Below are 56,228 nucleotides of genomic sequence, written 5' to 3' on the forward strand. Positions count from 1 at the left end.
CAGCATGGGCTCACTGGAGCGCCGGATCAGCGTTGCGAGCCGGGCATCCAGCGCAAGAAGCGCCAGCGTCGGCTGCCGAGCCGAAGCCGACGCATAGACCAGCGACAAACGGGCCACCGCCGGAAGCGAGGCGACAAGGGGATCGTCCTGCGACATGATCGTCTAAAGCTTTCGGGCGTTACGCGCATTCGCGCGTAACGCCCTCCAAGCCTCAGCGATAGCAGACCTTCTTCACCGCCGCGATCACGCGATCGACGTCGATCAATGCCGCCTTCTCCAAGTTGGCGGCGTAGGGCAGCGGCACATCCTCATCACAGACGCGAAGAACCGGGGCATCGAGGTCGTCAAAGCCTTCCTCCATGCAGATCGTGATGATTTCTGACGCGATGGAGCAGACCGGAAAACCTTCCTCGACAACGACCATGCGGTTCGTCTTCTTAAGACTTTCCAGAACGGTAGCCTTGTCCAGCGGACGCAGAGTCCGCAAGTCCACCACTTCGACTTCGATACCTTCGCCCGCCAGCTTCTCAGCCGCCTCCAGCGAGACGCCGACGCCGATGGAGTAGGAGACGATCGTTACGCTCGTGCCTTCCCGCACGATGCGGGCCTTGCCGATCGGCAGGACGTGATCGTCTAGCTCGGGCAGTTCGAACGAGCGACCATAGACCAGCTCGTTCTCCAGAAACACAACCGGGTCTTCAGAACGGATCGCAGCCTTCAGCAGCCCCTTGGCATCCGAAGCGTCATAAGGCGCGATCACCACCAGGCCCGGCACCGACGCGTACCAAGGGCCGTAGTTCTGCGAGTGCTGCGCCGCGACGCGAGCTGCCGCGCCGTTCGGTCCACGGAACACCACCGGACAGCGCATCTGGCCGCCAGACATGTAGTTGGTCTTCGCCGCAGAGTTGATGATATGATCGATCGCCTGCATGGCGAAGTTGAACGTCATAAACTCTACGATCGGACGCAGGCCGCCCATCGCCGCACCAGTGCCGATGCCGGCAAAACCGTACTCGGTGATCGGCGTGTCGATCACACGCTTGGGGCCGAATTCCTCCAGCAAGCCTTGCGTGACCTTGTAGGCGCCCTGGTACTCTGCGACTTCCTCGCCCATGATGAAGACGCGCTCGTCCCGGCGCATTTCCTCAGCCATGGCATCGCGCAAGGCCTCGCGCACCGTCGCCGTCTTCATATTGACGCCGTGCGGCACTTCGTCGGACTTTGCGGGCTTGATGTCGCTTCCAAGCTGGGTGGTTCCGGTTTCCAGCTCGGCCTTGTCGTCCTTCTCACTGGCCTTATCGGCCTTGGACTCATCCGCCTTGAGGTCTTTCTCGGGTTCCTCGACCTTGGGCGCGCCGCCCTTCTTGGCCTTGGGCTTTTCCTTTGCCGGCTGCTCATCGGCCTTGGCCTGAGGAGCGGGTTCGGGCGAACTGCTCGCCTCGGAGACGTCCTCATCCTCGCCCGCCATGATGGCGATCACCGTACCGACCTTCACGCCGTCCGTGCCCTCCGGCACGACGAGCTTGCCGACCTTGCCTTCGTCGACCGCTTCGAACTCCATCGTCGCCTTGTCGGTCTCGATCTCGGCCAGAACGTCACCGGAGGACACCTCATCGCCTTCCTTGACCAGCCACTTGGCAAGCTTGCCCTCCTCCATCGTGGGGGAAAGCGCCGGCATTTTTACTTCGACCGGCATCAGTATGTCTCCACCAGAACGTCGGTATACAGTTCGGACGCATCCGGCTCGGGCGAGCTTTCGGCAAAGTCGGCCGCCTGGCCAACGCTGGCGCGCACGCGCTTGTCGATTTCCTTCAGGCTTGCTTCGGCCACACCCATTTCCATCAGCTCGGTTTTCGCATGTTCGATCGGGTCACGCTTTTCGCGTACGCCCTGCACTTCTTCACGCGTGCGGTACTTGGCGGGGTCCGACATCGAGTGGCCGCGATAGCGATAAGTGTTCAGCTCCATCAGAACCGGCCCGTTGCCGCCGCGCACGTGCTCGATCGCGATCTCTGCCGCCTTGCGCACTTCCAGCACGTCCATGCCGTTGACCTGCATCCCGGGGATGCGGAACGCGGTGCCGCGACGATAGAAATGCGTTTCCGCTGAAGAGCGGCTGACCGCCGTACCCATCGCGTACTGATTGTTCTCGATCACGAAGATGATCGGCAGCTTCCATAGCGAGGCCATGTTGAAGCTTTCGTAGACCTGGCCCTGGTTGGCCGCGCCGTCACCAAAGTAGGCCAGCGTCACGCCGCCATCCTCGCGGTACTTGTGGGCAAAGGCCAGGCCCGAACCCAGCGGCACTTGCGCGCCGACGATGCCGTGACCGCCGTAGAAGCCATGCTCCACGCTGAACATGTGCATGGAGCCGCCTTTGCCTTTCGAGATACCCGAATGGCGGCCGGTCAATTCAGCCATGATGACCTTGGGATCGATGCCGTAGGCCAGCATGTGCCCATGATCACGATAGCCGGTGATGACCGAGTCCAGGCCGCCCTTCAGCGCTGATTGCAGGCCGACCGCGACCGCTTCCTGACCAATGTAGAGGTGGCAGAACCCGCCAATGAGGCCGAGGCCATAAAGCTGCCCCGCCTTCTCTTCAAACCGGCGGATGAGCAACATCTGCTCATAGAAGTGCAGCAATTCTTCCTTGCTGGCCTTGTAACGCCGGTCAGCGGCGTGCTTCTCGGCCAAGCTGTGGAGCGCGAAATCCTCTTCCCGCTCGGCAATCTCTGACGGCGACGGCTCAGCGTTCGACAAAGCAGTTTCCCTGATGTTTGTGCGATTCTTACAAGGATATAGGACCCTGACCCGCGCAGAGAAACCCATCACGGTTGCGTTTTCTAATCCTCGCAACGACCTTGCGAAAAAACTACCGCTGCTGCGGCAGAAGCATCACCATCTCGTCAGGATGCGCAACATTCAGGTTCCGGCGCAGTAGTTCGCCGGCAAGGTCCGGGTCGGCCTGATGCGGATCAAGCAAATCAACGCGGTTGCGCAGCTGGCCGCGCAACTCATTCAATTGTGCGATCTGCTTCTCATGCTGGACCAGGAGCCGCTCATTCTCGCTCCAAGCGAGGAAGCCGCTGGGGCCCGCGACGACGAACCCGCCCATCAACAGCAACGCTACGAGAGCGCCGGCCTGGACGGCACGGTCCTTGACGAATTTGGGTTCCCGGCGCGACGTTTTCATACTTCGTAATAAAGCCATAAAATCCCGCTCGCTTCAACAGAATACCGGGCATTCACGCCGCCATTTGTCGCAATTCGGTGGGGGTCATTTGGTTGCCGTGGGATGTGGCCTCGCCTGAAATCCGGACCGCGCTTTTCCTTGTGCTTTTGCGCGCGCATCCTAGATTCACGCACCAGGATCACCATCGGAGCACCACCGGAGCATGACAGCGGCACCCGACACCTACGCGGCCGACGAGTTGAAGCTGACTCCGCCTGATCCCGTGCCCGCTGTCACCCCCGAACGGGCGGCAGGACTGGTGCCCGTGGGCGAGGAGCAGAAGTCTAAGTTGGACCTGCGCGTCTCCGAATATGTTTCCGACCTGATCGCGCAGGATGCCAACTCCCCCGAGTTCGGCAAACGCGTGGACGAGATCACCAACATGGGCCGGCGCGAAATCGCGGAGGCTGCCGGACAGTCAAACCGTTTCCTCGATCGACCGGTCCGCGCCATGGATGGCACCAGCGGCGTGGGAGCCGACCTGGCGGAACTGCGTCGGACGGTCGAAGACCTGGACCCATCGCGCAAGGGCAACTTGCTGGCGCCCCGCAAGATCTTCGGCGTCATCCCGTTCGGCAGCAAGTTGAAGAACTATTTCGACAGCTATCAGAGCGCGCAAAGCCATATCAGCGCGATCCTGGCCCGCCTCCAAAGCGGCAAGGATGAGCTGCTGATGGACAATGCCGCGATCGACGTGGAGCGGCAGAACCTGTGGAAGGCGCTCGGCAAGCTGGAACAGATGATCCACATGTCAAAGGCGCTGGACCGCGAACTGGAACAGAGCGCGGCAGACCTGGACCATTCCGATCCGGCCAAGGCCAAGGCTATCCGCGAGACGGCATTGTTCTATGTCCGCCAGCGAACTCAGGATCTGCTGACGCAGATGGCGGTATCGGTGCAGGGGTACCTGGCGCTCGATCTGGTCAAGAAGAACAATGTGGAACTGATCAAGGGTGTGGATCGCGCTTCGACGACGACGGTCGGCGCGTTGCGTACCGCGGTGACCGTAGCACAGGCGACGACCAGCCAGAAGCTGGTGCTGGATCAGATCACCGCGCTGAACACGACGACCGCCAATATCATCGACGCCACCGGCCGGATGCTGAAGGACAATACCGCGCGTATCCACGAACAGGCCGCCGGTGCCACGATCCCGCTGGAGACGCTCAGCCGCGCATTCCAGAACATCTACGACACCATGGATTCCATCGACACCTTCAAGATGAAGGCGCTCGAAAACATGAAGCAAACCGTCGTCGCGCTGGAGGGCGAAGTGGGCAAGTCGAAGGCGTACATCGCCCGCGCGCAGGGGCAGGCGGACGCCAAGCTGGAGGCGCGGGGCGCGACAGCCGAAAAGGGCTTGCTGGGGTCTCTGGACTAAACCACCATGCCCAGTGATCGTCGACCTGTTCCCTTATCCATCCTGCGCGAGGCGCGACGGCAACGTGCGGCGAGACTGCGGCGGGCGCGGCAAAAGCGGTGGGAGTGGCGGATGCGCCGCTTGCGCCGTGCGGTATTGGCCGTTGTCGCGATCGCCGTGGTGACCGTCGGGGCTGGCCTTGTCATCAGCGGCCTACCGGACAACACTTATCTTCTGGCAATGCTGATCGCGTTCATCGCATTCTGGGTACTGGCCCTCCACCCGGCCAGCCCGAAGCCGAGATCGGAAGATCTGGCGGAAGTTGATCTGGCAGAACTTGCAGGCACGACCGAGCTTTGGCTGGAAGGCAAACGCAACGCCCTCCCCTCGCCCGCTCTCGATGCGATAGACATGATCGGGGTACGTCTGGAACAACTGGCGCCGCAACTGGAGACGTTGGACCCGAACGCCCCTGCTTCGCGCGAGGTACGCAAGCTGCTGACGGAACACCTGCCGGGCCTGGTCAACAGCTACACCCGCATTCCGTCGTCGCTGCGGGGCCGTGAGAATGCAGGATCGACTCCGGCTCGCCAGGTTACGGAGGGCCTGCACGTCATCGCGAAGGAGATCGAGGCGATGTCTCTCGATCTGTCGCGCAATGACTTGGATGCGCTGGCCGTGCGCGGTCGTTTCCTGGAAACCCGCTACATCGCCGCGCCAGAATAAAAAGATGCTGGGATCGCGAAGACACGATCCCAGCCCCCTTTGATGCTAACTTAGAATGCGGCGGTCAGCGAGGCGACTACAGTCGACCCGGCGATCGTACCGGTACCGTCCTGCCCACGCGAGAAGCTGGGCTGCAGGTAAGCGGATTCACGCTTGCTGATGTCGGTATCGATATAGGCGACACCAACCGTCAGCGGGGTGTTGGGGATGACGTAATCTGCGCCGATCAACCAATCCCAGTACTCGCCGGTTGGCGCAACCGAGGTAGCGAACGGGCCGAGGCCCTTGTTGCCGTTGGAATACCCGATGTGGGCCTTCACGGTCAGGCCGGTGTTGGGCACGCCGATCGCACCGTCGCCCCACAGGTAGAGGTTGTCGTTCTTGTCACCCGGGTTGGTGTACACGCCTGCAGCGGCATCGGCGCCAGTGGCGTACCATGCGCCCAAAGCTTCCTGCTTGGGCGCGTAAGCCACGCCGGCGGTCAGCGAGAGCGGGCCCGTGGTGCCCGACAGCTTGGCGTAAGGCTCGATGAAGTCGGTGTTGTTGAAGCCGCTCGGATACATGTACCAGGTCGCGCCCACGTCCAGCGTCGCGCCTTGGCCCAGTTGCGCCTTGTAGCCGGCGATCAGGTCCAGCTCCATGTTGGCGCCGCCGAACGTGCCCCAACCTGCCAGGTTCGAACCCCAGGTGCCGATATAGAAGCCGCTTTCGTGCGCGATGGTGATACCACCCTGCACGGCGAGGTTCTTGTCGCTCTGCGAAACGCCGCGGAACCGATAGTCGCTGACAATGCCGACACTGCCCGAGACAGTGATTGGCTTGACTTCTGCATCCTGCGCCAACGCGGGAGCAGCAGAAGCGAGATAGGCCGCGGCGAGGCTGGCAACACCGGCCAGGAGACGCATTTTCATTGTTGGAACACCCTCATATTGTTTGTGGCGTTCCACCCTGCGCTGCACCGCCGAACCATGGTTACGTGACCGGTCCGTTTCGCTGCAGTGCAGTATATTTAGCCCAGACCGATCACTGGATCAATGCCAAATCTATGAAACGATCACCCTTGGCGTAATACTGAGGCCGCCATACGAAAACGGGCGGCTTGATAATAGGAGCCGCCCGTTGAGCGAGGGTATCCAGAGGCCGAGTTAGACCGGAAGCGGTCGTAACAAGCTGGCAGGCCCGGTAATTCGGACGTTGTTGCCCCGCGTGCGGTGACGATTGATCCATTCCGTCAGCGTTTCGGCGGTGGTGTGATCCATCGCCTTCACCTTGTCCAGATCGAGGTGGATGGCCCGGTCGGCGGGCTGACGCTCCAGCACAGCGTTGAGCCGGGTAAGGCCCAGGAACGTCGCCGCACCTGATAGTTCCACGCGGTGCGCGCCCTCGTCACCATGCTCACTGACGCGCAGGCGGATATCACGCAGGTGCGGCAGAACCTCGATAAGGGAAAGTCCCAGACCGACCAGTACGCCGGTCAGCAAGTCCGTCGTCACTACCAGCACGAAGGTTACCGCCCAGATCGCCGCCGGCAGATAGCCGTGGGCCTTGAACAGATGCTCCACATGCTTGAGGCTGACCAGCCGCCATCCGGTCACCACAAGGATGCCGCCCAGCGCCGCCATCGGCACCTCACGCAGCACCCACGGAAGCAAGGCCACGAAGCCCAGGATCCACACACCGTGCAGGATCGTGGAGAGCCGCGTCTTGGCACCGGCCTGCACGTTAGCCGAACTGCGGACGATAACACCGGTCATCGGCAATGCGCCGAACACGCCACATAGGAAGTTGCCCAGGCCCTGCGCCCGCAGTTCCTTGTCGTAATTGGTGCGCACGCCGTCGTGCATCCGATCCACCGCAGCGGCGGACAGCAGCGTTTCGGCACTGGCGATAAAGGCGATCGCCAAGGCCGCCACGATCAAGGCGGGATTGGCAAGCGGGGCGAACCAAGCGGTTGTCGTGGGCAAGGCGAAAGCGGCGCTCAGCGAAGCCGGCACCTCGATGCGGGCGACACCCAGCCCCAGCGACCAAGCCGCCAGCGTGGCGGCGAGTACGCCCAGAAGCGCTCCAGGCACCAGCGACATCGACTTCGGGCGCAGCTTCTCCCAACCCAGCATCACTGCGATGGTCAGAAGGCCGAGCGCCAGCGCCAGTTCGGTGGCGGCTGCATCTGTAAAGTCGAGACCGAGAACGCGCGTGGGCATCATCGCCATGTTCTGCAAGCCGCTCGACATCGGCTTTTCATCGAAAAGAATGTGGAATTGGCCGATGACAATCAGCGCGCCAATGCCGGCCAACATACCATGGACGACCGCCGGGCTGATCGCCCGGAACAAGCCGCCCAGCTTTGCCCAGCCCGCGATCAACTGCGCCACGCCCGCCAGCAGCAGGACGGGCCCAAGCGCCTCAAGCCCATGCTCACGGACGAATTCGAAGACGATGACGGCGAGGCCTGCCGCCGGACCGCTGACCTGCAACGGAGAGCCTGCCAGGAGACCGACGACGATGCCGCCGATGATCCCGGTGACGAGTCCCTTTTCGGGGGGCACGCCGGATGCGATGGCGATCCCCATGCACAATGGCATCGCGACCAGGAACACCACGATCGACGCGGTGAAATCGCGGGAGAAGTGTGCGAAGGGGCCGCTACGCCCCTCCGTCACCTGGCTCGCCGATGAGGTCGCGGCGGTCATTCAGCCGCTTCTTGAAGAACGCGGGTGCCGCGCTGGCGCGCAGGAATCGCGACCGGCAGCTCACGGTCTTCACGCAACGGCACGAATTCTCCGGTTTCACCATCAAGCGCCAGGATCTGACCCTCGTGGATGTCGGCGAACCAGCCATGGAGCGACAGTTCGCCACGGGCCATGGCCGCCGCCACCGATGGATGCGTGCGCAGGTTGTTAAGCTGCGCCAGCACGTTCTCCAGGCTCACGGCGCGAACGCGCTCAGTGCCGTCAAGGTCAGGGTTGCAAGTGCTGACGACATTTTCCGCAGCGCTGCCGTGGCGCAGCCAAGCGGCAACGTTGGGCATCGCTTCCAGGCCGACCGGGTTGCTCAGCGCCTTCATCGCGCCACAGTCCGAGTGACCGCAGACGATGATGTCGCGGATACCCAGCGCGACCACGGCATACTCGACGGTAGAGGTAACGCCGCCGTTCTGCGTGGCGTAAGGCGGCACCATGTTTCCGGCGTTGCGGCACACGAACAAGTCGCCAGGCTGGGCCTGCATGATCTGCTCAGGCACGACGCGGGAGTCCGCGCAGGAAATCATCAGGGCCTTGGGCTCCTGCCCATGGGTCGTCAGCTTGAGGAACAGCTCGCTGCTGGCGGGGAAGGTCGTCTTTTCGAAATTAAAGACACGTCCGATCAACTCGTTCACGTTTCTGACCCTTCTCTTTTGGATATTCGCGACCCGAGGGCGGGCCGCGGTTAGGGTACAGAGCTACGCAGGGAGATTTTCCCGGCGCCGTCGCGCATGTAACGAAGTTTTGCTGCGCCGCGGCGTAACCGCCGGACAGCGTACTGGGCGCGGTCAGTCGCGCGGAAGAGGCAGACGGATCGTCGCTCGCAAGCCGCCCTCTGCCCGATTGCTCAGTCGCAGCGTTCCCTGTTCGGCGCGCACGGCCTTGCGCACGATCGCCAAACCAAGCCCCATCCCGGCCGTGTCGCGACTGCGCGCGGTATCCAGGCGGACAAAGGGTTGCAGCGCATCGATGATCCGATCCTCGGGAATTCCCGGCCCGTCATCGTCGATCCTGATCTCCGCCCGATCCTTTTCGGCCGAGACGTGGACGCGGACATTGCCGCCGTAGTGAATCGCGTTTTCGATCAGGTTCGACAGCGCCCGCCGGATCGCCACCGGCCTTGCCTTGATCTCCAGACTGGACGCGCCGGAGTACGTTGCGTCCGCGCCGTGATCGGCGGCCGTGTCCACCAGCGTCTCAGCCATTACGGCCAGGTCGATACGCTCCTGCTGGATCGATCGCCCATCGCTGTCGACATAGGCCTGAATCGATTCCAGCAGCATCCGCATTTCATCGATATCGTGGTTCAGGCCATCGCGAACCTCGGGGTCGATGGCGTCGTCGTCCATCCTCAGCCGCATTCGCGCCAGTGGCGTCTTCAAATCGTGCCCGATCGCCAGCATCGTCTGCGTGCGATCCGTCAGCGATTTGTGAATCCGATCCTGCATTTGGTTGAGGGCGCGGATCAGGCTGCGCAATTCATCGGGGCCGCGTTCCGGCAAGGCTACCGGTGGCCCGGCGCCCAATTGGCGCGTGGCAGAGATCAACTGCCGCAGCGGCCGCAAAGTCGCACGTAACAGCACCCAGCCCAGCGCGATCAGGAGGATGGTGGGCAGCACCAAGCTGATGACGCGACCGACGGTAAGTTTCCACGCGGAGTTGGCATGCGTGTGGAAACGCAGCAAACTGCCGTCCGCAAGCCGCATGGAACCGCCGATATTGCCGCGGCCGGGCAACCCTTCCAAGTGCAGCTGGAGGTCGGCCAGCGCTAGACTTGGCTCGATATCCAACACTTGTGACCGCAAGCGGGTCAGCCCTATCCCGGCCTGCGTCGGACTGATGGGCGACATAATCTCCACGCGAAAACCACGTGTGCTGAACGCTTTGGCAAAGGCGTCACGATCGTCCGGTGCGGTGCGCTCCAAGGCACGACTGGCCAGAAAGAGATTCTCCGCAATACGCTCGGCATCATCGCGGCGCAGCTCAAAGGAATTGACCCGCTCGAACAGGAACGAGCTCGCTCCAAAATCGACGATCAGGACGACGATGAGCACCGCCAGCAGGCGTTCCGGCAGCCCAAGCCGCCGGATCAAGGCCCGCCCCCTGGCCAGCATCAACCGCGCTTCACATCCGCCTTGAACATGTAGCCAACGCCGCGAACCGTCACGATCGGGGCATCGCACCCGCCCGCCTGCAGCTTGCGGCGCAGACGGCTGACCAGAACGTCGATGCTACGATCAGAACTATCCCCGATGCGCGAGCGGGAAAGCTCCATCAGCCGCTCTCGACCCAGTACCCGCTGCGGATATCCCAGGAACGTCATCAGCAGGTCGAACTCCGCGCCTGTCAGGTCCACGATCGCGCCGGTGGCGGTGCGCAACTCGCGCCGGGCCAGTGAGACCTGCCAGCCATCGAAGGTAATCGTATCGGGCCCGCGCCCCTCGGCGATGCCGTCGATGGCGCTATCGCCGGTGGTACTGCCCCGGCGCAGTACTGCGCTGACCCGGGCGGCCAGTTCACGCGTGCTGAACGGCTTGACCAGATAATCGTCCGCACCCAGCTCAAGCCCGAGAACGCGGTCTTCCTCGCTGCTGCGGGCGCTGAGGAAGATGATCGGGATGTCGCTTTCGCGGCGCAGGCGGCGGAACAGATCCAGGCCACTAGTGCCGGGCAACATGATGTCCATCACGATCAGATCGACCGTGCTTTCGCGTAGGGTGATCCACATTTCGGCGCCGGTGGCGGCCGTCAGTACATGGAAGCCGCTCTGGCGCAAGGCGCGCGCGGTCAGGGTGCGCAGAGCGCCATCGTCTTCGACAAGCAGAATGGTTTGCGGCGATGTCATCGTTTTCTTTCGTCCTCAACCTCTAACGAATGCGAACGCGATAGTCACGGAAGTGCTGCCCGAAAGCCGCCGGATCGTTGAAGACACGACCAGGTTCATGGGGATCAGCGACGCGATAGCCCCGTCAGGGTTCGAAGGAGCGACATAACACTCGTCACGAACCATGTCTCTCGGCCAACAAGGATGTGACGAAACATGTCTGGCGGTTGCGTTTGTTCAGCGACAGGCAGACCATCCCGCAGCTCGCTGGGCTTGGTCGAAGTGCAGGTGATCGGCGTGGGCCGCGTTGTAGTCCGGCGAGAGGACGGTGGCGAATTCAAGGCACGCGGCATCGCGCACGCCTTTCAAAAATCGCGCCTCGTCTCCATCCACACGCCAATCCTTGAGAACGGAAACCCGCCGCCCGTCGGCCAGTTTGAATGCGGCGATGTCGATAGCGTTACCCGTCGCATGTTCGCTCCATGAGCCGGTCCCGCCACCGCCGATACGACGACAATTGTTCGTGCCGTAGTGTTCCAGGGCTACCACGCGAGAGCCTAGTATCGCTTTGGCTTGGGGCTGAACGCCATGCACCAGCCAGCGCGCAAGAGCGGCTCCGATTGCGCATGTCGCCTCGCTGCGGGCGGGCGACAGGACGAGGCCAAGCTGGCGGTCCGGCGCAAGTAGCTGCCGGTCTTCGCGGCGGCACGTCCCTTCCCCGGTCGGTGGCAGGACTTCAAAAGTAATCTCACTGCGTTCAAGAAACACCCGGCAGGACGCAGGCTCGGCGCGCAACTGCGCGATTTTCGTGCGCATTGCCCAACCTCCGGGCGCATCCGATAGCGCCAGCGGCGCCCAGGGATCGTAGGCCGGGTGCTGATGCAGCCAGACCCTGGCCCCCACCGCGATACACAGCATGACCAGCGCGGAGAAAAGCCAGGCATCGAGAGAAGAGCGCATCAGGGGGAAAAGCGCCGCAAAGGCTTTGGCTCCTGACTGGCCGTCTCCTGCTCGCTAGGCCTGGATGACCCACGCCACCGTTTTTTGCGACCGTCTCAGTCGGCCAAGCCGCTGAAGGCCGCCTTGATTCGCTCGAAAAAGCCCTTCGACCCTGGGCACTCCTCGCCGGTTTCGGTTTCCTGCAACTCCCGCAGCAATTCCTTCTGGCGAGCGGAGAGCTTGGTAGGTGTCTCCACCGAGATCTCGATCACCATGTCACCCCGGCCACGGCCCTGCAGAACGGGCATGCCCGCCCCGCGCTTGCGCAACTGTTTTCCGGACTGGATACCGGCGGGGATAATCACCGACAGTCGTTCGCCGTCGACGCCGGGAATCTCGATCTCGCCACCCAGGGCCGCCGTGGTGAACGTGATCGGCACGCGCGTGATCAGCGTCGTGCTCTCCCGTTCGAACACGGCGTGACGCCTGACGTGCAGGAAGATGTAAAGATCACCGGGAGGCGCACCGAACGGCCCCGCCTCACCCTTGCCGGACAAGCGGATACGCGTGCCGGAATCGACACCCGGCGGGATATCCACCTCCAGGGTCTGCGGCTTGTCCACGCGGCCTTCACCGCCGCAAGCACGGCAGGGCTTTTCGATGACCTCGCCGCGCCCGTGACAAGTCGGGCACGTGCGTTCGACGACGAAGAAACCCTGCTGCGCGCGAACCTTGCCATGGCCGCCGCACATGTTGCACCGGCGCGCGCCGGTTCCAGGCTCCGCACCGGAGCCGTGGCACGGCTCGCATGCCGCGGAAACTTCGATCTCGATCTCGGTCTTCTTGCCGTGGAACGCGTCTTCCAGGCCGATTTCCATGTCGTAGCGCAAGTCGGCACCACGGCGCGCCTGCTGACGACCGCCGCCGCCACCGAAGGCCTGGCCAAAGATGGATTCGAAGATATCGCCGATGTCGCCAAAGTCCCCGCCGCCGGGGCCTGCGCCGCCGCCGTTCTGGAACGCGGCATGGCCATAGCGGTCGTAAGCGGCTCGCTTTTGGGGATCCTTCAAGCAATCGTAGGCGACGCTGATCATCTTGAAGCGGGTTTCCGCTTCCTTGTCGCCCGGGTTCTTGTCCGGATGCCACTTCATGGCGAGTTTGCGGTAGGACGACTTGATCGTCTTGTCGTCGGCCGTCCGCTCGCATTCGAGCAATTCGTAAAAGTCGATTTCTGTCGCTGACACGTTCTTTTCCCCCGTGACAAACTAACCCCCACCGGCGCGGATTGCACCGGCGGGGGTCAGCTTTTTCATCAGGTTATCAGCCCTTGTTCTCGTCGACTTCCGAGAACTCGGCATCGACCACGTCTTCATTGCCCTTGCCCTGCGCGCCGGCATCGGCGTCAGGAGAGGATGCAGCGGCCTGCTCCTTCTCGTAGATCGCCTGGCCCAGCTTCATGGCCACTTCGGTCAAGGCCTGAGACTTCGCGGTGATCTCAGCGGTGTCGCCGCTTTCGATCGCCGTCTTGGTCGCAGCGATCGCCGCTTCGATATCGCCCTTGAGCGAAGCGTCGATCTTGTCGCCATGCTCGGCAAGCTGCTGCTCCGTCGCGTGGACGAGGCTGTCGGCGTTGTTCTTCGCCTCGGCACCCTCGCGGCGCTTCTTGTCCTCTTCGGCGAACTTCTCCGCATCGCGGACCATCTGGTCGATGTCGCTATCCGAAAGGCCACCGGAGGCCTGGATGCGAATCTGCTGCTCCTTACCAGTGCCCTTGTCCTTGGCAGAGACGTTGACGATGCCATTGGCGTCGATGTCGAACGTGACCTCGATCTGCGGAACACCGCGACGCGCCGCCGGGATGCCGACGAGATCGAACTGACCCAGCATCTTGTTGTCTTGCGCCATCTCGCGCTCGCCCTGGAACACGCGGATCGTCACCGCCTGCTGATTGTCCTCGGCAGTCGAGTAGACCTGGCTCTTCTTGGTCGGGATCGTGGTGTTGCGATCGATCATCTTGGTCATGATGCCGCCCAGCGTCTCGATACCCAGCGACAGCGGGGTCACGTCGAGCAGCAGCACGTCCTTGACGTCGCCCTGAAGCACGCCGGCCTGGATCGCCGCGCCCATTGCAACCACTTCGTCAGGGTTCACGCCGGTATGCGGGTCCTTGCCGAAGAAGTCCTTCACCACTTCGCGAACCTTGGGCATGCGGGTCATGCCGCCAACCAGCACGACGTCATCGATGTCCTTGGCCGAAAGACCGGCATCGGCGATCGCCTTGCGGCAGGGCTCCAGCGTACGCTGGATCAGGTCGGCGACCATCTTTTCCAGATCGGCGCGCGTCACCGTCTCGACGAGGTGCAGCGGCGTCGTGGCGCCACCTTCCATGCGGGCGGTGATGAAGGGCAGGTTGATCTCGGTCGTCGCGGTGGACGACAGTTCGATCTTGGCCTTCTCGGCCGCTTCCTTCAGACGCTGCAGAGCCAGCTTGTCGGTGCGGAGATCCATGTTCTCCTTGGCCTTGAACTTGTCGGCCAGCCACTCGACCAGCTTGGAGTCAAAGTCCTCACCACCCAGGAAGGTGTCGCCGTTGGTGCTCTTCACCTCGAACACGCCGTCGCCGATCTCGAGGATCGAGACGTCGAAGGTGCCGCCGCCAAGGTCGTAGACCGCGATGGTCTTGCCATCCTGCTTGTCGAGGCCATAGGCAAGCGCGGCCGCGGTCGGCTCGTTGATGATGCGCAGAACTTCCAGGCCCGCGATCTGACCGGCGTCCTTGGTCGCCTGACGCTGCGCGTCGTTGAAATATGCGGGCACGGTGATGACCGCCTGCGTGACCGTCTCACCCAGGTAGCTCTCCGCCGTTTCCTTCATCTTCTGCAGGATGAAAGCGCTGATCTGCGATGGGCTGTAGTCTTCGCCGCCGGCATTGACCCACGCATCGCCATTCTTGCCGCGCGTGATGGTATACGGAACCAGCTCGGTGTCCTTCTTGGTCACCGGATCGTCAAAGCGGCGGCCGATCAGGCGCTTCACCGCGAAAATCGTGTTGTCGCCATTGGTGACCGCCTGGCGCTTCGCCGGCTGGCCGATCAGGCGCTCGCCGTCCTTGGTGAAGGCGACGATCGAAGGCGTGGTGCGCGCGCCTTCCGAATTCTCAATCACCTTGGGCTTCCCGCCGTCCATGACGGCGATGCAGCTGTTGGTCGTGCCAAGGTCGATACCGATTACTTTAGCCATTATCCCCATTCCTCACGTCAATTGATGACACCGCGCGGATCGCCTCCCCCTGCGGAGCAAGGCGGCTTGGCGGCTCGGTGACGTCCCTCTCGGGCATGTCGTCGGCGGGCGATATAGGACGGGTTTTGCTTGGCACAAGAGTGGTGTGCAGGCATGAGGCCCGCTACGGGATCGGACCTGTTTCGGGACGAGCGGCAAAAGGATTTGATCATGCTGAAGGCGCGCGCGGTGATAGTGGCAGGGTTGATTGCAACTGTCGCGGGGCTCAGCGCCTGCAAGCAGTCCGCCGCGCCCACCACGCAGGAAACCGGCACCGCCGAAACGACTGCAGCCGATGTCGGTCCGGACGCGAAGCCAGGCGTCTCCGCTGGCTCCGCGCGACTGGTGCTGCCCATCGTCGCTGGCCGTCCGGGTGTTGCCTATTTTCGGGTCAGCAACAACTCGGCCTCGGCCATCACTCTGGCCGCGGTGCATATCGACGGGGTGGGCAAGGCGGAGATGCACCGCACCAGCGGCGGCAAGATGACCCCGGTGACCGGCGTCCCCATCGCCAGCGGCGCCAACATCACGTTCGCGCCCGGGGGGCTGCACGTGATGGCATTCGACATCGACGCGGCGCTAAAAGCCGGTGGCCAGACCGAGATGACCCTCACTTTTGCCGACGGCGACAAGATCTCGATCCCTGCCAAGATCGAAGCCGGCGGCCAGAGCCATGACATGGCCGGGATGAGCCACTGACATCGACTATCGATACGGTGTCAACGGCCTGCTCTCCCGGTGAAGAGCGGCCGCTGACGCCGGGTGAGCGGGACCTGATCCGCTCGATTTTCGGCGGTGCGATCGATTGCAATCCTGTTCGGATCAAGCGGCGTCGCTGGTTTCCGTTTCAGCCGTGCAACACCTTGATGGCCCCAACCGGGCACATGCATTTCCACCCGCGATCAACCCTCTACCGTGACGACTTCGGCGCGGAGGGGCCGCAGCTGCAGGCGTTGTTCCTGCATGAAATGACCCACGTCTGGCAGACCCAGCGGCGCGGGCGATGGTACCTACCGCTGATGCGGCACCCGCTTTGCCGTTACGACTATACGTTGCGCCCAGGCTGGACCCTGGATCGATACGGTATAGAGCAGCAGGCCGAGATCGTGCGGCACATTTTCCTGCTACGGAGCGGAGTGCACGTTCCCGGCGCGCCCCCGCTGGCTAGCTATGCGGGTATCCTGCCATTCAGCGCCTCACGCTGAGGCTAACGGCCATTTCCATCGAGTGGATCGTTTAGTCTTGCATAGAAAAAGGGCGCGAGACCTTCGCCTCGCGCCCCTCAAATTTCGTTCTGTGAAACGACTTCAGCAATCGCGGTCGTAATAACGACGACCATCGCGATCGTAGCGATAGCAACCGCCGTAGCGATCCTTCTTCACCTGCGAACCGCCGACTGCACCGGCAGCCGCGCCGATTGCCGCGCCGGCACCGACATCGCCGGCCAAAGCACCGACGCCCGCGCCGACAGCGCCGCCAACCAGCGCGCCTTCACCGGCATAGTTCGAAGCGCAACCACCAAGCGCCAATGCGCCGGCTGTGACAACAGGAAGAATCAGAAAACGCATGGCAAATCTCCGAGACCCAACAAATATTCTGCTGGATCAACGGAGATGCCCCCCTCTTGTTCCGCCCTAGATTCCGCGTAGCCAAACTTTGACACACCAAGGGAGCCGAGGAAGGGTGAGGATCAGTCGGGCTTCTTCGCCACCGCGACCATGGCGGGGCGCAGCAGGCGATCCTTGATCATGTATCCGGCCTGCAATTCTTGAAGCACGGTGCCCGGCTCAGCGTCGCCTGATGGCAGCTCGATCATCGCCTGATGCTGGTTGGGGTCGAGCGGGAGGCCGACGGCCGCGATGCGGCTGATCCCGTGCGAGGCGAAGACCTTCTCGATCTCACGGCCCGTCGCCTCGATGCCGGCGACGAGGTTCTTCATCTTTTCGTCCTCACGCAGCTCGGCCGGAATGGCGGAAAGCGCGCGACTGAGGTTATCCGACACGGAAAGGATATCGCGCGCAAAACCAGTGGCCGCATAGGCGCGCGTATCGGCGACGTCCTTTTCCAGACGGCGGCGGACGTTCTGCGTCTCGGCGCGAGCATAAAGGACGTCCTGCTTGGCGGTGTCCAATTCCTCGCGCAGGCGTGCCAGTTCTTCGGCACGGCGATCTGCGGTCTCGGCGTTCTTGTCCAGCAGATCCTCCGGAACGCCCCTCAGTTCCTCTTCAGCAGCCGTGTCGGCAGACTGCGTGTTCTGATCGGTCATGTCTTGCAGATTCCAGTCTTCAGATGAATTTGCTCAGGGTCTGGCCCAGGCTCCGAGCGGTGAAGTCCACCATGGGGACGACGCGCGCATAGTTCAACCGCGTCGGTCCGATAACCCCCACCACGCCGACCACCCTGCCCTCGCGGTCGCGATAGGGCGCGGCGATCACGGATGAACCACTAAGCGCGAAGAGGCGATTTTCGGAACCGATAAAGATCCGTGCCGAACGCGCATCGCGCGCCATCGCCAGCAGTTCGGACACTGATTGCTTGTTTTCCAGATCGTCCAGCAAAGACCGCACCCGCTCCAGATCGGACAGCGCCGCCTCATCAAGCAGGTTTGCCTGACCACGCACGATCAGGATCGGGCGGCGCGCGGCGTCTTCGCTCCAGATGGCGATGCCGCGCTCGATCAGATCCCGGCTGGCGGCGTTAAGGGCGTTCTGACCAGACGCGATATCGGCCTGCATCGCCCGCGCGGCTTCCGGCAACGTCCGTCCATTGAGGTGCGCGGTGATGTAGTTGGAAGCTTCCTCCAGCGCGCCGGGAGGGACGGCGGCGGACAATTCGATGATGCGATTTTCGATCGCGCCGTCCTCGCCCACCATCACCGCCAGCACCCGCCGATCGCCGATCGACATCAGCGACAACTGACGCAACCGCGGTTCGCGCTGGGGCACCATGACCACACCGGCACAGGCGGAGAGGTCGGAAAGGATCGTACTGGTCGCCTCCAGCGCGGCTTCGATCGGGCCGGGCTCGGACAAGCGGCTCTGTATCGCGGCCCGCTCCTCACGCGTTGGCTCGGCGACTTGCATCATACCGTCCACGAATAGGCGCAGGCCCGATTCGGTGGGCATCCGGCCCGCGCTGGTATGCGGCGCTGCCAATAGCCCCAGCCGTTCGAGATCGGCCAGGACAGATCGGATCGAGGCGGGTGACAAGTTCAGCCCGCTGCCACCCGCCAACGTGCGCGATCCCACCGGCACTCCGGTGGTGAGATAGCCTTCCACAACCAGGCGGAAGATATCCCTGGCGCGGCTGGTCAATTCGATGATCGGTGGCGTCGTCACCCCCCCTATCTAGCTATCAGGCTTGCGGCCTCAAGCCCGTTCCGCCAAGGCGCGCCAACGAACCATCGATTTGAGGACTTTACATGCGACCTTCCGGCCGCGCGCCTGACGAAATGCGCGCTATCGATATCCAGACCGGCTTCACCAAGCATGCGGAAGGTTCGGCGCTGATCTCGTTCGGCGACACTCGCGTGCTGGTGACCGCCTCGATCGAGGAGAAGGTCCCGCCGTTCTTGCGCGGCAAGGGCGAAGGCTGGGTGACGGCCGAATATTCGATGCTGCCCCGCGCCACGCACACCCGCGGCAGTCGTGAAGCGGCGAAGGGCAAGCAATCGGGCCGTACGCAGGAAATCCAGCGCCTGATCGGCCGCTCGCTGCGCGCCGTGGTCGATATGAAGAAGCTGGGCGAGCGCCAGATCGTGCTGGACTGCGATGTGATCCAGGCCGACGGCGGCACCCGCACCGCTTCGATCTCCGGCGCCTGGGTGGCGCTGCGACTGGCGGTGGACAAGCTGCTGGCCGAGGGCAAGATCAAGGAAGACCCGATCACCGCGCAAGTCGCGGCGGTCTCCTGCGGCATCCATGAAGGCACGCCTGTGTTGGACCTTGACTATATCGAGGACAGCAACGCCCATGCCGACGCCAATTTCGTGCTGATCGAAGGCGGCCTGATCGCCGAGGCGCAGGCCACTGCCGAGGGCGCGGCCTATGACGAGGAAGCCTTGCTGCGTCTGCTGCGGCTGGCGCGCATGGGCTGCGACAGGATCTTCGCGGCGCAGGCCAAGGCCGTCGGCCGCTAAGCTTCTGGGCAGAATCGGAGAGAGCGCATGACACGCAAGCTTGCAGGCGAACGCCTGGTCATCGCCACGCATAACGCGGGCAAGCTGAAGGAGATCAGCGCTCTCCTCGCCCCCTACGGGATCGACTGTGTTTCAGCCGGTGAGCTTGGCTTGCCGGAGCCTGAGGAAACCGGCACCACCTTTGTCGAGAACGCCCTGCTTAAGGCGCACGCCGCCGCGAAAGCTGCGAACCTGCCCGCGTTGGCTGACGATAGCGGAATGTCGGTGACTGCCCTTGCTGGTCGACCCGGTGTCTACACGGCGGACTGGGCCGAGCGTCAGTGGTTCGAGGGTGAACCGGGGCGCGATTGGTTCATGGCGATGGGCAAGGTGGAAGGCCTGCTGACTCAGTTGGGGCCGGACACGGACCGGTCATGCTGGTTTTCCTGCGTCCTTGCGATCGCCTGGCCCGACGGCGAAAGCGCGGTCTATGAGGGCCGCGTGGAAGGGCAATTCACCTGGCCACCCAGAGGAACGATGGGCTTCGGCTATGACCCGGCCTTCGTGCCGGCGGGCCATGACGAAACTTTCGCCGAGTTGCCGCCGGAGGCAAAGCATCGCATCAGCCATCGGGCCGACGCCTTCGCCAAATTGGTCGCGGAGCAATTCCAGCAGTAACATTCCGCCGCGAACCTGCTAGATAAGCGCGATGGCCCAGGCCCTCTACATTCACTGGCCGTTCTGCCTCGCCAAATGTCCCTATTGTGACTTCAACAGCCATGTCCGCGACCGGGTGGACCATGGCGTGTGGGAGCGTGCCCTGCTTGCCGATATGCGCCGTGAGGCCGAAGTGGCGGGCGGACAGCCCTTGCGCTCGATCTTCTTTGGTGGCGGCACGCCCTCGCTGATGCCCCCGGCGCTGGTCGAGCGGCTGCTACGCGAGGCCCAGCATCTCTGGGGCTTCGATCCTGACATCGAGATCACGCTGGAAGGCAATCCCTCCTCGGTAGAGGCAGCGAACTATGCCGCCCTCGCCAGCGCCGGGATCAACCGGGCATCGCTGGGCATCCAGGCGCTCGACAACGCAACATTGCGCTTCCTGGGCCGGCTGCACGATGCGGATGAGGCGCTGACGGCGCTGGATGTGGCACAGCAGCATTTCGACCGCGTCTCGTTCGATCTCATTTATGCGCGGCCGGGGCAGACGGTGGCTCAGTGGGAAGCGGAACTGCGCCGCGCGATCGGCTTTGGCACGAGCCACTTCTCGCTTTACCAGCTGACGATAGAGCCGGGCACCCGGTTCGAGACGATGGTGCGCAAGGGCGATTTCGTGCCGCTGAATGATGATGCCTGCGCCGATCTGTTCGACCTGACGCGGGCCGTCACGGCGGCGGCGGGACTACCGGCGTACGAAATCAGCAATCATGCCCGCCTAGGCGACGAAGGCCGTCATAACCTGACTTACTGGCGCTATGAGGACTATTGCGGCATCGGCCCGGGCGCGCATGGTCGGCGGGGCGGCGTGGCGACCACGCGCCATCGCAAGCCGGAGAATTGGCTGGACGCGATCGCCCGCCAGGAAGACGGGATTGCCGAAGCAAGGCCGCTGGCAAGGAACGAGCGCGCGGCGGAGGCCATGCTGATGGGCCTGCGTCTGCGGGAAGGCGTCGATCTGGGCGTTCTTTCGGCCCGACTGGGTGTGCCCAGGACTGAACTGTATGACCCTGAGAAGCTGGCGTTTTACCAGCGCCAAGGCCTTGCTTGGCAAACAGCGGAAAGGATCGGCGTGACCGAGGCGGGCATGCCCCTGCTCGACGCCCTGCTGGCGGAACTGGTGCCGGCCGCCCTGGTCGAGGCGTGACGCACGCCGATATTCTGGAAGCCTGGAGCGGGCATCTCAGCCATGGCCGCAGACGCTCGCCCCATACGGTGCGCGCCTATACCGCCGCCGCAGCTCGGCTGATCAGCCACGAAGCCACGAATTGGGAGACGATCGCCCGCATAACGGCGACCGATTTGCGCAACCACATCGCCGCGCGCCGGGCGCAGGGCCTTGGCAATGCTTCCGTCGCGCGTGAGCTTTCGGCGCTTCGCGCTTTCCTGAGCTTCGCGCGGGAGAAGGCGCAGTTGGGACAGTCTGCGCCTCCGCGCCTGAAGGGGCCCCGGATCAAGAAGGGCCTGCCCCGCCCCGTCACCCCGGATGAGGCCGTCCACCTGGCGGCCACTGTCGAGGAAGACGCCAAGACGGAATGGATCGGCGCGCGCGATCGGGCTGTCCTGATCCTGCTGTACGGTGCAGGCCTGCGCATCGCCGAGGCACTGTCTATCACCGGAAAGGCGCTTCCGCTGGGAGAGACCTTGCTGGTGACAGGCAAGGGCGGAAAGCAACGCTTGGTGCCGTTGCTCCCGGCGGTGCGTGCCGCGATCACCGATTACCTGGCGAAATCGCCGTGGCCGGTCGGGCGCGAGGACCCGCTGTTTCGAGGCGAGAAAGGCGGCCCCCTGGCGCAAGGCATGGTGCAAAAGACGATGGCCCGTGCGCGGCAATGCCTGGGCCTGCCGCCCACGGCAACGCCCCACGCCTTGCGCCACAGCTTCGCCACGCACCTGCTGGGTGCAGGCGCCGACTTGCGATCGCTGCAGGAACTGCTCGGCCATGCCAGCCTGGGATCGACGCAGATCTACACCAAGGTCGACGCAGCGACTTTGCTGGACGTCTACCGCAATGCCCACCCGCGCGAAGCCAACTGATCCTCTATCGCTTGGCGCGCGGCTTCCATGTGATAACGCGATAGACGTAGTAGACAACCGTCAGGCCGGCGACGGCAATCGTCGCCCAGCCCAGCCACTGCTCAGCCTCGCCAAAGGCTCTCCCGGCCCATCGCCCCAGCGCAATCAGAAAGGCATTCCAGATCGCCGCGCCGGCTGCGGTGTAGGCCAGGAACTGCCAGTGCTTCATATGCGCCAGCCCCGCCGGGATCGAAACCACCGAACGAAACATCGGCATGAACCGCAGCGCAAAGACCACCGCCCCGCCGTGCTTGCGAAAGAACCGCGTGCCGGTTTCCACGTCCTCCCACTCCATGGTCAGCCAGCGGCCCCAGCGATCCACGAAGGGCTGAAGCCGCTCGTACCCCAGCCGATCGGCCACGAGGAACAGGACGTAGTTGCCCAGGGTTGAACCGATCGTCCCGGCAATCAGCAGCGGCACGAACTGCATTGAGCCGTTGGCGACCGCAAAGCCGCCCACACCCATGATCAATTCGGAAGGGATCGGCGGAAAGATGTTCTCCACCGCCATCAACAGCGCGATGCCCAGGTAGCCGCCGCCTTGGATGAACTGGATGACCCACGAATTCATGAGCGGCCCTCACCGCCTACATGGCGGCGTGGCGGCGCTCTATGGCCTCCCAGATCCGCGCGCCCGTATCGGTACCGTTGAACCGATCGATCGCCACGATACCGGTTGGGGAAGTCACGTTGATTTCTGTAAGCCATTGTCCGCCGATCACATCGATGCCGACGAAAACCAGCCCGCGGCGCTTCAGTTCCGGCCCCATCGCCGCGCAAATCTCTTCTTCGCGCGCGGTCAGCTGGGTTTGCTCGGCCGATCCCCCGACCGCCAGGTTGGAGCGGAACTCTCCCTCGCCCGGCTTGCGATTGATGGCCCCGGCAAACTCGCCATCGACCAGCACGATGCGCTTGTCGCCCTCGCTCACCGAAGGAAGAAACGGCTGCACCATGAATGGCTCGGGCCAGACCTGGCCGAACAACTCGGCCAATGCGCCAAGGTTGGAACCGTCAGCTGGCACCCGGAACACAGCCTTGCCGCCATTGCCGTGCAGCGGCTTTACCACCAGATCGCCCGGATGCGCGGCATGAAAGCGCCGAACATCATCCAGCCGGCGCGCGACGAACGTCGGTGGCATAAACCGGGCGTAATCCAGCACCATCACCTTTTCAGGCGCATTGCGAACCGCCACCGGATCGTTGACCACCAGCGTCGTGCCCTCAAGCCGCTCCAGCAAGTGCGTGCCGGTGATATAGCCCAGGTCGAACGGCGGGTCCTGGCGCATCAGCACTACGTCCACATCGCGGGCCAGATCGATCAGGCGATGCTCGTCGCGCGCGAAATGGTCGCCTTGCACCTTCTGCACCGTCACTGGTGAGGCCCATGCCGTCAGCCGCCCGCCATCGCCGGTATCGTAAGCCAGCGAGCGGACATCATAGTGGAACAGCGTATGCCCCCGCGCCTGCGCCGCCAGCATCAGCGCGAAGGACGAATCCCCCGCGATATTGACCGATTCAAGCGGGTCCATCTGGACCGCAACGCGTAAAGCCATGGTGTTCCTCGCCTAAGGGCCGATACTGGCGGCCGCATTAGCGCAAAACCATCACCGGGCGAGTAGTTTCGTGGGCGTTGGCCGCACGATTGCCTCGCCCCATGTAGTCGATCGTGTCTTGAGGTGGCGGCAGACCCCTTGTCCCTCAGGCGCCGGGTTGCCACGCATTGGCGATCCGGCGCGGCCAACATCCCGGCGCCAACAGCAGCACATCAATCCGCATTTCGTCCCCCGGCCGCACGAAGCCCGCGGCGATGGCCTCGGCAGCGGCAGCTACACGTCGAAGTCGGTATGCATCGATTGCCAGATCGCGCTCACGCCGATCGCGCCGCCACTTTACCTCAACGAAGCATAGCACTCGCCCGCGCCTGGCGACGATATCCACCTCGCCTCGCGCCGTCTTCACGCGTTGGGCCAGGATGCGCCACCCGGTCAGCCGCAGATACCATGCCGCCAGCGTCTCACCACGTCGACCGCGCCGCTCCGCCTCAGACCTGTTCCGCGTCACTTCAACTCCAGCGCGCGGGCATACAACATCTTGCGATCGAGCCCCGTCGCCTTGGCCACCTGAGCGACCGCCTGCGAGGATTTTCGCGTAGCCAGCGCCTCACGCAGGAGTGCATCGACATCGAACTTGCCGGGCGGCTCATCCACGGGCGGGCCGATCATCAACACGATCTCTCCCTTGGGCGGATGGGCCGCGTAGTGGGTGATGAGATCGGCCGGCGAGCCCGTGCGGCATTCCTCGAACCGCTTGGTCAATTCCCGTGCCACAGCGATTTCGCGGCCCGGCAGGACGCTCTCGATCGCAGCCAGGGAATCCAGCAAGCGTGGCGCAGTGTCGTAGAACATCAAGGTAGCGGGCACGCTCGACATCTCGCGCAGCACATCTTCGCGGGCTTTCTGCTTGTTCGGCAGGAACCCGGCGAACAGAAACCGGTCATTCGGCAAGCCCGAAAGCGTCAGCGCCACCGGAACCGCGCTCGCGCCTGGCAGGCTGGTAACGGCGATGCCCTCTTCGCGCGCCGAGCGAACAAGCCGGTATCCAGGGTCCGAGATCAGCGGCGTCCCCGCGTCGCTCACCAGCGCGACCGCTTCTTCCCGCATCAACGCCAACAGCCGTTCGCGCGCGGATGCGTCGGCATGATCGTCGTATCGCAGCAGGCGCTTTTTAAGGCCCAGGTGGTTGAGCAGCTTTCCCGTGACGCGCGTATCCTCGCACGCTACCACTGCGACTTCGCGCAGCACCTCGATCGCGCGCAGGGTTATGTCGCCAAGGTTGCCAATCGGGGTCGCGACTATGTAGAGGCCCGGGGGAAGCGGTTGATCCATGGGGCTTTCCTTGGCCCAATCCGGAGGGGAACGGCAAGTGATGTTCGAACAGCGCATAGTGCAAGCACGATTGCCAAGGCGCAACTTGCTGGCGGCGGCGGCGATGGCGACGCTGGCGGCTTGCGCCGTGGTGCCCAAGGGCCCGGCGCCCACCACTGCACCTGCCCCCAGGCCCGCCCCGTCCGGCAGCCAGCTCCCCAGCGACAGCCAGCGCCACCGCATCGCCCTGCTCGTCCCGATGAACGGCGTGAACGGCGCGGTCGGCCAATCGATCGCCAATGCGGCCACCATGGCGGTGATGGACACCAACGCGCAGAACCTGCGCATCACGAATTACGACACCTCGGCCGGAGCGGCATCGGCCGCCTCTCGCGCGATCGCCGACGGCAACCAGCTGATCCTGGGGCCCTTGCTCGCCGACGACATCCCCGCCGTGGCTGGCGTGGCGCGTGCAGCGAAAGTGCCGATCATCTCTTTCTCCAATGATGCCGATGCCGCCGGGCGTGACGTTTACGTGATGGGCAGCCTGCCGGGCGAATCGATCCGCCGCACGGTGCGCTATGCACGCGGACGCGGGGTCACCAGCTTCGCCGCATTGGTCCCCAAGGGCGATTATGGTGAGCGTGCGTCGGCGGCATTGATCGCCGAGACCCGCGCGGCCGGGGGATCGCTGACGGCCATGGAAAGCTACGATCGCAGCGCCGCCTCGATCACCGCCGCAGCGTCGAAGCTGCGCGGGCGGGGGGCGGTCGATGCGATTCTGATTGCCGATAGCGGCAGCTTGTCCGCCCGGGCCGCAGGCGTCCTCAAGCCGCGCGGGGCCGCTTCGCCCCGGCTGCTGGGCACGGAATTGTGGAGCGGGGAAAAAGCGCTCTCCACCTCGCCATCGCTGGAAGGCGCATGGTTCGCCGCCGTTTCCGACACGCGCTTTCCGCAATTCGTGAAAAGCTACCGCACCCGCTTTGGCGCGGCGCCCTATCGCATCGCCACGCTGGGCTATGACGCGGTGCTGCTGACATTGCGCGTCGCGCGGGACTGGAAGCCGGGCCGCATGTTCCCGACCACCTCGCTCACTTCGCCCGACGGTTTCCTGGGCCTGGACGGCGCTTTCCGGTTCGATCGTTCGGGCGTGATCAATCGCGCATTTGAAGTGCGTGAGGTCAGCGGCGGCGCAGTGAAGGTGGTCAGCCCCGCCCCTACCAAGTTCGGCAACTGATATCGTCTGAGGCTATTTCCCCTGCGTAAGCGGGGATGACGGAGTCGGCGATAACCCGCGCCCCCAACTTGCCCCGATGGGCGCGGGAGGCCATAACGCGAACATGTCCGACGATCTCTTCGACAAGCTTCCCACCGCAGCCGGCGAAACCTACGACGGCTCCGCCATCGAGGTTCTGGAAGGGCTGGAGCCCGTCCGTCGCCGCCCCGGCATGTATATCGGCGGCACCGATGAGCGGGCGCTGCACCATCTGGCCGCCGAAGTGCTGGACAACGCCATGGACGAGGCTGTGGCCGGCCACGCCAACCGCATCGAGGTGTTGCTGGATGAAGGCAATCGCCTGACCATCACCGACAACGGGCGCGGTATCCCGGTGGACGAACATCCCAAGTTTCCGGGCAAGTCGGCGTTGGAAGTGATCCTTTCTACCCTGCACTCCGGCGGCAAGTTCTCCGGCAAGGCCTACGCCACCAGCGGCGGGTTGCACGGTGTCGGCATATCGGTGGTGAACGCACTGTCCAGCCACACCCGCGTGGAAGTGGCGCGAAACAAGGAATTGTACGCGCAGGAATTTTCGCGTGGTGCTACTCTGGGCAAGCTGCAGAAGATCGGCGCGGCGCCCAACCGGCGCGGCACCTCCGTGGCCTTTATCCCCGACACCGAGATTTTCGGCGACCAGCAGTTCAAGCCGGCACGGCTGTTCAAGCTGGTCCGCTCCAAGGCCTACCTCTTTGCCGGCGTCGAGATCCGCTGGAAATGCGCGCCTTCGCTCGCCAGCGAGGATGTGCCCGCGGAGGCGGTATTCCAGTTTCCCGGCGGCCTTGCCGATCATTTGGCGGAGCAGATCGGCGGGCGCGAATGCGTCACCACGCAATTTTTTTCCGGCAGCCAGGACTTCCCCAAGGAAGGCGGCGCGGAGCAAGGCCGGGTCGAATGGGCGATCGCCTGGCCGCTGTACTCCGACGGGGCCTACTCGTACTACTGCAACACCATCCCGACACCCGATGGCGGCACCCACGAACAAGGCCTGCGCGGGGCGTTGACCAAGGGGATGCGCGCCTTTGCCGAATTGGTCGGTCAGGGCAAGAAGGTGAAGGACCTGACGCCTGACGACGTGGTGACCGGCAGCGAAGTGATGCTGTCCGTCTTCGTGCGCGACCCGCAATTCCAAAGCCAGACCAAGGATCGGCTGACCTCACCCGATGCGATCCGCCTGGTGGAAAATGCGGTGCGCGATCACTTCGATCACTTCCTGACCGACAATCTCGATCGCGGCAAGGCTCTGCTTGGCTCGATCCTGGAGCGGATGGACGAGCGGCTTCGGCGCAAGGCGGAGCGGGAAGTCAAGCGCAAGACCGCCACCAACGCCCGCAAGCTGCGCCTGCCCGGCAAGCTGACGGACTGTTCGGGCGAAGGCAGCGGTGAGACCGAGCTGTTCATCGTCGAAGGGGACAGCGCCGGTGGCTCGGCCAAGCAAGCGCGCGATCGCAAGACCCAGGCGATCCTGCCGATCCGAGGCAAGATCCTCAACGTCGCCAGCGCCAGCGCCGACAAGATCCGCGGCAATCAGGAAATCGCCGACCTGCAACTTGCGCTCGGGTGCGGCATCCGCAAGGACTGCAACCCGGACAACCTGCGCTACGATCGCATCGTCATCATGACCGACGCCGACGTGGACGGCGCGCATATCGCCACGTTGCTGATGACGTTTTTCTTCCAGGAAATGCCGGAGATCGTCCGCAAGGGGCATCTCTACCTGGCACAACCGCCGCTCTACCGGCTGACCAGCGGCGCGACCAGCGCCTATGCCCGCGACGACGCGCATCGCGCCGAACTGGAAAAGACCAAGTTCAAGGGCAAAAAGGTCGAAGTCGGCCGCTTCAAGGGCTTGGGCGAAATGAACCCGGGTCAGCTACGCGAAACGACGATGAGTCCGGAGACCCGCTCGCTCATCCGCATAACCCTGCCGCCCGAATACGAAGCGCGCGCCGCCGTGAAGGATCTGGTCGACCGCCTGATGGGCCGCAACCCAGAACACCGCTTTCAATTCATCCAAAACCGCGCGGGCGAGATCGATCCGGAGCTGATCGACGCTTGATCGCGGGGCGACAAAATAGCTTCAAGGCACACCGCGTATTAAACGGAGGCCGTCACGCTTCGCATGACGGCCCGGTCTGGTGTTACTTCGTGACCGTCAGGTTGGCCTGCACCACACCCGGTGATGGCACTTCCAGCACCTTGGGCGGCGTGGGGACCGAACGGAACATCAGATCCTCGTCAAGAAACGCCTTCACATTCGCTCCCAGCGGAATGAAAGCACTGGTTCCAGTAGTGAGGAAGCCGGCAATCGGCACCAAGGCAATGGCTGCGACGACTCCGCCTGTTCCCGTAACACCCTTGTCGTCGAACGTACCGGATAGCCGAACATTGCGATCACCCAGGCGCAGAGACACGACGCGCGCATTGATGTAGCCGGACTTGCCCCACATGCCCTTGTTACGCACTTCGGTAATCTCACCGATCGCGGGCGTGCCGGCTGGGATGACGACCACGCCACCGCTTTCAACATTCGAAGCAACTTCCATTTGGAAGCGCTGCCCCACGCGCAGCGCCTTCTTTTTGGTGGTCAACTCCTCACGAGTTTTGAGCGGCACTTCAAGGCCCGCGCGCAGAATGTTTTCCTGAGCATTCGGCAACACGACGGCGGCCTGCGTGACGGCCGGTTGCACGTTGGTGGTCTGTGCTTGCGCTATTGATGACGCGCACAAAAACAGGCCGCCTGCCGCAGCAAGATATGTCTTCATTGAGATGTCCCCCGAGATCCCCTGATCTCTGGGTACAAGCCTATTTGTGCCGTCGCGATGCTGTCAACAAATATTGCTGAACCGTTTCTACCGAACTCGCTTTAGAAACAATCCGCTCTCGCGCTTTTCTGTCACGAAATTTGGCAAGGACTTCACCAAATCAGCCAGTCGCGAGAAGCCGTAGCTGCGCGCGTCGAAGCTAGACCTGTTTGCCGCACGCTGACCGACTTCCGAAAGGCTGGCAAAACCCTGTTCGTCGCGCTTGCTGGCGCGCCAGGCTTGGGCGAGGAGCTTGATCAATTCATCGTCGACTTCCGGTTTCGAGCGTGGCTTGACGGCGGCCGGCTTCTCACCCGCCGACGGGGCCTGCGTCATCGCGCTTTCGGACCGCTTCGTGATGGCAGGCTTGGCCTCAGCAGGTGCCCGGATCGCTGGCGGCAGAATAAGTTCGTCCTCCTCATCGTCCGCCATCGCATCCAGATCGATGAACCGCGTGCAGGCCTCGCGGAACGCCTCGGGCGTCCTCGACGTGCCAAAGCCATAGACCGGCGTGCCGTTCTGGCGGATGCGCATGGCCAAGGGCATGAAGTCGCTATCGCTGGACATGATGCCGAACCCTTCCACGCGCCCACCGTAAAGCAAGTCCATCGCATCGATCGTCATCTTCATGTCGGTGGCGTTCTTCCCTTTGGTGAGGTCGAACTGCTGCTGCGGCTCCAGCGCGTAGCGGTGCATCAGCTTGGACCAGCCCTTCAGGCCCGGCTTGCTCCAGTTGCCGTAGATGCGCCGGACATTCACCGTGCCCAGATCGCCCAGGATCGTCAGCGCGGCGTCGATCGTGGCGGGGGAGGCGTTATCCGCGTCGATCAGCAGAGCGATATTGCGGCTTTCGGCGTGGCGATCGGGCATGCGAGAAGCTCCCTGCACTGTGGCGTCGATAGGAAACGCACGGTGTTACGCCGCCGCCGGTCCGTCAAGCTGCGGGGGAGCTGGATAAGGGCCGCCGCTTGCTTCGCTGCGCCGCACAATCTACTGTTCGGGCAAGAATAGATACAGGATGATCCGATGCAGCGCTTCGAAGGCACCAGCAATTATGTCGCCACCGATGACCTGAAGATAGCCGTCAATGCGGCCGTACTGCTGCGCAGGCCTTTGCTGGTGAAGGGAGAGCCAGGCACCGGCAAGACCGTACTGGCAGAGCAGATCGCAGAAGCGCTGGGCGCGCCGCTGATCACCTGGAACGTGAAGTCCACCACCAAGGCGCATCAGGGTCTGTATGAATACGATGCGGTCGCGCGCCTGCGCGATGGCCAGCTGGGTGACGAGCGGGTGCATGACATCGGCAACTATATCCGCAAGGGTAAGCTGTGGGAGGCCTTCACCTCGCCCACCCTGCCCGTCCTGCTGATCGATGAAATCGACAAGGCCGACATCGAATTTCCGAACGATCTACTGGCCGAGCTCGATCGCATGGCCTTCGACGTTTACGAAACGGGCGAACACATCGCGGCGAAGGAACGCCCGATCATCATCATCACCTCGAACAACGAGAAGGACCTGCCCGACGCGTTCCTGCGCCGTTGCTTCTTCCACTACATCAAGTTCCCGGACCGGGAGACGATGCAGTCTATCATCGATGTGCACTATCCGAATATCCAGAAGACCCTCGTCACCAAGGCGATGCAGATCTTCTACGAATTGCGGGAAGTGCCGGGCCTGAAGAAGAAGCCGTCCACCAGCGAGCTGCTGGATTGGCTCAAGCTGCTCATGAACGAGGACATGCCGCTGGACGTGCTGCAGAACCGCGACGTCAGCAAGGCGATCCCACCGCTGCATGGCGCACTGCTGAAGAACGAGCAGGACGTGATGATGTTCGAGCGGCTAGCCTTCATGGCGCGCCGGGGGAACTGAGGCCTTGCGCGGCATCGGCCAGGCGTTTTTGGCGGCAGGCGCAGGATTGCTGTCTTCCGTGGCGGTTGCCGATTCACCGGCATCGTGGACCACGCCGACCGAACCGTTCCATATCGCCGGCCCGATCTATTACGTCGGCACCGAGGGTATCGGCGTCTACCTCTTGCGCACATCGGCCGGGCTGATCGTGATCGATTCCGGCCCGAAGGAAGCCGCGCCGATCGTGGAGCGCAACATCGCCAAGCTGGGCCTGAAGGTCAGCGATGTGAAGCTGTTGCTGGAAACGCACGCGCATTGGGATCACGTTGCCGGAATGGCCAGGCTTAAGCGGGACACCCGCGCACGGTTCCTGGCCAGCGCCGCCGATCGCAAGGCGCTCGAGAGCGGGTCACCGACCAGCGATACCGATTATGGCGTTGTCCGCTTCGACCCGGTGAAAGTCGATGGGCTGGTAACCGATGGCGCCCCGGTGCGGCTGGGTGATGTCACGCTCACCCCGCTGCTGACCCCGGGCCACACGCCTGGGTGCACCAGCTGGCTGACCACGGTGCAGGATCAGGGGCGCAACGTGACGGTGTTCTTTCCCTGCAGTCTCTCCGTGGCGGGCAACAAGTTGTTCGGCAACAAGGGCTTTCCCCAAATCGTGAGCAGCTATCGCAGCACCTTTGCCAAGGTCAGCCGCGTGAAGGCCGATATCGTGCTGCCGGGTCATCCCGAACTGGCCGACGTGCTGCCGCGTGCCAAGCGTCAGCGCGAGGGTAAGCCGAAAGCATTTGTCGATCCGGGCCTGCTGCCGCGCTTTGTCGCCGAATTCCAGGCGGATTTCGACGATGAACTCGCCAAGCAGCGCCGGCAACGCACGAAGGCCCACTGACCTTATGTTCTTCAACTTCGTGGATGAGCTGCGCGCGGCCGGTATCAAAGCTTCGTTCAAGGAGCACCTGACACTGCTGGAGGCGCTGGACAAGGACGTGATCGAGCAGACGCCTGAGGCGTTCTACTACCTTTCCCGCGCCACATTCGTGAAGGACGAAGGATTACTGGATCGCTTCGATCAAGTCTTTCAGCGCGTCTTCAAGGGCGTCCTGTCGGACTATGGCCAGACCCCGGTGGATATCCCGGAAGACTGGTTGAAGCAGATCGCCGAGCGATATTTTACGCCCGAAGAGATGGAGCAGGTCAAGTCGCTCGGCTCTTGGGAAGAGATCATGGAGACGCTGAAGAAGCGTCTGGAAGAACAGCACGAACGCCATCAAGGCGGCAGCAAATGGATCGGCACCAACGGCACTTCTCCGTTCGGCCACTCCGGCTACAACCCAGAAGGCCTCCGTATCGGCGGCCAGAGCAAGAACAGGCGCGCGATCAAGGTCTGGGAGAAGCGCGAATTCGCCAATCTCGACAATACGAAGGAGTTGGGCACCCGTAACATCAAGGTCGCCCTGCGCCGGCTGCGGCGCTTTGCGCGCGAGGGAGCGGCCGAAGAGCTGGACTTGCAAGGGACGATCGAAGGCACCGCCAAGCAAGGGTGGCTTGACCTGAAGATGCGGCCCGAACGCCACAACGCGGTGAAAGTGCTGCTTTTCCTGGACGTCGGCGGCTCGATGGACCCGTTTGTCCAGCTTGTGGAAGAATTGTTCAGCGCCGCAACTGGCGAATTCAAGAATATGGAGTTCTTCTACTTCCACAACTGCCTGTACGAAGGCGTTTGGAAGGACAATCGCCGCCGCTGGGCGCAGCGAACCAACACGTGGGATATTCTTCACAAGTACGGCCACGATTACAAAGTCATCTTCGTCGGCGATGCGGCGATGAGCCCTTACGAGATCAGCCATCCCGGCGGGTCGGTAGAGCATATGAATCCGGAGCCGGGCGCCTTGTGGATGCAGTGCGTGGTGCAGACTTATCCCGCCACGGTCTGGCTGAACCCCACGGCCGAGAACGAGTGGAAATATACGACTTCCACCACCATGATGCGCGAACTGGTGAACGGTGCGATGTATCCGCTGACGCTCGGCGGCCTGGAATCAGCCATGAGGGAACTGACGCGCAAGAAGAGCTGACCCGGCGATCTGCTCCACATTGAGAAGCCTTCCACGGGAAACGGTGGCGACTCGCTCGGCAAGCGCCTAGGGGCTTCGCGCATGGACCGGCAACTGCTCATCATCTGCCTGCTGACGGCTGCGATCAACCTCATCGGTACGCTGGCCTATTCGGCGCGCATCGCCGGGGTGCGCACGCGGCGGATCGCCATGAGCTTCGCGCTGTTCAACATCCTGGTGCTGGTTTCCCGCACATCGAACAGCTTCCTGGGCCCATTCCTCGCAAAGCGGATCGAGAGCCGCCTGGCGTCAGGTGGCGGCGAGGCGCTGCTGGGTGATTTCAGGCTCGTATTGGCCTCAGCATCGATCGCGGTGTTCTTGGGCATTCTGCTGGTGCCCACCGGGCAGCGCTTGTTCGCGGCGGGGATCAAGCACTTTCAAGTCCATCGCTCCACCGGCCGGCTGGTCATGCGCCTCGCCTCCCCGGCAGGCGTTCGCGCCGTGCGGCAATCGATCAGACTGCCGTCCCTTACGCATTTGCGCGGGTTCACCAAGGACCGGGGCGTGGGTTGGGGCGTCCTTCTGGCGAACTGTTTGGCGCAGGCCCTGATCGTCGTCGGCGTCCTCGCTTCGCTTTACGCCGGGTTCCTGAACCCGGAGTACCGGGTGACGGCCTCCCAGCTTTCCGCTGTCGTCAACGGTTTCGCCACGATCCTGTTGTTCGCGCTGATCGACCCGCAATTGTCGGTGATGACCGACGACGTGGTGGAAGGCCGCATCGGTGAAGCCCGCTTTCGTCGCACCATCGTGTGGATATCTATCAGCCGTCTCGTTGGCACCTTGTTGGCACAGGCATTGTTCGTGCCATCCGCCAATGCGGTGGCTTGGATCGCCAACTACGTCTGATCCGCGCCGATCGGGTCCGGCGCAATCGGACGGTCAATAGAGCAGTAGATCGCGCACTTCGTCACGCCAGGCGGCTTCATCCCGGGTGGCCAGCCGATCCAGGTCGTCCGGTGCCGCCGCCGCATCGTCCACCCATTCCCGCAAGGCCGGGCCACCGTTGATGACGTCGATCGCTAGCCGGTCAAACTCGTACTCATATGGGAAATCCCGCCAGATCGGATAATCGGGGTAAAGCCGCCGGATCGCCTTGAAGGCCAAGGCCTGCAAGCGCCAGGGCCGGAACCCTTGGTGATCGTAAAAGCCTCCCTCCGCATGGATCATCAACGCGTTGCAGAGCGTCTTCTGGTGCTTGTGGAAGGTCGGTTCGAACCAGCATTCCCGCAGGGCGCAGCCGCTCAGCCACGCCGGCGAAATCGCTTGCATCTCGGCAAGGACTGCGCTGGCCGACACATCGGGCGCACCGAACAGCACTTCGAGCGGGCGGGTCGTGCCGCGCCCTTCGGACAGCGTCGTCCCCTCCAGCATGACGGTGCCGGCATAGGCGCGCGCCATGTTGAGGTTGGCGGCGTTGGGGCTGGGATTGATCCACAGCCGGTCCTGCGGCCAGCCAAAGCCTGGCGCTTCGTTCAGACGCCAGCCGTCCATGCCGATCACGCGGTAATCGACATCCAGGTTGAAATGCCGGACGAACCAGTGCCCCATCTCACCCAAAGTCAGCCCGTGGCGCATCGGCATCGGCCCGGCGCCCACGAAGCTCTCGAAACCGGGAAGCAAGGTCGTACCCTCGATGGGGCGACCGGCGGGATTGGGGCGATCCAGCACCCACACCGCCTTCCCGGTGCCGGACGCGGCCTCCAAGAGATAGAGCAGCGTCGTGACGAAGGTGTATATCCGGCAGCCCAGGTCCTGCAGGTCGAACAGGAACACGTCTGCGCTGTCCATCATGCGCGCCGAGGGCCTGCGCACTTCGCCATAGAGGCTGAACACCGGAATGCCGTAGATCGGATCGAGGGCATCGGCCGTCTCGACCATGTTGTCCTGCTTGTCCCCCTTGAGCCCGTGCTGAGGGCCAAAGGCCGACGTCACGTTCACACCCGCCGCGATCAATGCGTCCAACGAGTGTTGCAGCGACTGGGTGACGGAGGCGGGGTGCGCAACCAGGGCGACACGGCGGCCTTCCAGCGGTGCCCGCAAGGCCGCATCGGCGAGCAGGCGATCGATCCCGAACTTCATGCCTGGTTCGCTGCCGCAAGCGCGCCGGTGAAGCAAGCCGCATCGTGGAAATCGGGCTTGCCCTCACCATGATCGAATGCCCAGAACGACTTCACGCCGCCCTCCTCCTCGATCACTGCGGTCATGCCATATCGCCACGGCGCAGGCGGAAGCGCGGCGGCGGGAACGGCGGCGTCGAAGATCGCCAGCGCCTCTCCTTTTCGCATCGTACATGTGGGCTCACGCGGAAACGCTCGTTCGGTCATCCCCTCGCGATAGGCCGAGAAATCGTAGGCGTTCCATCGCTCCGAGGGGGACAGGTTCAGCTCGGTATAGCCGCCCCCTTCCGACGGTTGCACAAACAGTTCGAAGCAGGTCGTCTGCCAAAGACCATCCGCTCGCCCTTTCCCGGCGAATGATGGCACGATCAGCTTCTGCGCCCCCTCGATACGCCAGCGAAGCCGCAGCCAATCTCCATCCCAAGTCAGCCTTGCGGTGATCTCCCGCACGGTCACAGCCGGAAAATCGCGATGGGGTATCAAGCTGTGCGGCTGCACGGTGGCGTCTCCATTTTCCAAAACCAGCCTTTCAGGCCCGGCATGGTGGTTCCACCCCGGCCAAAAATGCTTTACGCGCGCCTCCGCTATGGAAGGCACCGGCATGACGTACAACTCAACCCTGCTCCGCCTGCTCGAAGAGCGTGGCTACATTCACCAGCTGACCGACGCCCAGGGCCTCGACGCGCTGGCGGACAAGCAGGTGGTCCCCGGCTATATCGGCTTCGATCCCACCGCGCCATCGCTGCACGTGGGGCATCTGGTTTCGATCATGATGCTGCGCCAGTTGCAGCGCGCCGGGCATAAGCCGATCGTGGTCATGGGCGGTGGCACCGGCAAGATCGGCGATCCCAGCTTCAAGGACGAAGCGCGCAAGCTGCTAACCGAAGATCTGATCAAGCAGAACGTCGCCTCGATCCGCCGCGTGTTCGAGCGTTTCCTGACGTTCGGGGACGGCCCCAGCGACGCGATCATGGTCGACAATGCGGACTGGCTGGACAAGCTGGAGTACATCCCGTTCCTGCGCGATATCGGTCAGCATTTCTCGATCAACCGGATGCTCAGCTTTGATTCGGTGAAGCTGCGTCTGGATCGGGAACAGTCGCTCAGCTTCCTGGAATTTAACTATATGATCCTCCAGGCCTATGATTTCCTGGAGCTGTCCCGCCGCGTCGGTTGCCGCCTGCAGATGGGCGGATCGGACCAGTGGGGCAACATCGTCAACGGTGTGGAGCTGTCCCGCCGCGTCGACGGTACGCAGGTGTTCGGGCTGACGACGCCGCTCCTCACCAACGCCGACGGCACCAAGATGGGCAAGACGGTGGGCGGCGCGGTCTGGCTCAACGAAGACCAGCTGTCCAACTTCGATTACTGGCAATTCTGGCGCAACACCGACGACCGCGATGTCGGCAAGCGCCTGCGTCTGTTCACCGACTTGCCGATGGACGAGATCGTCCGGCTGGAGGCGCTGGAAGGCAACGCGATCAACGAAGCGAAGATCGCCCTCGCCAACGCGGCGACGACGCTCTGTAGGGGCGAGGATGCCGCGCGGGCGGCCGAGGATACCGCCAAGGCCACATTCGCGGGCGGCGGCGTCGGCGCGGATTTGCCAACGATCGATGTCCCTGCCGAGGGCATCCGCATCGTCGCCGCCTGCACCGATCTGGGCTTCACCGCCTCGAACGGAGAGGCGAAGCGCAAGATCGCCGAAGGTGCGGTGAAGCTTGACGACGAGGTTGTGACCGATCCCAACCTCATGATCGTTATCGCGCCGGGGGCTACGCGCAAGCTCAGTCTCGGCCGCAAGAAGCATGGAGTGCTGCGCGCGTAACGGCCTACGTACTTCTGCTTAAAGCTTTACATGAACAGGATTTAACGCCGCCGCTTCATGGTTTGTTTGCCACTCTCGTGCATGACGTTTTCTGGATCGCAACGTCGAGGATGAGACGAAATGAGTGCTGGCGCGCAACTGACAGTGACCGACAAGCGCCGCGCCGCGCGCCATCCGGCTGATTTCAAGGTCATGGCCGAGCACCGGCGCCTGGGCGATGTCCATATGCACATCGTCAACATCTCGGCGCAGGGTTTCATGGCCCAGGATCTGACCGACATGGAGCGGGGAGAGCGCGTCGTGATGCGCCTGCCGGTGGTAGGGCGCATAGAAGCGCATCTGATCTGGTCACATGAAGGGCGCGCCGGCTTCCAGTTCGAACGGATCATCCGCATCGATGACTTCACCAAACTGGTCGACGCGTTGCAGCCCAACCCCCGGCTACGCCCCAAGCGCTGAGAAAGCAGCTGGTCGCTCGCTAAGTAGAAGCGGCGATTCAAAGTGATCCTGACCGGTACAGATTGGCGAATCGCATCCGGGGTGCCATGGGCCCGACGGTGAGCGATCCCACCACCCCACTCGCCATTCCCGATTTCCGCAGGTTCTGGCTGGCGCGCTTCGCCTCCGTCATCGCCACCAACGGGGTGGTCGTGATCATTGGCTACCAGCTCTACGATGTGGCGCGCGCGGAATATGCCATGTCGATTTCCGACGCGGCGTTCCAGCTTGGTCTGCTGGGCCTGGCGCAGTTTATCCCGATCCTGCTTCTGACGCCGATCGCGGGAGTCGTCGCGGATCGCTTCGATCGTCGTAATGTCGCGGGCTTCTCGATGTGCATCGACTTGTGCATCGCGCTGGGGCTGGGGACCGTGACAGCTCTGGACATTCGCAGCCTGCCCGTGCTCTTCGGTTTCGCCGCCCTTCACGGTGCGGTCCGCGTGTTCCAGGGTCCGGCCCTGAGCGCCATCGCACCCAACATCGTCCCCGCCGCGCTTATCCCCAGGGCCATCGCGCTGAACTCTATCGCATGGCAAGCCGGCGCGGTGATCGGCCCGGCGAGCTTCGGGTTCCTATTCGGCTCTTCCCATGCCCTGCCCTATTGGACATCGACGGTGCTGTTGCTGATCGCCGCCACCAGCCTTCTTTCGATCCGAAGCCTGCCGCCACCGCCGCCAGAGGCCCGCCGGGCCCATCCGTTCCAGCAGATCAAGGGAGGTTTCCAGTTCGTCTGGAACGACCGGTTCCTGCTCGGCTGCATCACGCTGGATCTGTTCGCGGTGATCTTCGGCGGAGCGACGGCGCTCTTCCCGGTCTTTGCGCGCGACGTGCTGCATGTCGGGCCGGAAGGCCTGGGCCAGATGCGCGCCGCTCCCGCCGTAGGAGCCGCGATCGTCGCCCTCACCCTCTCGTTCCGACCGCTGGAGCACAACGTCGGGGTCAAGATGCTGCTGGCCGTCGTCGTCTATGGCGCGGCGACGATCGCCTTCGCCTTTTCGCGGCACTTTCCCACCTCGCTCGGCTTCCTGGTGATTCTGGGCGCGGCGGACATGGTTTCGGTCTTCATCCGAACCTCGCTGATCCAGCTCAATACGCCGGACGACATGCGAGGGCGCGTTTCCGCTACCTCGGGTCTGGCGATTTCAGCTTCCAACGAACTGGGCGAGATGCAGTCCGGCGTCGCCGCCGCGCTGCTGGGAGCGACGGGAGCGGTTGTCTTCGGCGGCGGGGCTGCCATATTCGTCACCGTGTTATGGTCCAAGCTCTTTCCAGAAATCCGCCGCGCCCGAACGTTCGCGCCTCAATACAGACATAGGGATACTGCTCCATGAAGGCCGACAGCATTCTCGATACCATCGGCAACACGCCGCATATCCGCCTCTCGCGCTTGTTCCCGGACCATGAGGTCTGGGTAAAGAACGAGCGCGCGAATCCCGGCGGCTCCATCAAGGACCGCATCGGCCTCGCCATGATCGTCGCGGCGGAAAAGGACGGCAGCCTGAAGCCGGGCGGCACCATCATCGAGCCGACCTCCGGCAACACCGGCATCGGCCTCGCGATGGTGGCGGCGGTGAAGGGGTACAAGCTCGTCCTCGTCATGCCCGAATCGATGTCGCTGGAACGGCGCCGCCTCATGCTGGCTTATGGCGCCACGTTCGATCTGACGCCCAAGGAGAAGGGCATGAAGGGCGCTATCGAGCGGGCCCGGGAACTGGTGGATCAAACCCCCGGCGCGTGGATGGCCCAGCAGTTTGATAACCCCGCAAACGTGGATATCCACGTTCGCACGACCGCGCTGGAAATCCTCAACGACTTCGCGGACGCCCCGATCGACGTGATGATCACCGGCGTTGGCACCGGTGGCCACCTGACCGGCTGCGCCGAGCGTTTGAAGCAGGATTGGCCGTCGCTAAAAGCCTTCGCGGTGGAGCCCACCCTCTCCCCGGTCATCTCGGGTGGTCAGCCCGGCCCTCACCCCATCCAGGGCATCGGTGCAGGCTTTATCCCGTCGAACCTGCACACCCAGGCGATCGACGGCGCGATCCCGGTCGATCCTGCAGACGCCAAGGAGATGGCACGCCGCTGCGCCAGCGAGGAAGGCATTCTGGTGGGCATCAGTTCCGGCGCCACGCTGGCAGCGATCGCCGCAAAGCTAAAGGAACTGCCCGCCGGGAGCCGCGTGCTGGGCTTCAATTACGACACGGGTGAGCGCTATCTTTCCGTGCCGGACTTCCTGCCGGAATGACCACGCTTCAGCAGATCGCCTATAGCCACGGCGATACGCGACTGACTGGGTGGCTGGCGCGTCCACAACGTACGCCGCGCGCCGCCATCCTGGTTTTTCCCACGATCGCGAACGTCACTCCGGCGATCGAACGGCGCGCGGCGATGCTGGCGGACCTGGGCTATCTGGCGTTCATTGCCGACTTCTATGGCGAGCCGGTCGCGGATTTCGCGGCGGCCGGTCCGCTGGCCGACGCCTTGCGCGCCGATGCGGATCACTATCGCGCCCGGCTTACCGCCGCCTTTGATGCCCTGCGCGGGCTACCCGAGGCGCAGGGCCTGCCGATCGCCGCGATCGGCTATTGCATGGGCGGTCAGGCCGCAATGGAATGCGCCCGTGCGGGGCATGATCTGGTCGCCTCTGTAAGCTTTCACGGGCTGCTCACCACCGCCAAGCCTGCGCAGCCGAACGCGATCAAGGCGCGGCTTCTTGTCTGTCATGGCGATGCCGACCCGCTGGTTCCCCGCGAACAGGTTCTGGCGTTTTGGGGGGAAATGGACGCGGCCGGGGCCGATTGGCACTTCCACGCTTACAGCGGCGTGCGCCACGGCTTCACCGATCCCGGCAGTGACGCGCGCGGAATGGCGGCGATCGCCTATAATGCCAGCGCCGACCGGCAGAGCTGGCTGGCGATGCGCAACCTCTTCGACGAAATCCTGGCTTAGCCGGCCACGGGCTCCAGCTTGCCATCCACCAATCGGCGATAGAAGCACGATGTCGCGCCGGTGTGGCAGGCCGGCCCCTGCGGCTCTACCAGCATGACCAGCGCGTCCTGATCGCAATCGACCAGGATATCGCGCACCTTCAACACATGCCCGGACGTTTCCCCCTTCAGCCAGAGCCGCCCGCGTGACCGCGAGTGGAAATGCGCCAGTCCGGTCTCCCGCGTGCGGGCGACCGCTTCGGCATCCATGAACGCCACCATCAAGACATCGCGTGAGTCGGCGTCCATGGCGATGCCCACCACCAAGCCATTGGCATCGAAGCGTGGGGTGAACACGTCGCCATTTTCCAGCTGGCTCTTCTCGCTCTGATCCATAGGGCTGCCCATTGTCCGCATGTTGTTCCCAGTGATGTATCGAATTGTTGCACGATAACCACAGGCGTCGCTCAAAATACGGCTGAATACGCAAAGCCGCTTTTCAAGCAAGCGGTTTAGAGAGATCACTGGTCTCGCAGCCGGGGGGCTGCAAATTAGCCGATCAGGTGCAGACGTCCAAGCGCCACGGTTCAGGGAATTCCGGTCACACCGCAAGGGGGATCGGGCCAAGATTGAGGGATCAGACCAAGTGGTCGACAGGGGGCCGCTGAACTGCTCTGCAGGGTCTTAATGAGTTTCGTCACGAGAACGCCCGAGGCTAACCCCTCGGGCGTTTTTCTTTGCAATGTCAGGCGAACGGCAAGGCCTCGTCCAGCACACGGGCGAAGCAGGCGATCTTTACTTTGGCCGCACCACCCCGCTGCAGCGCGCTGACACAGGCATCACTGGTGGCGCCGCTCGTCAGCACATCGTCCACCAGCAATACCGAGCGCCCTCTGATGCTCTCCGCCCGTGCCTCGTTGATGCGGATCGCGCCGCTCAACTCGCGTTTGCGGCCCCGCTTGCCCAATCCGCCAAGGCTGACGGTGGCGCGATGGCGGATCAGGCCGTCGACCAGCACCGGTCCCACACCCAGGCGCCGCAACTCTTGCGCCAGCACGGCGGCCTGGTTGTATCCCCGGCGCCACAGTCGCCAGCGATGCAGCGGCACCGGGATGATGAGCCAATCCTCCGGCGGGCTGACTGCCAGGCGCGCGGCGATCAATTGGGCCATCATCGTCGCAAGACCAAGGCGGCTGCCATGTTTCAACGCCAGGACGAGCTTGCGCGAGGCATCGTTGTAAAGCGTAGCGGCGGCGATCCCGGCGTGACGGGGAGGATCGGCCAGACATGGCGCGCACATTGCACCGGGCGGCACCCCCTCGCCAAACGGTCGACCACAGGCGGTGCAGCTCGGTTCTCCGGGTATCGCCAATTCACCCCAGCATTCGGCACAGAGCCCTCCCTGCGTGCTCACCCCATCGCCACACAAAGGACAGCGTGGCGGGAACACGAAATCGACAAGCGGGGCGAGGATGGACGGCACGCCGCACCGCTAGCGCATCGCTAACCGCGCGCAAACGCCTTCCTATCGCTTGCGACTGCGGGTGTCGTCGGGCACGGAAACGCCATGGCCGACCAACAGCTTCCGAAGATCTTCTCCCCGCACCGTCGCATCGCTGCCCGCCGGCGGATGCTTCATGCCCAGCAGCAAGTTGACGCCCCGCGCTACCTGCTCGACGACATGCTGGAAGATGTGCTGGAACGCCTGGCCTTCGTGCGGCATCAACCGGCCCGCGCATTGCTGATCGGCGATACCGGCGCGTTCCTGGGCGATGCCCTGACGGCCCAAGGCATCCAGGTCGTGCAGGAGGAACCGGCGCTCGGCTTTGACGAACAACTGCCGTTCCCTTCCGGCGGCTATGACCTCATCGTCAGCCTCTCGACCTTGGACACGGTGAACGATCTGCCTGGCGCGCTGATCCACATGCGCAATGCCCTTGCCCCCGGTGGCCTGGCGATCGCCAGCTTCTGCGGTGCGGGCAGCCTGCCCGCTCTTCGCGCGGCGATGCTGGCAGGCGATGGCGAGCGCCCGGCGGCCCGCGTGCATCCGATGGTGGACGTCCGCGCCGGGGCGCAATTGCTGCAGCGGGCTGGCTTTGCCGATCCGGTCGCGGATTCGCGCCACCTGGACGTGGGGTTCCGGTCTCTCAAGCGCGCGATCGATGACTTTCGCGCGCAAGGCGTGTCGAACGTCCTTTCTGACCCCGGCCCGCCGTTGGGCAAAGCCGCCTATGCGCGAGCGGCGGAAGCCTTTCGCGCTGCCGGACGCGACGGCCGAACAGTCGAACGGTTTGAAATCCTAACCTTGTCAGGCTGGCGGCGGTAAACCCTCCAGCCTTTCCAAGTCTCAAGCCAGCGCAGCTTGCGCCGCCGCGAGCCGCGCGATCGGCACGCGATACGGCGAGGCGCTGACGTAATCGAGGCCGACCTTTTCGCAGAATGCGATCGAGGCCGGATCACCGCCATGCTCGCCGCAGATGCCCAGCTTCAAGTCTGGGCGAGTCGCCCGGCCACGCTCGGCGCCCAGTTGGACCAGCTGGCCCACGCCTTCGATATCCAGGCTGACGAACGGATCGCGCGCGTAGATGCCTTTCTCCACATAGGGCGAGAGGAACCGCGCCGCATCGTCGCGCGAGACGCCTAGCGTCGTCTGCGTCAGGTCATTGGTGCCGAATGAGAAGAACCTAGCCTCCTCCGCGATCTCGCCCGCCATCAGCGCGGCGCGCGGCAGCTCGATCATCGTGCCGACCATATAGTCGACCGACTTGCCCTTCTCGGCGAAGACCTTCGTGGCGGTATCGTCGACCAGCTTTCTGAGGATCGCCACTTCGCGCTTGGTGGCGACCAGCGGAATCATCACTTCGGGCACCGGCGCCTCACCCACCTTGTCAATCACGTCGCAAGCCGCCTCGAAGATCGCGCGAGCCTGCATCTCGTAGATTTCCGGGAAGGTGATCCCCAGGCGGCAGCCGCGATGGCCGAGCATCGGATTGGCCTCGTGCAACTCATCCGCGCGGCGCTTGAGCGTGTCGACACCGATGCCGATCGTCTCGGACAGTTCGGCAAACTCGGCATCGCCTTGCGGCAGGAACTCATGCAGCGGCGGGTCGAGCAGGCGGATCGTCACCGGCAGGCCGGCCATCACCATGAAGATCTGCGCGAAATCATCGCGCTGCTCGGGCAGCAGCTTGTCCAGAGCGGCCCGGCGGCCCGCCTCGTCCTCGGCCAGGATCATCTGTCGCACGGCGGAGATGCGGCTGGCGTCGAAGAACATGTGCTCGGTGCGGCACAAGCCGATGCCTTCCGCGCCGAACTGCCGCGCCATCTTGCAATCGGCGGGGGTCTCGGCGTTGGTGCGCACCTTCATGCGGCGGTGCTTGTCGGCCCAGGTCATCAGCTCGGCAAAGTCACCGGCCAATTCCGGCTCCACGGTCGGCACTTCTCCAGCCATGATGTCTCCGGTCGAGCCATCCAGCGTGATGACGTCGCCTTCCTTCAGGCTGCGGTTGCCGATCTTCAGCGTCCGGCCTTTCATGTCGATCGACACCGCCGACGCACCCGAGACACAGCATCGGCCCATGCCACGCGCCACGACGGCGGCGTGGCTGGTCATGCCACCACGCGCGGTGAGGATGCCCTTGGCGGCATGCATGCCGTGAATGTCCTCAGGGGACGTTTCGACGCGGACGAGGATCACGCTTTCGCCCAGTTCGGCGCGCTTTTCGGCGGTATCGGCATCCAGCACGATCGTGCCTGACGCAGCGCCTGGCGAGGCGGGCAGGCCCTTGGCCAGCACATCGCGCGTCGCCTTGGGGTCCAGCGTGGGGTGCAGCAACTGGTCTAGCGCCATCGGATCGACGCGCAAAATTGCGGTCCGCTCGTCGATCAGACCCTCTGCCACCATGTCTACCGCCATCTTGAGCGCAGCTTTGGCCGTGCGCTTGCCTGAGCGGGTCTGCAGCATCCACAGCTTGCCGCGCTCCACGGTGAACTCGATGTCCTGCATGTCCTTGTAGTGCTTTTCCAGCAGCTCGAACACGTCGGCCAGTTCGCCGTAGGCGTCGGGCATTGCCTCTTCCATGGAGAGCGGCTTGGCCCCGGCCCGCTCGCGCGCGGCTTTGGTCAGGTACTGAGGCGTGCGGATGCCGGCGACGACATCCTCGCCCTGCGCGTTGACCAGCCATTCGCCGTAGTAGGCCTTCTCGCCGGTCGCGGGATCGCGCGTGAACGCAACGCCGGTTGCCGAGGTATCGCCCATGTTGCCGAATACCATGGCCTGCACGTTGACGGCCGTGCCCCAGTCACCCGGGATGTCGTTGAGGCGGCGATAGACCTTGGCGCGATCTGAATCCCAGCTGTCGAACACTGCCTGGATCGCGCCCCACAGCTGCTCCTGCACGTCTTGCGGGAACGGTCTGCCCAGCTCCTTATCGACGATGGCCTTGTATTCGGCCACGATCTTCTGCCAGTCGCTGGCGGTCAATTCCGTATCGTTGAGATAGCCGTTATCTTCCTTGGCGATCTCCAGCGCTTCCTCGAACAGATGGTGCTCCACGCCCAGCACGACGTCGGAGTACATCTGGATGAAACGGCGATAGCTGTCCCACGCAAAGCGCTCATCGCCCGATGCGCTGACGAGACCCTGCACCGTCTGGTCGTTGAGGCCCAGGTTCAGCACCGTGTCCATCATGCCCGGCATCGAAACGCGCGCGCCTGACCGGACGGAAACCAGCAGCGGATCGGCGGCATCGCCGAAATTCTTGCCGACGGTCTTTTCGATATGAGTCAACGCCTCGGCCACGTCGGCGCGTAGCTGATCGGAGAAGTTGGCCCCTTCCGCCAGGTACTTCACGCATTCTTCCGTGGTGATGGTGAAGCCCGGCGGCACTGGCAGGCCGATGCCGGCCATCTCGGCCAGGTTGGCGCCCTTGCCGCCCGTGATCACCTTGTCCCGCGTGCGCGGATCGTCATGCTTCACGCCGCCGCCGAAAGTATAGACCTGCTTGACCATAGTATCGGTGCCCATCGGTTTTTCTTCTTCCCACGTGCGAGGATTGTCGCCCCGCGACAAGCCCTAAATTCGTTCACGAAGAAGGCGTGGCGGGGCCGGAAAACAAGCGCGGCCCGTCAACCCTCGATGCGTGAAAAATCCGCCACGTTGTGCACTGCAGCACGGAATTGATCAAGCAGTCCCAGGCGGGCCTGTCTCTTTGCGGGATCGGCATCGTTGACCGTCACGTCATCGAAGAAGGCGTCGATCGGAGCGCGCAGCGAGGCCAGCGCGGCCATGGCGCCGGCAAAGTCCTCCGCACCGACCGCCTGCTCGGCCTTGGGCGCGGCCGTGGCGAGTGCGTCCATCAAGGACTGCTCGGCGGGTTCGGGCGTGTAGGACAGGGCCTGCCGCTCGGCCATCTTGGCAGCGATGACGGGGGCGAGATCGGGATCGTCAACCATGGCCAGCGGGTCTTCCTCGCCAGTTTGCGAAATCTCGCCCTGGACGCCGTGCCAGTCTTCCTTCTTGAGGATGTTGGCAGCGCGCTTGTAGCCCGCGAGGAGGTTCTTGCCTTCCTCGGTGCCGATGAACGCCTGCAAGGCACGGACGCGGGCGAGCAGCCGGACGAGATCGTCCTCCCCGCCCAGCGCGAACACGGCGTCGATCAGATCGTGGCGGACGCCGGCTTCGCGTTGCTGGACTTTAAGGCGATCGGCGAAGAAGTCGAGAAGTTCTGGCAAAGCTGCGCTTATACCTCGCCCGTACAATCCAGACGCGAAGGTGCCTGCGGGTGCCTCTGCGCCAACTGAGAGCAAATTAAGTGGCATTCGAATGCCGTTCATTTGCAAAGTTGATAGGACCCCGAGTGCGGCGCGACGGAGTGCAAAAGGATCTTTAGAACCCGATGGTAGGTGGCCGATATCGAAGAACCGGATCAAGGTATCCAGCTTGTCGGCCAACGACACCGCCACAGTCACCGGAGCTGTCGGCACCTCATCGCTCTGCCCAACCGGCTTGTAGTGGTCGCGGATGGCGTCGGCGACGGCGTCGGGAAGGCCCTCGGCGCGGGCGTAGTAGCCGCCCATAAGGCCCTGGAGTTCGGGGAACTCGCCGACCATCTCGGTGACGAGATCGGCTTTGCATAGTTCCGCCGCCTGACGCGCCAGTGCGGGATCGCAGTTGGGCACAATGCCTTCGGTCGCCAGCCACTCCGCCAGCTTGGCCACGCGTTCGACCTTGTCGGCGACGGTGCCCAGCTTCTCGTGGAAGGTGATGCGCTCCAGCTTTTTCGCCTGATCGGCCAGCGTGGTCTTGCGGTCGGTGTCCCAGAAGAACCGCGCGTCCGAAAGCCGCGCGGCGAGGACCTTGCGGTTGCCGGCGACGATCGCCTCGCCACCGTCCGACGCTTCGATGTTGGCGGTGCAGATGAAGGCATTGGCGAGCTTGCCGTCGGCCTCGCACACGAAATACTTCTGGTTCACCCGCGCGGTCAGCTGGATCACTTCGGGCGGGACTTCCAGGAACGCCTCTTCGAAACGACCGAGCAGCGGCACCGGCCATTCGGTGAGGCCCGCGTTCTCTACCACCAGCCCCTCGTCCTCGACCAGCGTGAGACCCGCGGCTTTGGCAGCAGCGCGCGCGCCATCGCGCACGATCGCCTGACGCTCCTCATGGTCGACGATGACGTGGCAGGCGCGCAGCTTGTCCGCATAGTCATGCGCGCCGCCGATGGTGATCTCGCCCGCGTGGTGGAAGCGATGACCAAGCGTCGCGTAGCCGCTCTGCACGCCGCCCGCCTCGCAGGCCACAAGGTCTTCGCCAAAGATGGCGACGATGCCGGAAAGCGGGCGCACCCAGCGCGCGCTTTCGGTGCTGATCGAAGCGGTGCCCCACCGCATCGACTTGGGCCAGGGAAACGCGCGGACGATCGCGGGGATCGCCTCTGCCAGCACGTCCGCCACGGCACGACCAGGCTTTTCGATGACCGCGAAGTAGGTCTGCTTGCCCTTGAGATCGCGGACTTCCAGCTGGTCCTGCGTCAGCCCGACCTTGCGCAGGAAGCCGTCCATCGCCTGTGCGGGCGCGCCCAGCGCAGGACCCTTGGTTTCCTCCTGCACCGGCTGCGTCGCTTGTGGCAGATCACGGGCGATCAGCGCCAAGCGACGCGGCGTGGACCAGACGGTGATCGCGCCGGCCTGCACACCGGCGGCGGCAAGTTCCTTGCGGAACAGCTTTTCCAGATCGGCGCGCGCGCCGGCCTGCATGCGGGCGGGGATTTCCTCGGAACGCAGTTCGAGCAGGAAGTCGGTCATGATGTTCAGGCCGCTCGCTTGACGGTTTCACGCGATGGCGCGGAGACGCGAAGGGAAAAGGAAGGATGGGGCGCGCGCAGAGGCGCAGAGGCGCAGAGAGACTGCGCTTGCGGCGAGGCCGCTCTCACTTTCGACGCAATCGGTTTGCTGATCGCTAGAGAAGATGAATGGCCTTCGGCCCGGCGCGACTTCTCTGCGCCTCTGCGCCTCTGCGCGCGCATCCTCTTGCTTTCTATCCGCGCCTCTGCGCCTCCGCATGAACCGTTCATGCGGTCCACCCGGCGTATTCGCTGGCCCAGCGGTCCGCATTCTTGGCGATCCAAGCTTCGCACGAACCCTTCGCCAGATCGCGCACCCGACCGATGTAGCTGGCACGCTCCTGCACCGAGATCACACCGCGGGCTTGCAGCAGATTGAACAAGTGGCTGGCTTCGATCGCCTGATCATAAGCGGCCAGCGGAATGCCCGCCGCGATGCACCGCTGCGCCTCGGCCTCGGCGTGGCGGAAGCCGGTGAAAAGCTGCTCGGTATCGGCGATCTCAAAGTTGTATTTCGAGAGTTCCTGCTCATTGGCCAGGAAGACGTCGCCGTAGGACACGCCCTGATCGTTGAAGCGCAGATCGTACACCCGGTCCACGCCCTGGATATACATCGCCAGACGCTCCAGGCCGTACGTCAGCTCACCCGCGACCGGCTTGCAGTCAAACCCGCCGACCTGCTGGAAATAGGTGAACTGCGTCACCTCCATGCCATCGCACCAGACTTCCCAGCCCAGCCCCCAGGCGCCCAGCGTCGGGCTCTCCCAGTCATCCTCGACAAAGCGGATGTCATGCGCCAGCGGATCGACGCCGATGGCGGCCAGGCTTTGCAGGTAAAGCTCCTGCAGGTTCGCCGGGTTGGGCTTCAGGATCACCTGATACTGATAGTAGTGCTGCAGCCGGTTGGGGTTCTCACCATAGCGCCCGTCGGTCGGCCGGCGCGAAGGCTGGACATAGGCGGCCTTCCACGGCTCCGGCCCCAGCGCGCGCAAGGTAGTAGCGGGGTGGAATGTACCCGCGCCCATGCGCATGTCGTAGGGCTGCAGGACCAAGCAACCCTGCGCGCTCCAGAACGCGTGGAGCGTCAGGATCATGTCCTGGAAACTGAGCGGCACAGTCCGTTGGTCGGACACCGGCTTTTGGGCGGTCAACATGGCACGGCGCTTTGGCGGATGGCCGTGAACCGGTCAACATCCGCTTGCTGCCCACGATCCGCCATCGACGGGTCGCGCGCAGCCCCTATAAGGCAGCGCATGAACCTTTTCCGCCGCGTGCTCAGCGCCCTGTCCCCCGCCCTGCTCCTGTTCCTCACCCCCGCCTGCGCGGCGAAGGAGGCGGCCGTGCCCGCCGCAGTCGTGAAGGCTCGACCGGCGCTTTGGAAGATCGTCGACAAGGACACGACGATCTATCTGTTCGGTACCATCCACATCCTGCCGCCGGGAATCGACTGGTACAACGGGCCTGTCGCCAAGGCGTTCGAGAGTTCCGATACGCTGGTGACGGAGATACTCGAACCCACCGATCCCGAGACGCAGGCACGCATCGCCAAGGTCGCCCTGGCCGATCCGCCGCGCAACTTGCGCGAAGCCCTGCCCGCCGATGTCCGCAAGAAGTACGAGGCGGCGCTGGCCTCGATGCAGTTGCCGGTTTCCGCCTTCGACGCGAACGACCCGTGGTACGCCGCCGTCGCGCTATCGACTCTGCCGATCCTGAAGGATGGCTTCGGCACGATGAACGGGGCGGAGGCTCAGCTTGTGTCGCGCGCCAACGGCAAGAAGCATCTGGCACTCGAAACCGCCGAGCAGCAGCTGGGTCTGTTCGATTCGCTGCCCCAGGCGACGCAGGTGACCTACCTGAACGAAGTGCTGGATAGCTTCCCTGACGTCCGCAAGGAAATCCTGCAGATGGTGGAAGCCTGGAAGACCGGGAAGGCGGACGACCTGGCCAAGTTGATGAACGAGGAGGAAAGTGATCCGCTGCTGATGAAAGTCCTGCTGGTGGATCGCAACAAGGCGTGGGCCCGGTGGATAGAACAGCGGCTGAAGCAGCCCGGCACGGTCTTCATCGCGGTTGGCGCAGGCCACCTTGCCGGCAAGGACAGCGTGCAAAAGCAGCTCGCCGTCGATGGGGTGAAGACCAAGCGGATGCGATAGCCAATCGTGCTTTCGCGATGGTTTCCGTTCCTTCGGATTACAACGTGCCTTTGCGGCCTCGCCTTGATCCTGGCGGCCTGCGCGCAAAAGCCCCTGCCCGCTGATCCGGCATTGTGGCACATCACCGGTCCGGATGGATCGGAAGGCTGGCTGTTCGGTACGATCCATGCGGCGCCAGCGCCTTTGCAATGGAAAACGGCCAAGGTAGCCGCCGCCCTGAACCGATCGGACGAGGTGCTGGTGGAACTGGCCAACGTCGCCGACGATGCCGCTGTCGCGCAGACTTTCGCAAGCTTGTCCCATTCGCCCGGACTGCCCCCCATGTCGGAGCGAGTACCGCCGCAACGGCGAAAGGCTTTGGATGCCCTGCTCAGCACGCGGGGTATCGATCCTGCGGATATGCACGACATGGAAACCTGGGCCATCGCGCTGACGCTGGCTCGGCCACAAGACGCTGGCGATGCCGTCAACGGCGTAGATCGCGAGGTGCTCGCCGCCGCGAAGGGCAAGCCGGTCATCGAACTGGAAGGCGCCAAGGGCCAACTCTCCATCTTCGATACCTTGCCCGAAGCGGAACAGCGGGACCTGCTTAACGCCGTAATCGATGATGCCGGAGCGCTGGATGACGAGAGCAAGCTCGTCGATATATGGCGCAAGGGCGATATGCGCCGGATCGAGGCCGAAACCCGGACCGGCCTGCTGGCAGACCCTGAATTGCGCACCACGCTGTTCACTGCCCGGAATGAGCGCTGGACCAGGCGGATCACCGCCGAGCTACGCGCGGGCCGCAAGCCGTTCGTGGCCGTGGGCGCAGCGCACATGGCGGGGGAGGACGGCCTTGTCGGCATGCTGGCACGCCAGGGCTACACAGTCCGCCGCATACAGTGATCCTTGCTTTCGCGCGCTTCTACCGCTAAGGGCGCGCGCTTCCCGGCCATGGTCATCCCTGGAGGCGTGGCGGGAGAGGATGCGCCGATACCCGGCGCTATCCTTCACTTCAAAATGTTTTCGAAAGGCACGTTATCATGAGCGATACGCTGAACCTGCCGGCCGAGACGCGCGAAGGGGTTGGCAAGGGAGCCTCCCGTGTGCTGCGTCGTGAAGGCCGCGTTCCCGCCGTAATTTATGGCAACAAGGAAGAACCGCTGTCGATCCACGTCGAGGCGAAGGAGCTGGTCCGCCTGCTGGGCACCGGCCACTTCATGAACTCGATCGTAGAGATCGAAGTTGGCGGCAAGAAGCTGCGTACGCTCCCCAAGGACGTTGCCTTCCACCCGGTCAACGACCGTCCGCTCCACGTCGATTTCCTGCGCCTGGCCCGCAACGCGACCGTGCACGTCAACGTGCCGGTGGTGTTCGCCAACGAGGAAGCCTCGCCCGGCCTCAAGAAGGGCGGCGTGCTGAACGTGGTCCGTCACGACCTGGAACTGGTTTGCGATGCCAACAGCATCCCCGATCAGATCGAAGTCGACGTGACCGGCACCGAAGTGGGTGATTCGATCCACATCAGCGCGGTGAAGCTGCCCAAGGGCGTGGAAAGCGCGATCAGCGATCGTGACTTCACCATCGCCACCATCGTCGCGCCTTCGGCCATGAAGAGCGCCGAGGGTGACGAAGAAGGAACCGAGGAAGCCACCGCAGAGTAATCGGCGCGGGTTTCTTTCAAATCCAAAGAGCCTAACCTCGTCGTTCCCGTGGAAGCGGGAATCCATCTCCGGCCATGATCATGGTATCGGACCCGGAGATGGATCCCCGCCTTCGTGGGGATGACGAGGTTTTGTATTGCGCGGCGCGCGCCTGAGTTCGGAAAGGTATCACATGCAGCTCTGGGTCGGCCTCGGCAATCCGGGCGCGCAGTATGCGATGAACCGGCACAACGTTGGTTTCATGGTGCTGGATACCATGGCGGATATGCATGGCTTCGGCCCTGTGCAGAAAAAATTCCAGGGCTGGCTGCAGGAAGGCCGCATCGGCACGCAGAAGATCCTGCTGCTCAAGCCCGCCACTTTTATGAATGAGAGCGGCCGCGCCGTGGGTGAGGCTATGCGCTTCTACAAGCTGGGCCTGGACGCCCTTACCGTCTTCCATGACGAACTCGATCTCGCCCCCTTCAAGGTCAAGGTGAAGCAAGGCGGCGGCACCGCCGGGCACAACGGCTTGCGCTCGATCGACCAGCACCTTGGCGCAGACTTTCGCCGCGTCAGGCTGGGCATCGGCCATCCCGGACACAAGGACCGCGTGACCGGCTACGTCCTGGGCAACTACGCCAAGGCGGAAATCGATGACCTGTCAGGCATGCTGGGTGCGATCTCGGCAGAGGCGGAATGGCTGGCGAACGAGGACGGCACCCGCTTCATGAACAATGTGGCAATGCGCCAGCAAATCTAAGTTACAGTAAATCGTCGACTGACTTGACACGATTTGGGCGACGCTTGCGGCGTTAACCATCGAACCCTTTTCAGATACTGGTTTGGCACGTCTGTTGCCTAATCAAAATCGCATGAGCGTTAACCTGATGCTCTTCGTGAGGGGTACTGTTTTATGATCCGCAAGACATTTTTGACTGCCGCTGTTTCCTTGGGCGTCGCGCTGTCTATCACGGCGCCTGCACATGCCTCATGGTGGGGCGGCGGCTGCAAGTTCAAGTGCGGCGGCAGCAGCACGAGCGGTGGCACAACCACTGGCGGCACCAGCGGCGGCACCAAGGTTCCCGAACCCGGCATGCTCGGCCTGATGGGCGCTGGACTCGTCGGCCTGGCCATCGCTCGGAGAAAGGCTCGCAAGGGTTGATGATAGGGCGGCGTCGCGGCGCTGCCTCTTAATCAGAGGTGCTCGATCCGATCGATTGAGCGCTGGCGGCAGGCGAAACTGGCCAAGCGCCTCGCCTGCCGCTATGGGCCCGCGATTGTATTAGCGCGGAGCATATCATGGGTTTTCGGTGCGGGATTGTCGGCCTGCCAAACGTCGGCAAGTCGACCCTGTTCAATGCGCTGACGGAGACGCAGGCGGCGCAGGCGGCGAATTATCCGTTCTGCACGATCGAGCCGAATGTCGGCCAGGTCGGCGTGCCCGACCCGCGCCTGGACAAGCTGGCTCAGATCGCCAGTTCCGCCAAGGTCGTGCCGACGCAGTTGTCGTTCGTCGACATCGCCGGGCTGGTGCGTGGCGCTTCGAAAGGTGAAGGCCTGGGCAACCAGTTCCTGGGCAACATTCGCGAAGTGGACGCGGTCGTCCACGTGCTGCGCTGCTTCGAGAACGACGACATCCAGCACGTCGAGAACAAGGTCGATCCGATCGCCGATGCCGAGACGGTCGAGACCGAGCTGCTGCTGTCCGATCTCGAAAGCCTGGAAAAGCGCGTCCCCGCCGCCCAGAAGAAAGCGGCGCAGGGCGACAAGGAAAGCAAGCTGATCGCCACCGTGCTGGGCCAGACGCTGGAGCTGTTGCGTGAAGGCAAGCCCGCTCGCCTGACCCAGACCGCCGACGAGGAAGAGGCGCGCGTCTTCCGCCAGGCGCAGCTGCTTACCGCCAAGCCCGTGCTTTACGTATGCAACGTCGAGGAAGAAGCGGCGGCCGAAGGTAATGCGTTCTCCACTCGCGTGTTCGAAAAGGCGAAGGCCGAGGGTGCCAGCGCCGTCATCGTTTCGGCCGCGATCGAGGCGGAACTGACCGGCATGGACATTGAGGAGCGCATGGCGTTCCTGGAGGAAATGGGCCTGCATGAAACCGGCTTGGCGCGTATCATCCGCGCCGGGTACGATCTGCTCGACCTGCTAACCTTCTTCACGGTCGGCCCCAAGGAAGCTCGCGCGTGGACCGTGCACAAGGGCGCGAAGGCTCCCGAAGCGGCCGGAGAAATCCACTCCGACATGCAGCGTGGCTTCATCCGCGCCGAAACCATCGCCTATGACGATTTCGTTACGCTGGGCGGTGAAGCACCGGCTCGCGAAGCAGGCAAGTTGCGGCAGGAAGGCAAGGAATACGTCGTTCACGATGGCGACGTGATGCACTTCAAGTTCAACGTCTGATCCGGCCCCGTCCCGGACTTGTTCCGGGACGGCCCGCGGCACGAACCGCTTCCTCACGCATTGTGCGTTCTCTAAGGGAGCGGAAGAGATGGTCGACAAGTCGGAGAAGGTGGTTTGGCTGGCTCGTCTTGGCTACGCCACTCGTGGTGTCGTCTATGTCCTGCTCGGCTGCCTGGCGCTGACCGCCAGCGGGCGTGATGAGGCGCAGGACGGGGTCACCGGCTCGCTGGAATATCTCGGCTCGATACCCGGTGGTACCGCTATCCTCTACGTTTCCGCGTTGGGATTGCTGGGCTATGCGCTCTACAAGTTCATCGCCGCAACCTACGACCTCGAAAGCCTGGGCAACGATATCAAAGGCATCGGCCAGCGCGTGGGCTACCTCGCAAGTGGGCTGATCCATGCCGGCCTGTCCTGGACTGCGCTGCAGCTGGCTTATGGAGCCAAAAGCGAGGCGGAGGATCGCACACATGATCTGGCGACTTCGGCGCTCACCTATGACCTGGGCCCGGTGGCGATCGGCGTGGTGGGCGCGGCGCTGATCGTGGGTGCTGCCTTCCAGGCGAAGCAGGCGTTCGACGCCAGCTTCATGAAGCATATTTCCTCTCGCGCGCCGGATGCCACCTGTTGGATCGGTCGCATCGGCCATGCGACGCGCGGCGTCGTGTTCCTGCTGATGGGCTGGTCGCTACTGCGGTCTGCATGGTTTGCCAGCAGCGAGGAGGCCCGGTCGCTCGGCCAGGTTCTGCTGGACTTACGCGACAATCGACCCGCATTCACGATCGCCGCCGCGGGCATCGTAATGTTCGGCCTCTTCAGCCTGATCACCGCACGCTATCGCATCATTCCGGATCCAGAGGCGAAGCTGCGCGCGGGGCCGAGCCTGGGGAAGAAATGACCAGAAACTGACACCGGAAGGGGGCAAGCGCAAAATTGCAATCACGGGCATAGCGCTTGTGGCCTCGCCGGGTCTATAAGCGGCTCCTGATGCTGCGCCGCCTCCTTGCCCTTTTGCTGCTATTTGCGCTTTCCGCGCCGGCCCTGGCGATGAGCGGCCATTGCGTGCCGCCGCCGACGCATCACATCGTTCATGCGCCAGCCCACGAAAAGGGACATCACTCTGATTCCGGGCAATCGGAACGACGGGACTGCATCGGCTGCGTACTACCCGATTTCGGCATGGTAGCAGCGCCAAAGGCTCAGCTTCCTGCGGCCCTGATCGGCTTGCCAGCCCTCCATCGCGTTTTCCTGCCGCCGCGCGCGCGCCCGGAAGTGCCCCCTCCCCGGTCCTGAAAAGTCCGCGATAGCCCTTCACCGGCTCGACCTATTTTCAGGAATTCACGATGTTGAGAACGACCCTTCTGGTCGCGCTGTCTGGCGCGGCCCTCATTCCATTGCCGGCGTCTGCACAGATGCACGATCACGCGGGGATGAACCATGATATGGCTCCCCCCGCACCCGCTCCCACAGTAGTCTCACCCGTCCCGGCGCACCCGGATCACATGTCCGCCGCCGAACACGCCGCGATGGGCCACGGCGGTGCGATAAGCGATCAGCCCGCTGCTTTCGAGATCGGTTCGGGCACGTCACGACTGCCTGGCGCGGTGCCGTCCATGCCGGGAATTCACGTCATGGCGGGCGATTGGATGGTGATGGCCCACGGCTTTGTCACCACGCAATATACCGACCATTCCGGGCCGCGCGGGAGTGACAAGTTCTACTCGACGTCCATGGCGATGCTGATGGCAGGGCGGGATACCGGGTTTGGCCACCTCCAGCTCCGCTCGATGATGAGCCTGGAACCGGCGATGAGCGCACGCGGCTATCCCAATTTGTTCGCGACGGGCGAGACGGCCAACGGTGAGCCGCTGGTCGATCGGCAGCATCCGCACGACCTATTCATGGAACTGGCGGCGCGGATCGACTTCAACTTGGGCAGCGATACCACCGCGTACCTCTATGGCGGACCGGTGGGTGAGCCCTCGCTCGGGCCGAGCGCCTTCATGATGCGGCGATCCTCCAAGCTGAACCCGGAGCCGCCGATCACGCACCATTGGTTCGATTCCACTCATATCACCTATGGCGTCGTCACCGCCGGGCTCTCTTCCGGCAAGTGGCAGCTGGAAGGGTCCGCGTTCCGAGGCGCCGAGCCTGATGAGCGGCGTTGGAACATCGAAACGCCGAAGCTTGATTCGTGGTCGGTCCGGGCAAGTTGGACGCCTTCGCCGCGTTGGGCGGTCCAGGCGAGCTATGGCAAATTGAAGCAGCCCGAGGCCTTGCATCCCGGTGAGGATGAAAAGCGGCTGACCGCCTCCGCGCACTATGAAAACGGCGAAGGCCTGTCGGCGATGGCAGCTTTCAGTTCGAAAAACCGCGTTCCTGGTCCCACGCTGACGGCATGGCTGGCG

Annotated in this window: 56 protein-coding genes (2 of these 56 only partly in view); 28 read left to right on the plus strand and 28 right to left on the minus strand. The window is 63.6% G+C overall.

The features are described 5' to 3' along the window. From GGR39_RS13710 to GGR39_RS13725, 4 genes are all read right to left on the minus strand, one after another. Positions 1 to 156: the 5' end (the start) of a hypothetical protein gene (locus tag GGR39_RS13710; RefSeq protein ID WP_183617674.1), read on the minus strand. It extends 510 nt beyond the left edge of the window; the window shows 156 of its 666 coding nt (coding positions 1-156); its start codon is at positions 154 to 156; the stop codon falls past the left edge of the window. Positions 157 to 211: 55 nt separating this feature from the next. Continuing rightward, positions 212 to 1,696: a pyruvate dehydrogenase complex E1 component subunit beta gene (locus tag GGR39_RS13715; protein ID WP_183617676.1), complete on the minus strand. Its 1,485-nt coding sequence runs from the start codon at positions 1,694 to 1,696 to the stop codon at positions 212 to 214. Beyond that, positions 1,696 to 2,763: a pyruvate dehydrogenase (acetyl-transferring) E1 component subunit alpha gene (gene pdhA / locus GGR39_RS13720; protein ID WP_394657817.1), complete on the minus strand. Its 1,068-nt coding sequence runs from the start codon at positions 2,761 to 2,763 to the stop codon at positions 1,696 to 1,698. The genes GGR39_RS13715 and pdhA overlap by 1 nt, the downstream gene beginning before the upstream one ends. Positions 2,764 to 2,875: 112 nt before the next feature. After that, positions 2,876 to 3,196, minus strand: a complete 321-nt coding sequence (locus GGR39_RS13725) for an FtsB family cell division protein (protein WP_183617678.1) — start codon at positions 3,194 to 3,196, stop codon at positions 2,876 to 2,878. A gap of 202 nt (positions 3,197 to 3,398) precedes the next feature. Here GGR39_RS13725 and GGR39_RS13730 point away from each other — a divergent pair, with 202 nt between their 5' ends. Together GGR39_RS13730 and GGR39_RS13735 are read left to right on the plus strand one after the other, a co-directional pair. Next, a complete protein-coding gene (locus tag GGR39_RS13730; protein ID WP_183617680.1) occupies positions 3,399 to 4,616 on the plus strand; it encodes a toxic anion resistance protein in 1,218 nt (405 codons plus the stop codon). 111 nt (positions 4,617 to 4,727) lie between these two features. Further along, a complete protein-coding gene (locus tag GGR39_RS13735) occupies positions 4,728 to 5,321 on the plus strand; it encodes a hypothetical protein (protein WP_246388727.1) in 594 nt (197 codons plus the stop codon). Positions 5,322 to 5,371: 50 nt separating this feature from the next. Here the strand turns inward: GGR39_RS13735 and GGR39_RS13740 are convergent, their stop codons facing one another. From GGR39_RS13740 to dnaK, 8 genes are all read right to left on the minus strand, one after another. Then, positions 5,372 to 6,232, minus strand: coding sequence for a TorF family putative porin (locus tag GGR39_RS13740; RefSeq protein WP_183617684.1), 861 nt, complete (start codon positions 6,230 to 6,232; stop codon positions 5,372 to 5,374). A 234-nt stretch (positions 6,233 to 6,466) separates the two neighbouring features. Then, a complete protein-coding gene (locus GGR39_RS13745) occupies positions 6,467 to 8,011 on the minus strand; it encodes a SulP family inorganic anion transporter (protein WP_183617686.1) in 1,545 nt (514 codons plus the stop codon). After that, positions 8,008 to 8,697 (minus strand): carbonic anhydrase, encoded by a 690-nt coding sequence (locus tag GGR39_RS13750; protein WP_058737678.1) that lies wholly within the window; start codon positions 8,695 to 8,697, stop codon positions 8,008 to 8,010. The genes GGR39_RS13745 and GGR39_RS13750 overlap by 4 nt, the downstream gene beginning before the upstream one ends. 153 nt (positions 8,698 to 8,850) lie before the next feature. Further along, positions 8,851 to 10,176, minus strand: a complete 1,326-nt coding sequence (locus GGR39_RS13755; RefSeq protein WP_183617688.1) for an ATP-binding protein — start codon at positions 10,174 to 10,176, stop codon at positions 8,851 to 8,853. After that, entirely contained in the window at positions 10,176 to 10,907 is a 732-nt protein-coding gene (locus GGR39_RS13760; RefSeq protein ID WP_058737680.1) for a response regulator transcription factor, read from the minus strand. The genes GGR39_RS13755 and GGR39_RS13760 overlap by 1 nt, the downstream gene beginning before the upstream one ends. Positions 10,908 to 11,123: 216 nt before the next feature. Beyond that, positions 11,124 to 11,846 carry an extensin-like domain-containing protein gene (locus GGR39_RS13765; RefSeq protein ID WP_183617690.1) on the minus strand — a complete coding sequence of 241 codons (723 nt, stop codon included), beginning with the start codon at positions 11,844 to 11,846 and terminating at the stop codon, positions 11,124 to 11,126. Between the two features lie 95 nt (positions 11,847 to 11,941). Continuing rightward, on the minus strand, positions 11,942 to 13,069 hold the full coding sequence (gene dnaJ, locus GGR39_RS13770) for a molecular chaperone DnaJ (protein WP_058737682.1): 1,128 nt from the start codon (positions 13,067 to 13,069) through the stop codon (positions 11,942 to 11,944). A 76-nt stretch (positions 13,070 to 13,145) separates the two neighbouring features. Continuing rightward, the gene (dnaK, locus tag GGR39_RS13775) at positions 13,146 to 15,065 is read right to left on the minus strand and encodes a molecular chaperone DnaK (RefSeq protein WP_183617698.1); all 1,920 of its coding nucleotides are present in this window, start codon (positions 15,063 to 15,065) and stop codon (positions 13,146 to 13,148) included. Positions 15,066 to 15,275: 210 nt separating this feature from the next. Between dnaK and GGR39_RS13780 the strand changes: the two genes are divergently transcribed. Both GGR39_RS13780 and GGR39_RS13785 read left to right on the plus strand, forming a co-directional pair. Beyond that, positions 15,276 to 15,803 (plus strand): copper chaperone PCu(A)C, encoded by a 528-nt coding sequence (locus GGR39_RS13780; RefSeq protein WP_221226138.1) that lies wholly within the window; start codon positions 15,276 to 15,278, stop codon positions 15,801 to 15,803. 8 nt (positions 15,804 to 15,811) lie between these two features. After that, on the plus strand, positions 15,812 to 16,309 hold the full coding sequence (locus GGR39_RS13785; RefSeq protein WP_425490605.1) for a vgr related protein: 498 nt from the start codon (positions 15,812 to 15,814) through the stop codon (positions 16,307 to 16,309). A gap of 102 nt (positions 16,310 to 16,411) precedes the next feature. Here GGR39_RS13785 and GGR39_RS13790 read toward each other — a convergent pair whose 3' ends face one another. The 3 genes from GGR39_RS13790 to hrcA all read right to left on the minus strand — a co-directional run bounded on the left by GGR39_RS13790 (position 16,412) and on the right by hrcA (position 18,442). After that, positions 16,412 to 16,672 carry a YgdI/YgdR family lipoprotein gene (locus GGR39_RS13790; RefSeq protein WP_183617705.1) on the minus strand — a complete coding sequence of 87 codons (261 nt, stop codon included), beginning with the start codon at positions 16,670 to 16,672 and terminating at the stop codon, positions 16,412 to 16,414. Positions 16,673 to 16,794: 122 nt separating this feature from the next. Beyond that, positions 16,795 to 17,370, minus strand: coding sequence for a nucleotide exchange factor GrpE (gene grpE / locus GGR39_RS13795; RefSeq protein ID WP_058737687.1), 576 nt, complete (start codon positions 17,368 to 17,370; stop codon positions 16,795 to 16,797). Positions 17,371 to 17,389: 19 nt separating this feature from the next. After that, on the minus strand, positions 17,390 to 18,442 hold the full coding sequence (gene hrcA / locus GGR39_RS13800; RefSeq protein WP_058737688.1) for a heat-inducible transcriptional repressor HrcA: 1,053 nt from the start codon (positions 18,440 to 18,442) through the stop codon (positions 17,390 to 17,392). 83 nt (positions 18,443 to 18,525) lie between these two features. Between hrcA and rph the strand changes: the two genes are divergently transcribed. Genes rph through GGR39_RS13820 form a run of 4 tightly spaced genes read left to right on the plus strand, consistent with a single transcriptional unit; the run spans position 18,526 to position 21,972 of the window. Then, the gene (rph, locus tag GGR39_RS13805; protein ID WP_058737689.1) at positions 18,526 to 19,242 is read left to right on the plus strand and encodes a ribonuclease PH; all 717 of its coding nucleotides are present in this window, start codon (positions 18,526 to 18,528) and stop codon (positions 19,240 to 19,242) included. 27 nt (positions 19,243 to 19,269) lie between these two features. Beyond that, positions 19,270 to 19,899, plus strand: a complete 630-nt coding sequence (gene rdgB, locus GGR39_RS13810) for an RdgB/HAM1 family non-canonical purine NTP pyrophosphatase (protein ID WP_183617713.1) — start codon at positions 19,270 to 19,272, stop codon at positions 19,897 to 19,899. Positions 19,900 to 19,930: 31 nt separating this feature from the next. After that, positions 19,931 to 21,082, plus strand: coding sequence for a radical SAM family heme chaperone HemW (gene hemW, locus GGR39_RS13815; protein ID WP_183617715.1), 1,152 nt, complete (start codon positions 19,931 to 19,933; stop codon positions 21,080 to 21,082). After that, a complete protein-coding gene (locus GGR39_RS13820; protein WP_183617717.1) occupies positions 21,079 to 21,972 on the plus strand; it encodes a tyrosine-type recombinase/integrase in 894 nt (297 codons plus the stop codon). Before hemW ends, GGR39_RS13820 begins: the two co-directional genes overlap by 4 nt. A gap of 4 nt (positions 21,973 to 21,976) precedes the next feature. On the opposite strand, the gene GGR39_RS13825 is transcribed toward GGR39_RS13820, so the two are convergent. From GGR39_RS13825 to rsmI, 4 genes are all read right to left on the minus strand, one after another. Beyond that, positions 21,977 to 22,582, minus strand: a complete 606-nt coding sequence (locus tag GGR39_RS13825; protein ID WP_058737693.1) for a DedA family protein — start codon at positions 22,580 to 22,582, stop codon at positions 21,977 to 21,979. 16 nt (positions 22,583 to 22,598) lie between these two features. Further along, positions 22,599 to 23,564, minus strand: coding sequence for a glutathione synthase (gene gshB / locus GGR39_RS13830; RefSeq protein WP_183617719.1), 966 nt, complete (start codon positions 23,562 to 23,564; stop codon positions 22,599 to 22,601). 145 nt (positions 23,565 to 23,709) lie between these two features. Further along, the gene (locus GGR39_RS13835; RefSeq protein ID WP_183617721.1) at positions 23,710 to 24,072 is read right to left on the minus strand and encodes a YraN family protein; all 363 of its coding nucleotides are present in this window, start codon (positions 24,070 to 24,072) and stop codon (positions 23,710 to 23,712) included. Continuing rightward, positions 24,069 to 24,896, minus strand: a complete 828-nt coding sequence (gene rsmI, locus GGR39_RS13840; protein ID WP_183617723.1) for a 16S rRNA (cytidine(1402)-2'-O)-methyltransferase — start codon at positions 24,894 to 24,896, stop codon at positions 24,069 to 24,071. The genes GGR39_RS13835 and rsmI overlap by 4 nt, the downstream gene beginning before the upstream one ends. 10 nt (positions 24,897 to 24,906) lie before the next feature. Between rsmI and GGR39_RS13845 the strand changes: the two genes are divergently transcribed. Both GGR39_RS13845 and parE read left to right on the plus strand, forming a co-directional pair. Then, positions 24,907 to 26,112, plus strand: coding sequence for a penicillin-binding protein activator (locus tag GGR39_RS13845; RefSeq protein WP_343055891.1), 1,206 nt, complete (start codon positions 24,907 to 24,909; stop codon positions 26,110 to 26,112). Between the two features lie 103 nt (positions 26,113 to 26,215). Next, positions 26,216 to 28,210, plus strand: a complete 1,995-nt coding sequence (parE, locus tag GGR39_RS13850) for a DNA topoisomerase IV subunit B (protein ID WP_183617727.1) — start codon at positions 26,216 to 26,218, stop codon at positions 28,208 to 28,210. A gap of 82 nt (positions 28,211 to 28,292) precedes the next feature. Here the strand turns inward: parE and GGR39_RS13855 are convergent, their stop codons facing one another. Next, positions 28,293 to 28,916: a hypothetical protein gene (locus GGR39_RS13855; protein WP_183617729.1), complete on the minus strand. Its 624-nt coding sequence runs from the start codon at positions 28,914 to 28,916 to the stop codon at positions 28,293 to 28,295. A gap of 87 nt (positions 28,917 to 29,003) precedes the next feature. Continuing rightward, positions 29,004 to 29,825 (minus strand): NYN domain-containing protein, encoded by an 822-nt coding sequence (locus tag GGR39_RS13860; protein WP_183617731.1) that lies wholly within the window; start codon positions 29,823 to 29,825, stop codon positions 29,004 to 29,006. A 156-nt stretch (positions 29,826 to 29,981) separates the two neighbouring features. On the opposite strand from GGR39_RS13860, the gene GGR39_RS13865 reads away from it, so the two are divergent. The 4 genes from GGR39_RS13865 (at position 29,982) to GGR39_RS13880 (ending at position 33,772) form a co-directional block, all read left to right on the plus strand. Continuing rightward, entirely contained in the window at positions 29,982 to 30,827 is an 846-nt protein-coding gene (locus GGR39_RS13865) for an AAA family ATPase (protein ID WP_183617732.1), read from the plus strand. 4 nt (positions 30,828 to 30,831) lie between these two features. Further along, a complete protein-coding gene (gene bla / locus GGR39_RS13870) occupies positions 30,832 to 31,701 on the plus strand; it encodes a subclass B3 metallo-beta-lactamase (protein ID WP_183617734.1) in 870 nt (289 codons plus the stop codon). Positions 31,702 to 31,705: 4 nt separating this feature from the next. Beyond that, positions 31,706 to 32,887, plus strand: a complete 1,182-nt coding sequence (locus GGR39_RS13875) for a vWA domain-containing protein (RefSeq protein ID WP_183617858.1) — start codon at positions 31,706 to 31,708, stop codon at positions 32,885 to 32,887. A gap of 81 nt (positions 32,888 to 32,968) precedes the next feature. Continuing rightward, positions 32,969 to 33,772, plus strand: coding sequence for a lipid II flippase Amj family protein (locus GGR39_RS13880; protein WP_183617736.1), 804 nt, complete (start codon positions 32,969 to 32,971; stop codon positions 33,770 to 33,772). 33 nt (positions 33,773 to 33,805) lie between these two features. Here GGR39_RS13880 and GGR39_RS13885 read toward each other — a convergent pair whose 3' ends face one another. Then, positions 33,806 to 35,005 (minus strand): exo-beta-N-acetylmuramidase NamZ family protein, encoded by a 1,200-nt coding sequence (locus GGR39_RS13885; RefSeq protein WP_183617738.1) that lies wholly within the window; start codon positions 35,003 to 35,005, stop codon positions 33,806 to 33,808. Further along, positions 35,002 to 35,541, minus strand: coding sequence for a DOMON domain-containing protein (locus GGR39_RS13890; RefSeq protein WP_183617860.1), 540 nt, complete (start codon positions 35,539 to 35,541; stop codon positions 35,002 to 35,004). The genes GGR39_RS13885 and GGR39_RS13890 overlap by 4 nt, the downstream gene beginning before the upstream one ends. Positions 35,542 to 35,644: 103 nt before the next feature. On the opposite strand from GGR39_RS13890, the gene tyrS reads away from it, so the two are divergent. The 5 genes from tyrS (at position 35,645) to GGR39_RS13915 (ending at position 40,318) form a co-directional block, all read left to right on the plus strand. After that, positions 35,645 to 36,871 (plus strand): tyrosine--tRNA ligase, encoded by a 1,227-nt coding sequence (gene tyrS / locus GGR39_RS13895; RefSeq protein WP_183617740.1) that lies wholly within the window; start codon positions 35,645 to 35,647, stop codon positions 36,869 to 36,871. 120 nt (positions 36,872 to 36,991) lie between these two features. Next, positions 36,992 to 37,330, plus strand: a complete 339-nt coding sequence (locus GGR39_RS13900) for a PilZ domain-containing protein (protein WP_183617749.1) — start codon at positions 36,992 to 36,994, stop codon at positions 37,328 to 37,330. A gap of 98 nt (positions 37,331 to 37,428) precedes the next feature. Then, complete coding sequence (locus GGR39_RS13905) at positions 37,429 to 38,700, plus strand: MFS transporter (RefSeq protein WP_343055892.1); 1,272 nt, start codon at positions 37,429 to 37,431, stop codon at positions 38,698 to 38,700. Beyond that, positions 38,697 to 39,614, plus strand: a complete 918-nt coding sequence (cysK, locus tag GGR39_RS13910) for a cysteine synthase A (protein ID WP_183617753.1) — start codon at positions 38,697 to 38,699, stop codon at positions 39,612 to 39,614. The genes GGR39_RS13905 and cysK overlap by 4 nt, the downstream gene beginning before the upstream one ends. Further along, on the plus strand, positions 39,611 to 40,318 hold the full coding sequence (locus tag GGR39_RS13915) for a dienelactone hydrolase family protein (RefSeq protein ID WP_183617755.1): 708 nt from the start codon (positions 39,611 to 39,613) through the stop codon (positions 40,316 to 40,318). Before cysK ends, GGR39_RS13915 begins: the two co-directional genes overlap by 4 nt. On the opposite strand, the gene hisI is transcribed toward GGR39_RS13915, so the two are convergent. Together hisI and GGR39_RS13925 are read right to left on the minus strand one after the other, a co-directional pair. Next, positions 40,315 to 40,692 carry a phosphoribosyl-AMP cyclohydrolase gene (gene hisI / locus GGR39_RS13920; protein ID WP_183617757.1) on the minus strand — a complete coding sequence of 126 codons (378 nt, stop codon included), beginning with the start codon at positions 40,690 to 40,692 and terminating at the stop codon, positions 40,315 to 40,317. The genes GGR39_RS13915 and hisI overlap by 4 nt on opposite strands. Before the next feature lie 349 nt (positions 40,693 to 41,041). Beyond that, on the minus strand, positions 41,042 to 41,779 hold the full coding sequence (locus GGR39_RS13925; RefSeq protein ID WP_183617761.1) for a ComF family protein: 738 nt from the start codon (positions 41,777 to 41,779) through the stop codon (positions 41,042 to 41,044). An 84-nt stretch (positions 41,780 to 41,863) separates the two neighbouring features. On the opposite strand from GGR39_RS13925, the gene GGR39_RS13930 reads away from it, so the two are divergent. After that, entirely contained in the window at positions 41,864 to 42,622 is a 759-nt protein-coding gene (locus tag GGR39_RS13930) for a methyltransferase domain-containing protein (RefSeq protein WP_183617763.1), read from the plus strand. A gap of 21 nt (positions 42,623 to 42,643) precedes the next feature. On the opposite strand, the gene ppdK is transcribed toward GGR39_RS13930, so the two are convergent. The 3 genes from ppdK to GGR39_RS13945 all read right to left on the minus strand — a co-directional run bounded on the left by ppdK (position 42,644) and on the right by GGR39_RS13945 (position 48,793). Further along, a complete protein-coding gene (gene ppdK, locus GGR39_RS13935) occupies positions 42,644 to 45,307 on the minus strand; it encodes a pyruvate, phosphate dikinase (protein ID WP_183617862.1) in 2,664 nt (887 codons plus the stop codon). A gap of 116 nt (positions 45,308 to 45,423) precedes the next feature. Further along, positions 45,424 to 47,601, minus strand: coding sequence for a glycine--tRNA ligase subunit beta (gene glyS / locus GGR39_RS13940; protein WP_183617765.1), 2,178 nt, complete (start codon positions 47,599 to 47,601; stop codon positions 45,424 to 45,426). 265 nt (positions 47,602 to 47,866) lie between these two features. Then, positions 47,867 to 48,793 (minus strand): glycine--tRNA ligase subunit alpha, encoded by a 927-nt coding sequence (locus GGR39_RS13945; RefSeq protein WP_183617767.1) that lies wholly within the window; start codon positions 48,791 to 48,793, stop codon positions 47,867 to 47,869. A 99-nt stretch (positions 48,794 to 48,892) separates the two neighbouring features. Between GGR39_RS13945 and GGR39_RS13950 the strand changes: the two genes are divergently transcribed. From GGR39_RS13950 to GGR39_RS13985, 8 genes are all read left to right on the plus strand, one after another. Further along, on the plus strand, positions 48,893 to 49,792 hold the full coding sequence (locus tag GGR39_RS13950) for a TraB/GumN family protein (protein WP_183617769.1): 900 nt from the start codon (positions 48,893 to 48,895) through the stop codon (positions 49,790 to 49,792). A 63-nt stretch (positions 49,793 to 49,855) separates the two neighbouring features. Next, complete coding sequence (locus GGR39_RS13955) at positions 49,856 to 50,680, plus strand: TraB/GumN family protein (RefSeq protein WP_221226139.1); 825 nt, start codon at positions 49,856 to 49,858, stop codon at positions 50,678 to 50,680. Between the two features lie 137 nt (positions 50,681 to 50,817). Then, positions 50,818 to 51,438 (plus strand): 50S ribosomal protein L25/general stress protein Ctc, encoded by a 621-nt coding sequence (locus GGR39_RS13960; RefSeq protein ID WP_183617771.1) that lies wholly within the window; start codon positions 50,818 to 50,820, stop codon positions 51,436 to 51,438. A 172-nt stretch (positions 51,439 to 51,610) separates the two neighbouring features. After that, positions 51,611 to 52,180: an aminoacyl-tRNA hydrolase gene (gene pth / locus GGR39_RS13965; RefSeq protein WP_183617773.1), complete on the plus strand. Its 570-nt coding sequence runs from the start codon at positions 51,611 to 51,613 to the stop codon at positions 52,178 to 52,180. A 153-nt stretch (positions 52,181 to 52,333) separates the two neighbouring features. Further along, positions 52,334 to 52,582, plus strand: coding sequence for a PEP-CTERM sorting domain-containing protein (locus GGR39_RS13970; RefSeq protein WP_183617775.1), 249 nt, complete (start codon positions 52,334 to 52,336; stop codon positions 52,580 to 52,582). Positions 52,583 to 52,719: 137 nt separating this feature from the next. Further along, positions 52,720 to 53,820 (plus strand): redox-regulated ATPase YchF, encoded by a 1,101-nt coding sequence (ychF, locus tag GGR39_RS13975; RefSeq protein WP_183617777.1) that lies wholly within the window; start codon positions 52,720 to 52,722, stop codon positions 53,818 to 53,820. An 88-nt stretch (positions 53,821 to 53,908) separates the two neighbouring features. Further along, positions 53,909 to 54,718 (plus strand): DUF1206 domain-containing protein, encoded by an 810-nt coding sequence (locus GGR39_RS13980; RefSeq protein WP_183617779.1) that lies wholly within the window; start codon positions 53,909 to 53,911, stop codon positions 54,716 to 54,718. A 445-nt stretch (positions 54,719 to 55,163) separates the two neighbouring features. Further along, positions 55,164 to 56,228 carry the 5' portion of a hypothetical protein gene (locus GGR39_RS13985; RefSeq protein WP_246388728.1) on the plus strand. It continues 282 nt past the right edge of the window, so only the first 1,065 of its 1,347 coding nucleotides appear in the window; its start codon is at positions 55,164 to 55,166; its stop codon lies off the right edge, out of view.

It is taken from the genome of Novosphingobium fluoreni (assembly GCF_014196615.1).
In the GTDB taxonomy this organism is placed as follows: domain Bacteria; phylum Pseudomonadota; class Alphaproteobacteria; order Sphingomonadales; family Sphingomonadaceae; genus Novosphingobium; species Novosphingobium fluoreni.

What these genes read in the sequence shown, in the direction of transcription:
- GGR39_RS13715 (WP_183617676.1), bottom strand. Translation starts at nt 1,696, where the DNA reads ATGCCGGTCGAAGTAAAAATGCCGGCGCTTTCCCCCACGATGGAGGAG.
- GGR39_RS13725 (WP_183617678.1), bottom strand. Translation starts at nt 3,196, where the DNA reads ATGAAAACGTCGCGCCGGGAACCCAAATTCGTCAAGGACCGTGCCGTC.
- GGR39_RS13730 (WP_183617680.1), top strand. Translation starts at nt 3,399, where the DNA reads ATGACAGCGGCACCCGACACCTACGCGGCCGACGAGTTGAAGCTGACT.
- GGR39_RS13735 (WP_246388727.1), top strand. Translation starts at nt 4,728, where the DNA reads ATGCGCCGCTTGCGCCGTGCGGTATTGGCCGTTGTCGCGATCGCCGTG.
- GGR39_RS13740 (WP_183617684.1), bottom strand. Translation starts at nt 6,232, where the DNA reads ATGAAAATGCGTCTCCTGGCCGGTGTTGCCAGCCTCGCCGCGGCCTAT.
- GGR39_RS13745 (WP_183617686.1), bottom strand. Translation starts at nt 8,011, where the DNA reads ATGACCGCCGCGACCTCATCGGCGAGCCAGGTGACGGAGGGGCGTAGC.
- GGR39_RS13755 (WP_183617688.1), bottom strand. Translation starts at nt 10,176, where the DNA reads ATGCTGGCCAGGGGGCGGGCCTTGATCCGGCGGCTTGGGCTGCCGGAA.
- GGR39_RS13760 (WP_058737680.1), bottom strand. Translation starts at nt 10,907, where the DNA reads ATGACATCGCCGCAAACCATTCTGCTTGTCGAAGACGATGGCGCTCTG.
- GGR39_RS13765 (WP_183617690.1), bottom strand. Translation starts at nt 11,846, where the DNA reads ATGCGCTCTTCTCTCGATGCCTGGCTTTTCTCCGCGCTGGTCATGCTG.
- dnaK (WP_183617698.1), bottom strand. Translation starts at nt 15,065, where the DNA reads ATGGCTAAAGTAATCGGTATCGACCTTGGCACGACCAACAGCTGCATC.
- GGR39_RS13780 (WP_221226138.1), top strand. Translation starts at nt 15,276, where the DNA reads ATGCTGAAGGCGCGCGCGGTGATAGTGGCAGGGTTGATTGCAACTGTC.
- GGR39_RS13790 (WP_183617705.1), bottom strand. Translation starts at nt 16,672, where the DNA reads ATGCGTTTTCTGATTCTTCCTGTTGTCACAGCCGGCGCATTGGCGCTT.
- grpE (WP_058737687.1), bottom strand. Translation starts at nt 17,370, where the DNA reads ATGACCGATCAGAACACGCAGTCTGCCGACACGGCTGCTGAAGAGGAA.
- rph (WP_058737689.1), top strand. Translation starts at nt 18,526, where the DNA reads ATGCGACCTTCCGGCCGCGCGCCTGACGAAATGCGCGCTATCGATATC.
- rdgB (WP_183617713.1), top strand. Translation starts at nt 19,270, where the DNA reads ATGACACGCAAGCTTGCAGGCGAACGCCTGGTCATCGCCACGCATAAC.
- hemW (WP_183617715.1), top strand. Translation starts at nt 19,931, where the DNA reads ATGGCCCAGGCCCTCTACATTCACTGGCCGTTCTGCCTCGCCAAATGT.
- GGR39_RS13825 (WP_058737693.1), bottom strand. Translation starts at nt 22,582, where the DNA reads ATGAATTCGTGGGTCATCCAGTTCATCCAAGGCGGCGGCTACCTGGGC.
- gshB (WP_183617719.1), bottom strand. Translation starts at nt 23,564, where the DNA reads ATGGCTTTACGCGTTGCGGTCCAGATGGACCCGCTTGAATCGGTCAAT.
- rsmI (WP_183617723.1), bottom strand. Translation starts at nt 24,896, where the DNA reads ATGGATCAACCGCTTCCCCCGGGCCTCTACATAGTCGCGACCCCGATT.
- parE (WP_183617727.1), top strand. Translation starts at nt 26,216, where the DNA reads ATGTCCGACGATCTCTTCGACAAGCTTCCCACCGCAGCCGGCGAAACC.
- GGR39_RS13855 (WP_183617729.1), bottom strand. Translation starts at nt 28,916, where the DNA reads ATGAAGACATATCTTGCTGCGGCAGGCGGCCTGTTTTTGTGCGCGTCA.
- GGR39_RS13860 (WP_183617731.1), bottom strand. Translation starts at nt 29,825, where the DNA reads ATGCCCGATCGCCACGCCGAAAGCCGCAATATCGCTCTGCTGATCGAC.
- GGR39_RS13865 (WP_183617732.1), top strand. Translation starts at nt 29,982, where the DNA reads ATGCAGCGCTTCGAAGGCACCAGCAATTATGTCGCCACCGATGACCTG.
- GGR39_RS13875 (WP_183617858.1), top strand. Translation starts at nt 31,706, where the DNA reads ATGTTCTTCAACTTCGTGGATGAGCTGCGCGCGGCCGGTATCAAAGCT.
- GGR39_RS13880 (WP_183617736.1), top strand. Translation starts at nt 32,969, where the DNA reads ATGGACCGGCAACTGCTCATCATCTGCCTGCTGACGGCTGCGATCAAC.
- GGR39_RS13885 (WP_183617738.1), bottom strand. Translation starts at nt 35,005, where the DNA reads ATGAAGTTCGGGATCGATCGCCTGCTCGCCGATGCGGCCTTGCGGGCA.
- tyrS (WP_183617740.1), top strand. Translation starts at nt 35,645, where the DNA reads ATGACGTACAACTCAACCCTGCTCCGCCTGCTCGAAGAGCGTGGCTAC.
- GGR39_RS13900 (WP_183617749.1), top strand. Translation starts at nt 36,992, where the DNA reads ATGAGTGCTGGCGCGCAACTGACAGTGACCGACAAGCGCCGCGCCGCG.
- cysK (WP_183617753.1), top strand. Translation starts at nt 38,697, where the DNA reads ATGAAGGCCGACAGCATTCTCGATACCATCGGCAACACGCCGCATATC.
- GGR39_RS13915 (WP_183617755.1), top strand. Translation starts at nt 39,611, where the DNA reads ATGACCACGCTTCAGCAGATCGCCTATAGCCACGGCGATACGCGACTG.
- hisI (WP_183617757.1), bottom strand. Translation starts at nt 40,692, where the DNA reads ATGGATCAGAGCGAGAAGAGCCAGCTGGAAAATGGCGACGTGTTCACC.
- GGR39_RS13930 (WP_183617763.1), top strand. Translation starts at nt 41,864, where the DNA reads ATGGCCGACCAACAGCTTCCGAAGATCTTCTCCCCGCACCGTCGCATC.
- ppdK (WP_183617862.1), bottom strand. Translation starts at nt 45,307, where the DNA reads ATGGTCAAGCAGGTCTATACTTTCGGCGGCGGCGTGAAGCATGACGAT.
- glyS (WP_183617765.1), bottom strand. Translation starts at nt 47,601, where the DNA reads ATGACCGACTTCCTGCTCGAACTGCGTTCCGAGGAAATCCCCGCCCGC.
- GGR39_RS13945 (WP_183617767.1), bottom strand. Translation starts at nt 48,793, where the DNA reads ATGTTGACCGCCCAAAAGCCGGTGTCCGACCAACGGACTGTGCCGCTC.
- GGR39_RS13950 (WP_183617769.1), top strand. Translation starts at nt 48,893, where the DNA reads ATGAACCTTTTCCGCCGCGTGCTCAGCGCCCTGTCCCCCGCCCTGCTC.
- GGR39_RS13960 (WP_183617771.1), top strand. Translation starts at nt 50,818, where the DNA reads ATGAGCGATACGCTGAACCTGCCGGCCGAGACGCGCGAAGGGGTTGGC.
- pth (WP_183617773.1), top strand. Translation starts at nt 51,611, where the DNA reads ATGCAGCTCTGGGTCGGCCTCGGCAATCCGGGCGCGCAGTATGCGATG.
- GGR39_RS13970 (WP_183617775.1), top strand. Translation starts at nt 52,334, where the DNA reads ATGATCCGCAAGACATTTTTGACTGCCGCTGTTTCCTTGGGCGTCGCG.
- ychF (WP_183617777.1), top strand. Translation starts at nt 52,720, where the DNA reads ATGGGTTTTCGGTGCGGGATTGTCGGCCTGCCAAACGTCGGCAAGTCG.
- GGR39_RS13980 (WP_183617779.1), top strand. Translation starts at nt 53,909, where the DNA reads ATGGTCGACAAGTCGGAGAAGGTGGTTTGGCTGGCTCGTCTTGGCTAC.